The sequence below is a fragment of the Bacillus solitudinis genome, assembly GCF_002797395.1.
Lineage (GTDB): Bacteria > Bacillota > Bacilli > Bacillales > Bacillaceae_D > Halalkalibacter_A > Halalkalibacter_A solitudinis.
Genome location: NZ_KZ454943.1, coordinates 3,413,337 through 3,471,007, shown reverse-complemented (window position 1 = coordinate 3,471,007; position 57,671 = coordinate 3,413,337). Strand labels below are relative to the sequence as shown.

Sequence of the window (57,671 nt, the reverse complement as noted above, 5' to 3'; positions counted from 1 at the left end):
TGTTTGCTTCACCCACCGCTGAATCGATTTATTGTGACTAACCGGATAGAATTGAAATGATTGTTCATGCACATGCGTTAAAGTTTGGATATATAATGTGAATCGCTGCCAAAAAATTTTAGCCAAATAATCATAAGACCAACCCTGGAGATACATCAAATAGGTGCGTTGCTCAAAATATTCCTCAATCCTCTTCCGTCCTTTTTCGGTTATTTCAATTCGGTCATCTGCTAAACGCTTAGCCATACCACGTTCTTCAAATGAATGGATAATGTCATTTATTTCTTCTCTCTTTAAATGTTTTAATAAACCAAAGTATGGGAGAGCCGCGAAGAAATGACCATCCTGAATCGTTTGAGCTGACTTTTTCCCTTTCAACAAATGATAAGCCCCGTACACGGATCGCTCTTGCCCAAAAGAATTACATATGACTAGCATCAACACTTCATCCACTTTCATTAACATCACACTCTCTACTTCATTCTTTTTCTCATTGTACCAAATCTCTATATGAGCGTGTGCAAAAAGGGCTTTAAATGGGCAATGGTTCTACACAAGGACAAGTTTCTAAGTAAATTTCGGTCTGAGCTATCCCAAAAAAGAAGCCTCTGTCCTATTTGAATAAACCACGCCTATAACTTTTATTGATTTTATTTTCGGAAAACTCTAGAAGGATTAGTTGAAAATTGTTGAAAAAATTAGCTTCCCGCTTTACAATAGATCAAGGAAACGAGGTTATACTTTTAAAGACACTTGTATTTCCTCTTTTATAGTGATTGGAGAAATTGAAACAGAGAAAACGGAGGGTTAACCATGGCAAAATACACCATTGTCGATAAAGACACATGTATTGCATGCGGAGCTTGCGGCGCCGCTGCTCCAGATATTTATGATTATGACGATGAAGGCATCGCTTTTGTTATACTTGATGATAACCAAGGGACAACAGCAATACCTGAGGACTTAGAGGAAGATATGATTGATGCACAAGAAGGCTGTCCAACTGATTCCATTAAGATTTCCGAGGAGTCTTTTGATGGGGATGCTTTAAAGTTCGAATAGTAATAACTAAAAAAAGGCCGACATGATGTCGGTCTTTTTTTTGCAAGTGAGTGTGAATTTAGAAGGTAGGTTGAACAAGTACGCTCTTCCTGTCTTATTATCCAATTTTTTGGAGTACTTCTTCTCTAAATCCTTTTGCTAATACTTTTCCATACAAGGGAATATTAGATTGGAACAGTCGACGCTTCTTAATCAACCCAATCAATCGTCCGCGTTCAATCATTGCGACTCGTTCTGCTTGTGGGTATAGGTTAAAATAATCCTCAATATCTTTACGTGTCGTTTGGTCAAAAAAGACCTTTAACGTTCCTCCAATACCTTCCTTAGGATTTAGTTTAGTAATTGCCTGCTTTGCTTGGTACTCAACTCCCTTCCCCGGGAAATGAGGTCGTCCCAAAAAAAAGCCTTGAGCATAGTCTACTCCAAGTCCAATTAAGACACTAAGTTCTTCCTTTGACTCAATACCCTCAGCAATTATTTTACTATTTACTTGTTTAGCAAACGTAATAAAGGCTTGAACAATCGCCTCTTTTGATGAAATCTTATCAATATCCGAAATTAAGGACCGATCAATCTTTATGTAATCCGGTTCAATTTCAGTAATAGCTTGAAGGGAAGAATAACCAGCGCCTGCATCATCAATGGCCACCTTATACCCTTGCTTACGATAATGTGTAAGTACCTCTTTAAATGCTTTAAAATCTTGAATCGCACTTCTTTCCGTAATTTCAAACACAATATCACTTGGCTTTAACTTAAATTTTTTTAGGAGTTGACTTGTATACCCTGGTGTAAACTCTGGGTCATAGATGACATGTGAATTAATATTAATAAAAAGCTTTTGGTTTTCTAGGACCCATGGTGTACTTCTTTCTATAACTAGTTCTCTTGTTACTTTTTCAAGTGTATAAAGCTGACCTGATTTTTCTGCAAATGTAAATAGCTGGAGAGGATTAGAAAAATAACTCTCTTTATTTGTACGAGACAATCCTTCATATCCGTGAATTAATGCTGTTTTTAAACATACAATTGGTTGATAAAACGACTCTATCTGTTTGTGATTAATAATCTCCATTAATTCCTCACAATAAAGGTTTTTCAACCCATTTATAGCGTTCTCCTCCACCCACTCGGCTGTAACCATAAAGTTAAACTCTCCTTTTTATCTTGTCCAAAATTGTTCTAAATTCTATTACCTTTTGAACAAGCTCCAATACTGTCACTATATCAATAGTTTTTAAAGGGAATATTAACTCTTTGTAAATTTTTTAACAATTATTTCACACAAAAAAAAAGAAACCCCATTATTTGGAAGTCTCTGTTTCCGATTTTAAAAACATTGCTTTTTCCACCCCAACGATGTGCACCATCATCTTTTCGTAGGCAGTATGAGCATCCTTTTGTTTAATCGCTTCGTATATCTGACAATGCTCTTCGTATAATTTGGCTAAACGCTCTCGCTCCGAGTAAAAGAAAACCTTTCTTGCTTCTCTCATGGTGACTTGCATTGTATCAGAAACAACTTCAAGTAATTTATTGAGCATTGAGTTTTGCGTTGCGGTAACAACTGCTAGATGAAATTCAACGTCAGCACGTTCTCCTAACTCGCCATCGCCTTCCGCTCGCTTCATTTCATGCAGGATGCTTTCAATTTTAAATAAGTCTTCTTCGCTTCGATTCATTGCCGCAAGCGACGCCGCTCCTGTCTCAACAATTTTGCGAATTTCAAATAATTGACGCACATCATCCTGCTTCATAAATTCAACAGATGGAATAACTAAACTCGCAAGATCGTGATTTATTTTCTTTACAAACGTTCCTTCGCCTTGTCTAATTTCAACTAAACCAACAGCCTTTAATGCACTTAATGCTTCACGAATCGCGGAACGCCCAACATTAAATTCATCAGCAAGTTGCTGTACCGTAGAAAGGCGATCTCCTGGTTCAACCTCACCGGACTTAATCATTTCAGTGAGTTGCTCAGCAACAATCTCAGATATTTTCTTAGGTCGTACATGACGAATCGTCAAAGCCTTCACCTCGTTCTTTTTAAAAGTGTCTGTTCAAAGGGTTCCCCTCTGAACAGACACTAAGTAATGGGCATCACCCGAAGCCATGCCCAATATTTAATTTACTATTTGAACACGCTCTACAAGGTAAATTGTACCTCCATTCGATTTAATTATCAATACGATTATCATAAAATTAATCCTTCTAAGGCAAGTTGTACATTGTTTGCCCAAATTTCAGCAAAGGTTTCGTTTGGTAAAGGATTGGTACCAACGCCGACTTCAATCGTAAAACCAGGACGACCGGTTTCTTGAATAAACCAATCTTTAAACCCCCCATCACTGTCAGCAGTCAAAACGGGTGTATATGAACTTTTTAACGATAAACGCTCCACCATTCTCTTACTTTCTGGCGGCTCCATTCCCCGATAGCCCCAGTAAATAACCTGTCCTTGTGAATGGAAGGCTAGAACATGTGCAAAGGATTGTCTTCTTGTTAAACGATAAATCGTTTTCGCTTCTGGTTCGGTCAATGGTTCTTGCCCACTAAAATGTCTCGACCAGGGATTTTGAGGACTTTCTTTTGCCTCGATCTCCCACCCAGCTGGCCACTGGTGGTTCAAGTCCACTCCGCGTATGTTGCTAGACCAATGTTCAAAGCGGGTTTGTCCTTGATTAATCTTCGTAACAAGGTCATAAAATGGATGGCTCTTGTAAATGCCTTGCTGTACTAACTCCACTCCGTCTGGATTAACCATTGGAACCACATAAAGCTTAATTTCTTTAAATATCGCAGACAGTTCGTAATCATTCCAAGCATGTCCTTTTTGAAAAAACACAGCACACTCATACAAAAACTTCGCTAAAAATTTCGAAGTATGCCATTCATTTGCATGCCAACCTCCGGAATAAAAAACTTCTTTCTTACCCGTTCCTATCGAAAATGCATAAATTGGCTTTTTCATAACAGAGAATCCTATAATTTCGACACGGACTCCCAAATGCTTAAGACAAGGAACGATCTCTTCTAAATCATTTGGCCCAAACTCTAAAGTATGGTGAAAGTTATCTTTTTTTTGAAGTTTTTTTTGTATTGTTGGTATGTCCAGCTGCATTCCAGGTTGAATGTAGGAACGCTCGGAAGTCAGTTCCTGATTAAATAATAATAAATCGAAAGGGCGAACCTCAAAAAAATTAGCTACCTTTGCAAGGGTATCCCCTTGCTTAACTTCATATTTCAAACCAACATCCCTCCTAACTCCCACTATATATATGTGGTAAAAAAGGATTGTAGACGTTTCCTTCAATTCTTATTTACGATATTGTCGGTGAGCAGCTGTTTTTTTGTGTTAGGGCTTTCAATGATAAAGATAGGATTTTTCTCTTCTTTATCATTGACGCAGCTACTTTAAAGTTTTACAGTGAAAAAAACGATATCATTACGGAGGAGTGTAGAGTATGAATGATCAAGCTGTAGTTGAAAAGAATTCAAGTAATTTGGAAACAAAGCACCGTATCCTAGTATCTGATGCCATGAGTAAAGAAGGATTACTTCCCTTACTTCAAAGTAACCAAGTCGACTGTGTAGAAAAATATGTAGCTGATGTTTCTGATGATGAGCTTTCATCTTTTGATGCCATACTCGTTCGTAGTGCAACAACGGTAACTGAAGAGCTATTAGCAAAGATGCCTAATTTAAAAATTGTCGCACGTGCTGGAGTTGGTGTTGATAATATTGATTTAGATGCAGCAACAAAGCATGGGGTTGTGGTCGTGAACGCACCAGATGGTAATACAATTTCTACAGCTGAGCATACTTTTGCCATGATTTGCTCTCTTCTCCGTAAAATTCCACAAGCAAGTGCTTCTGTAAAAGCAGGCGAATGGAAACGGAAAGCGTTCCAAGGATCTGAGCTTCGTGGTAAAACACTTGGCATCGTCGGATTTGGACGTATCGGAACACAGATTGCCCAACGTGCAAAAGCATTTGAAATGCCATTACTTGTTTTTGACCCATTTTTAACGAAGGAAAGAGCCGAAAAGATTGGGGTTACACCGGCAACAATTGATGAAGTGTTAGCAAATGCTGATATCATTACAGTTCATACTCCATTAACCAAAGAAACTAAAGGTTTACTGGGAATGCAAAACATCGCAAAAACGAAAAAAGGCGTTTTCCTAATTAACTGTGCTCGTGGTGGAATTATTGATGAACAAGCATTAAAGCACTACCTAGCAAATGGACATGTTGGCGGGGCTGCACTAGATGTATTCGAAGAAGAGCCTGCAACTGACCGCGAATTATTAGAATTTGAAAATGTTATTGGAACTCCTCATATTGCAGCTTCTACAAAGGAAGCTCAGTTAAATGTAGCGGCGCAAGTGTCTGAAGAAGTATTAAACTTCCTAGAAGGACAACCAGCAAGCAATTCCATTAATTTACCAACGTTATCCAAAGAAGTATATGAAAAAGTAAAGCGATTTTATGAGCTTTCTAAAAAGATGGGAAATATTTTGTCACAAGTAATGCGTACACCAGTTAAAGAGATTGAAGTAATATACGGTGGAACGGTTCGCGAATTAGAAACGTCAATCACGACAAGAAGTTTAATGGCCGGTTTCCTTCAACCTCGTGTTGATGCAGCGGTAAATGATGTAAATGCATCGCTAATTGCAAAAGAGCGTGGCATTAGTTATGGCGAAAAGCATGTTGACCGTACGTATGGTTACTCAAACGTTATCCATGCAATCGTAAAAGGTGAAGAACGTTCATTTGAACTAAGAGGAACATTTATTAAAGAATACGGTGCTCGAATCGTCAATGTAAATGGTTTTAATGTTGATTTTGTTCCAGAAGGACACCTCATTTATATTCAACACGATGACCGTCCTGGTGTTATTGGACGTATGGGGCAACTTCTTGCTGAACATAATGTAAACATCGCTACAATGCAAGTAGGACGCGCAGCAGAAGGTGGCGAAGCGATTATGATGCTTGCTGTTGATAAAGAAGTTGATTCTTCTGTTCTAAAAGCACTGCTGCAAATTGATGATATCCATTTTGCAGATAAAATTGAGTGCTAAAGACTCCCTGGTAACAATAAAAAAGTTCTTACTTATTCTTTAAAAGAAAAGGGCCGAGCGAAAATTGCTCGGCCCTTTCTATTTAGTTTGCACGACTTCGCTTAATTATCTCTTTAGCTTCTTCCTCGGTCTCAAAAGCAGGTTTGGAAAGAAACCAGCTTAAGACAACAATACCAACTAGTACAGACCAAAATGTTAACTTCCATGCAGTAGAGTGGGCGAAATGCTCATTTAACACGGCAATACTAGGATGAGCTAACGTATAGACTGCCAATTTAACTCCTACCCAACCAACAATGAGATAGGCCCCAGTTTCAAGCGCAGGTCGTTTTTCTAGCAAATATACAAACTTCCCTGCAGCAAATCTCATGATAATAACTCCAGTTAAACCACCGATAAAGATGACAAGGAATTGACCACCGTCAAGCTGACCAATCTTTGGCAAAGACGTTTCTGGTAAAACCATCGCTAGTGCAACTGCAGCTAAAATAGAATCAACCGCAAAAGCAATATCAGCTATTTCTACTTTCAATACAGTTACCCAAAAGCCTGACTTTCCTTTAACTTCTTTTAAGTTTCCATCCTCCACTTTTTTGCTTACATATTTTTTAAATAAATAGTGGACACTTAAGTATAGTAGGTATAACGCACCTATTGCTTGAATTTGCCATACCCCAACTAGAAAAGCGATTAAAAATAACGACGCAAATCTAAAAATAAATGCTCCTGCTAACCCATAAAACAAGGCCTTTTTACGTTCTTTTTCCGGTAAATGTTTCACCATCATTGCCAATACAACTGCATTATCAGCAGCAAGAATTCCTTCTAAACCAATTAAGACAAGGAGAACCCACCCATATTCTAATAAAAGTGCTACATCCATTCTTTTTCTCTCCTTTATAAAAATAATATCGACACCAACATGCCGACAAATCAAAAACCTCTATCCTAACTCACGGATAGAGGTATAAAAAAGGACAGAAACCTCTACCGTAATGGCAAAGGTCTTGCAAACAACGTAAACGTTGCCACCAAAACCGGGGTTTAAAAACCCGTCATGACGACTTTGGTGTAGTAGCTACTCCCCTTTGAAGGATATAATGTTTGGTTAAGCATACTTTATTTCTAGACAAGCGTCAATCTTTTTTTCTACCAAATATATCGAAACAAGCGATCTAGCTGCTCTTCCCGATTACTATGTAAATACTCTAAACCTCGTTCTGTTATCATCATACCATTTGTTGATGCTATTAAAAAGCCTTCTGTTAGGGCAACATCAATATAAAATTGGTAGAGCTTGCTAACAACTATTTTATCCTTCGTTGCCATATATCCAAATGTTCGGTTGTGAGATCGCCAAAACCTTGGGTGAAGCCTTCGTTCTGATAGAAGGCGAATTGTCCTATGTTTATTAATTTTTTGCAACATAAATACAAAACCATCTACTAAATCAACTTGATTGCTAGATAAATCAGTTTGGGCATTTAACCATTGAAATAATGCTGCACTTACTTTAACTTTTTCATTTTGCATAGTGGCTACTCCAACAATTTCATTTGTATCTATCTTATCATATTCGACATAATGCTACCTAGTCTTTCGGCTAAGTTTTTGAACAATTTACACTAAATATTAATTAAACTTAAGCATAGTTCCAGGCAAAATAACATCACTTGTCAATTGATTTATGTTCATCACATCTTCAACTCTTACTTCATGATCCATTGAAATAGAGTACAATGTATCACCAGCTTCAACAATATGAACCTGTCCCTCATTCGGATAGACGACTAACTCTTCACCTGGATAAATTGTTTCCTCTGTTAAATCATTCCACTCTTTTAATTCTTCTACTGTGACAAGGTGCTCGAGACTGATTGTCCATAAACTGTCCCCAGTTTCAACTTTAACATTCTCATAATCAATATCTTCTACACCCGGCTTTTCTTCAATCTCTCCTTCTGGTCGCTCGCTCAACTGATGACTCATCGCATAAACAGCATCCTGATATGTCCAATCGACTTCCTCTTCAATTGCCCCGCCAACTGCAGCATATATTGCATCAGGTTCAGTAGAAAGAACATAAAAAGGATCAATTGAATCTGATTTGGCCACATTCCACTTTCCTTTATGTACTTCAAAGTGAAGATGATTACCTGAAGAACGTCCTGTATTGCCTACAGTCCCTATCAATTCACCTTCACCAACCACTTGTCCTTCTTCTACCTTACGATTATGTAAATGAGCATAGACTGTCTCAAGTCCGTTATCGTGCTCAACAAAGATAACATGACCATATGAATCTGAATAATACGATTTGCTAATGATCCCATTAGCAATGCTAACTACCGGTGTTCCTTCAGATGCTGCAATATCTATACCAAAGTGCTGGCCTTCCCTTGTTCCAAACGTGTCAGTAATTTCACCGACCGTAGGCCAGATGAGCGATTCCATTAACTCATCTGGTACCTCGGTCTCTGCAGCAAAAGATGTTGCTGTTCCAATAAACAATATTCCAATAAACCCTGCAAGCGCAAACGCAATACAAAATCTTTTTATATAATCAATCATGGCTACCTCCTACGCATTTAAAGTTTCTTACGTATTACTCCCATATTTTTCATAACCTCATGCTATCTTATGGAGGCTTGACCTAGATTATGCATTCTATTTTTATTAGTTTGGCTTAAGATATTTATGATGATTTTGTCTACAAAGAAGCAATGTTGCCTACTTATTCTAGAAAACATTGCTTCTTCGGATAATATACTTACAGTGAATGAGTTAATACAGTTACTGTTAATTCACCACGTTGATGTGAAACCTGAGTACGTATGATGACTGGATGCGGCAAAGGATTTCGAAAGCGAAAATCTGGTCCTCCCCATGACACTGTTGCATCCCGACCACTCTGAACATAGCCAATTTCTCTTGAATGTGTGAAGCGTTCGATTACCTCAAGACCGGCTGCATCAATGGCATTAAATAGCGTTGACGAGGTTTGACAGATTCCACCACCGATTCCCATGATAAATTCTTTATTGACGATTTCCTTTGCTTCCTGATAGCCACGCTCCCGTGTGCGCTCACCTACAGTACGATTAAAAGAAAAATCATCACCTGGTCCGAGGACAATATCTTGAATCGCCGCTGCAGATAATTCAATATTCTTAGAACGTCCTTGAACTCCTGAATTATAATATGTTCGAAATTCTGCAAGTATATGACTATCGATACCAATTAATTGTTCTTCTGTTACCGTCGGTGCCGTGACATAAATAGGGAGCGTAATTTCTTTAGCTCCTGGTGGCAATTTCATTAGTTCTTCAACCAATTCCGACTCCGATAAAATAATCCTCTCATGTCCTGGAGTAATCTCGCCTTGAGTATTTATCGAGGGATTCAGCATTGGTCTGTCAACCTCTGCAGCCAATTGACCTGCTAAAAGTTCAAGTGCTTCTTGCTCAAGTGGTTTACCAGGAAAGAACCCAAAATCATTTAGACTAATAGTACGTGCTGAACCGTCACGTTTATCTAGCAAATCGATTTCCCATAAGACTGCTGACTTCACTAAATTACTTTCACTATACACTTCTCCATGACTATAGGCCTGAACAACCTCCTTTCCTTGAAATTGTGCACAACCCGTTAATAATCCTAATAACAGTATGACCCCACTTGTTTTCATGCTGCTCCCCCTCATTTCAACTTCCAATTTTTAGTATATGTGTTAGGGTTATCAGAAATGATTTATTCAAAAAAAAAGTACTTCTTATGTTAGAAGTACTTCCACAGCTTATTTACTTTTCTTTGCGTTTTCCTTCCCTAAAAACAATTGCACTTCTCTCGTACTCTACATCTTTAACAGTTAATCTTGCGTTAACGACACGTGCTATCGCAAAAAAGTAATCGGATAAACGATTAATATACTTTAGGACGATTGGGTTATGTATGTCACTTTCACGATGAAGTCTTGAGACATAACGTTCAGCTCTTCTTGTCGTTGTTCTACACACGTGTAAAGTCGCAGCTGCAGGTGATCCTCCAGGCAGAATGAACCGTTCTAGCTCAGGTGCTTCCTTAATATAGACATCAATTCGCCCTTCTAAGAAGTCAATCATTTCCTGTGTCGTTTTGTACCCCCGCTCTTCTGTTACTTTTAACTTCGCTAAGTCACTGCCACAATCAAAAAGCTCATGTTGGATTTTAAATAATTCAGCTATAATATCTGGAAACCTTTCTTCCTCTAGTTGCGTGATCGCTTGTCCAATGAAGGAATTCACCTCATCCGTTGTCCCGTAGGCAGTCACTCTAATATCATCCTTGGGCAAACGCCCTCCGATAACACTCGTTTGGCCTTCATCACCTGTTCTCGTATACAATCTCATGTGAACATCCTCCTTTTATTTTAATTGCTGATTCAATCCATACCAGATAACATCGACGCGCGATGCATGTCTAGTGACATCTTGGAAACACCAACCGACTAAATCGCGCCAATTTCTAGTATCTTTCTCCATTGGTACAATACCTTTTCCAATATCTGATCCAATTAATACTAGCTGTCTTTCTCTTTGTTCATTTTCCCACTTCAACCAGGCTTGAAGCCAAAAATTGAAAGCTTCCCGCGGATTGGCTTTTGAAATGAAGGAAAAAATAAGCGTCTCTATACCAAAAATGATCACGGTCTCATTCTCTTTGACATTAGGTGCAATATCTCTTTTTTCATAGCCATTGTACCATGTAGCTTCTATGCTAACGAAATCTCTTACCCATTGATTTTTTCCGTGAAACGCTCCTCCTGTAATGAAGTGAATCGTTCTCCCCTCCCTAAATCTTGGTGCTTAGCTTTTAATGTGAAAATATTACCGATTGAAGCATCCCACTCAAAAAAAGTCCTCTTAACCGGTGCATACACTGATAGCCAGTGACGGATAACGCCCCCATGTGTAATAACAGCAACATGTTCTTTTCGTTGGTCAATAGCTTTCTTTATAACCAAATGGAATCCCTCTTCAACTCTTTGTTGAAACACAGACAAGGTTTCGCCTTGGGGGGGAGACGTCGTTAAAGGATTCAAAAGCCAGCTCTGATAGGTTTTATCTGATTTTAATTGCTCATATGTTTTGCCTTCCCATAAACCAAAATCATATTCCCTAAGCTGTTTACTTTTCTGAAAAGGAAGATTCGGATACAATAATGACATAGTTTGTTGGCATCTCATTAAATCGCTCGTCACAAGCAAATCCGGGGACGTATTTAGTAGTAAAGCTAACCGGTTCGTTTGCTCAACTCCTTTTTTTGACAGTGGAAGATCCGTTGAGCCAATATAACGGGATTCCTCATTAAACCTCGTCAGACCATGACGAATGAGTGTAACAGAAATAGTATCAACCATAACCATGTCTCACTCCCCTCTGTACCTGCACCGATCGTGTCTCCTGTAATCCCTCCAATTTGTTTAGAGCAAAACCTAATCCAAACAATTAAAAAAAGAAGAGCCCCAACAAACAACGATAGATAAGGTAAACCAACAACTACTATAGCCGTCATCCCAATTAAAAACCAAAGCCCATATATCCACTTAATCACTGCAACTTTTGCTGGTTGCAAAGCTTGGGCCATGCCGTTGTTTCTTGCAAACTCAGCTAATAGTATTTGTGCACCCATAATCATTCGAGTGAAAAACGGGATAATTAAAAAGAAAAAGATAATTTCCTCTTCAAGTATGTGAATCATTTCGAAAATTAGGATAAACCGCCACCCAAGTAACAGCAGCAATGATAGCACGCCAAACGCTCCGATTCGCGAGTCTTTCATAATCTCAAGCTTTTTATTTACATCTCGTCTAGAAAAGATAGCATCATTGAAATCAGCCCAGCCATCAAGGTGTAAACCGCCCGAGAAAATAATTGAGAACGTTACTACCGAACTAGTAACAATAAGAATTGAAAGCGATGTAAATGTCAAAAGACTGTATGAAAAGGATGCTAACAGAATACCAAGTACAAGCCCTGTTAGGGGATAGGCTGCTACAGACCATTTCGCACGCCTGTCGTCCCACGGTAATTGTTTGCGAATCGGAATTGTCGTAAGTAATTGAAAAGCCAAAAGAATTCCGTCCTTTATTGCTAACACGTCCTAGTCCTCCATTGTTCAACTTTTAACAATAAACGCTCGACATCAAGTTCCTGCTCGACTGCATCTGCTAAACGGTCATATGCTTCACTTCTTGTTTTCATATAGGGTTTAACTTCTAGCCGGTTCCATCCCTTTTTTTCTCGAAGCTGATTTAACCACCATGTCCTCCACTCATCGTTATGAAACAAGTGATGAAAATAACTGCCAATGATTCGACCGTTTTCAATACAAACGCCCTCTTCTCGTCCGTCTACCATAAGAAAAGGACGGACCTCACTTGAACATCTATCTGTCTGCCCAAGATGGATTTCAAACCCTTCTATTTCCTTCTCGATTAAATCATCTAGAGCAATGATGACCCCTTTCGAACGTACTGTTGTTTTTGCGTGCTCAAAAACCGTTCGCAACGGAACAATACCTAAACCTTTCATGCTTGACCCTTTCGAACCTGTATCGGTTCCAGCCTGATCAATAAGCTCATCCCCGAGCATTTGAAAACCACCACATATTCCAATAACAGTACCACCCTTAGCTGCATAGGTTGAAATTTGTTTGGCAAGACCTGCATCTTTAATTACTTGCAAATCATGAAACGTACTCTTCGTTCCTGGGATAATAACTGCATCTGGAAAGCCAAGCTGGTCGGCTGCTTGTACAAAACGGATTGATACCTCGGTTTCATGTCTAAACGGTTCTAAGTCGGTATAGTTTGAAATATAAGGAAGGTCGATAACAACAATATCAAGAACCTCATCCGAAGTTGACGGAGAGAAAGAAGATTTCATAGATAACGAGTCTTCTCCTTCTATTGAAAGATTTGGCAAATGAGGCAATACAGCCAGAACAGGAATATGTAAATTCTCCTCAATCCATGTACGCCCATTTTCAAACAAAGTCGGATCCCCACGAAACTTATTGATAATCACCCCGAGAACGCGACTTCGCTCCTGTTCAGATAAAAGCTGAAGGGTACCTGCTATACTTGCAAATACTCCCCCACGATCAATATCAGTCACTAATACTACAGGAACATCTGCAATTTCAGCTACCTTCATATTAACAAGCTCACGGTCATTTAAGTTCATTTCAACAGGGCTACCTGCTCCTTCTATTACAAGATAATCATAGCTCTCTTTAAGCTTTTTTAATGCAATTTGAATCGTTTCCAATCCAGTTTCATAGAATTGGTCACGATACGCTCTCCCAGAAAGGGTTTGATAGACTTTTCCGAAACGGACGATTTCTGAATCTCGATCGCTTCGAGGTTTGAGTAGAATGGGATTCATGAAAACTGAAGCATCTGCGTTAGCCGCCTCCGCTTGAACACCCTGGGCTCTACCGATTTCACTTCCATCATTCGTTACATAAGAATTATTGGACATATTTTGTGATTTAAATGGAGCTACTCGGAGGTTTCGTCGCGCAAAAATTCGGCAAAGCGCAGTACAAATTACACTTTTCCCGACATCAGAGGAGGTTCCTTGGATCATGATTCCCTTCATATAATCTCCTCACCTTTCATATAGATTGGCAGACCAGATTCAACAACGATTGCTTTATCAGCAAGCTGAACAATGTATTGATGCAACAAACCAAGTAATCTTATATAGGTAAATGTGCCTTTATTCTGACTCAGGCTCTCATAAGCCAATTCATTTGAAACTAGAATGGTTTCCGCTGAAGATTTTTTAAAAGTTAAAACTAACTGTTGAAGCTTTTCGAGAATATCTTCTTGGTACTGGTGCTCCTTCCAGTTAGAGAGCCCTAGCTCCCAACCAGCAAACAGCTCATTGCTTAGTAAATTCGTCACACAATCAACAAGAAAAACATCATTTTTTTTAAATAGCTGAATTTCGTGTAGGTTCGTTTGTTTCTCGATTAATTTCCAGCTCTCATTGCTTTGTTGACGCTGTTTCTCATGAAGTTGGATTCTCCGCTCCATCTCTTTATCATAAACATGACTCGTCGCGATGTAATAGAGCTGTCCTTTATTTTGGTGCTGAAAAGAAGTGGCCAGTTGTTCAGCATAAGCACTTTTCCCGCTACGAACTCCACCGGTAATGAAAATCATCATCTTGCTCTCCACTCCGATAAGGCGTTAATGAGAACATCATTTTCAGTTTCTGTTTTTATAGCAAAGCGAAGGAACCTTCCTTCTAAGCCACGAAAATTATATGTATGACGCGCAATAATCCCTTTTGTTACTAAGAATTTTAATAAATCATCTAAGTTTTTCATGCTAGGCTCATACAAGAGAAAGAAGTTAACACTTGAATTTGAAACAAAAAATCCTAGTTCAGAAACCGCATCAATTACTCGCTCTCTTTCGCTTTTAATGGAAGAGACGGTTGTTTTTACAAACATTTGATCTTCTAAAAGCAACTGACCTACTTCTTGTGCCAAACCATTTACATTCCATGGCGGTACTTTTTTCTTTAACTTATGAACGAGCGTTGAATTTGTCGCGAGATAACCTAGTCTTAGCCCAGCGATTGAATACATTTTAGTTAGGGAACGAAGAATAATCAGATTATCGTACTTAACAATAAGGTTTATATACGAGTCTTTTTCCTTTGAGAAATCATAGAATGCTTCGTCAATGACAACCGTTATTCCTAACTCATTTGCTTTCTTAATAATCTTTAACACTTCTTTTCGTTTATATATTACCCCAGTTGGATTGTTTGGCGTACAAAGAAAAAGAACATCCGTACTAGAGAAGGATTCTTCAACATTCGCTACCGACAATTCCCATGGTGAAGAAAGAATAATGGATTGTATTTTGCAACCATAGGCCTCACATGCATCGCGATACTCAGAAAAAGCAGGTTCAATAATTGAAATTCGTTGGTTCTGAAAATGATTTGCAAGCAAAAAAATAAGCTCAGCTGCTCCATTTCCAATAATCAATTGTGATAAATCAACTTGTAATAGTTGGGCAAGTTTAACGGACAACTTCATAGCTTGCGGATCCGGATAAGAAATAATAGGTGGACGTAAATCACGATTTAAATAGGCTGCTAAAGAAGGAGGGGGACCATATGGATTTGTATTAACACTAAAATCAATGAGGTTGTCCGGATGAGAAACCCCCAATGCTTTTGTCATATAAATGGGATTGGCACCATGATTAGGTAAAGACAATGAACACACCTCCTATTAACCATAGGAAAAACATAAATCCTATTACTGTTCGCCCCATAATGGCATTTGTTTTGTAAATATGTTCGGCCCCTAAAGAGACAAGGGCATCTCCCATTCGAGCTCGGTCTGAAACAGTACCCTTATATGTATTAATTCCGCCAAGTTGAATCCCAAGTAACGCGGCCACTGCCGCCTCACCCCAACCACTATTGGGACTAGGATGCTTCGGAGCGTCACGCTTCATAATCCTCCAACAGTCACGTCTAGTTCGCTGTAAACTAGGTTTGTTCATAATAATCATGATTGAACCCGTAATCCTGCTTGGAATCCAATTTAGGATATCATCAAATTTCGCACTAGCAAAACCAAATTGCTCATACTTTTCACTTTTATACCCGACCATCGAATCACAAGTGTTAACTGCTCGGTAAACAAGTGCAAATGGCGCTCCGCCAAGTAGCGCAAAAAATAACGGAGCTGTTACACCATCACTTGTATTTTCCGCAACGGTTTCAACCGTTCCTCGCGTACATGCTGCTTCATCAAGTCTTGCTGTGTCACGTCCGACAATATAGGATAAATATGTTCTTGCTTTTTCAATTTCACCTTGCTCTAATGGCTTAGCGACTTGTGTTGCAGCCAATTTCAATCCCTTTTGTGCGATTGTCGTTGAAATGAGAAAAGCTTCTATGAAAATTCCAATATACAAATGAATACGATAAGCAATCAATGTGACAGCAATGGCAAGAACAAGAACTACCGTTGATACAACAATGAGGAGAACAAAACCGTTTCTTTTTTTACGACCACGGTTTAATGATTGATCAAGTGTAGCAATAAGTTTCCCCATACCAATCACGGGATGAGGTAGCCATTTTGGATCTCCCATTATCCGGTCAATAACAACACCCATCGTAAGTGCGATTAAATGATAAATCATTTCTGTTGTTCCTTTCGTTGCTTGTTTCGACTCAGTGTCTGACGTGTGCCGTTATAGACGAGAGAAGCGATATCCTTGCCAAGCTCAGTGATTGTACCGGCGTACGCATATGACTTCTCTGTTTGTGAAGCGGCTATTAAGATACTATCGGTTGATGTTCCTGTTGCAAGTGTATTCGTTACCGGGTCTTTGATGTCTTCATCGATTAACGCTTTCACCTTCGCTTCCGTAACTGTCATCATCGCTTGAACATAAGCTGCTTCTGTTAAGGTCCCTTCAATGAATACCCAGATATTAATCGTGCCCACTTCCGCAATACTACTGTGCTCATGCGCCCTTGAGGCGTCGACAGCGTTTGAAACGCCTGCACTTATCATCACCAATATTGGAATATCCTTATCACTATGTAAAAGAACAGCATCCTCTAGCATCGCTGCTGTCATCATTCCTAAAACGTCTGACCCATCAATACCATGCTGATCTAAGTATTGTTCAAATTCAGCTTCCGCGTCATCACAATCGTAATCTTTACCAACATGTCGATTAATAAATATGTGATGCCAGCCTGTTCCCGCCCCTAATACCGCTGAAGAAAGTGTTTTCCACCTCGCTGGACTCATTACCTTAATCCATTTACCTGAGTGCTCAATCACCAGTTGACTCATTAATGATGGATTTTCTACTTCGAGTTTTTTAGGAATAAAAGTAATTAACGGGCTCGGTACAGATGGGTGCTCATTGCGGTGTAAGGCTGCATGATACACTTCTGCTAGACGTTCCTCTTGCATTACTTGATTGGGTTCGTTTAAATCAACCATCTTGCCTTCATTTAACAAGAGCACACGGTCACAAAAGAGGCTCGCCATATTTAAATCGTGAAGAACCGCCACAACCGTTAATTCTCTAGTTCTTGACCATTGTTTTAACGAGTTTAGAAGATTCATTTGATGGGAGATATCGAGATGATTTGTTGGTTCATCAAGAAGTAATATATCTGGCTCCTGTGCAAGCGATCTTGCCAACAAGACTCGCTGTCGTTCTCCTCCACTAAGTTTGTCGAGTGGGTGGTCTCGAAATTCATATGTAGCGGTTTGCTTTAACACCTCAGTAATAATCTTATCGTCTTCGCTAGTAAGGTGTTGAAGCAAGCCTTTCTGATACGGATAACGTCCTAGAGCCACAACATCCCAAACATGATAAGTAAATGCCGTTTCTGTGTCTTGAGGGAGAACAGCTACTTTTTTAGCTAGTTCTTTTGATCGGTATTGCTGAATTTGCTTATGATTCACTTCAATTGCTCCCGAGGAAACAGGGATTCCACCACTTATTGCTTTTAGGAGGGTTGTTTTACCGCTACCATTTGGGCCAATAATTCCGAAGATTTCTCCTCGCTCTACTTGAAACGACACATCTTCAACAACACAACGTTTTCCGTAATGAATTGAAACATCTTTTACAGTAATCACTTTACACCTCTTAAGCTTTACGACGTTGTCTAAGTAAAATCAACCCGAATATAGGGGCACCAATTATTGCTGTCACAACACCGATAGGTAACTCCGTTGGCGCAAGTAATGTTCTTGCCACTAAATCAGCTAAAGCTAAAAATCCAGCACCAATAAACATCGATAGCGGCAAAAGATGTCGATGATCTGCTCCCCACAATAAACGTGTTAAATGAGGAATGACTAGACCGACAAATCCAATCGTTCCAGATACAGCCACTGCCCCACCAGTTACAATTGTTGCTCCAAGTAAAATTGTCATTTTCCGGAACCCAATATTAACACCAAGAGCTCTAGCGGTCTCTTCCCCAAACGAAAGGGCATTTAACTCATGACGGCTAAAAAACAAAAGGGTAAACCCAATCACAAAACAAGGGATAATCATCCATAAATAGGACCATCCTCGCATTGCAACACTCCCCATTAACCAGTTCACAATTTGTCTCAGTTCATCCCCAGTTAGGGAAATCATCAATGAGATAAACGCACCTAAAAAGGAACTAAAAATAATCCCTGCTAGTATAATTGTTTCTGTTGCCATCGATCGTTGGACCATTCTTGCAAAAGTTATTACGATAAATAACGTTGTAAAACCAGTAACAACACTTGCAAAAGGAAGAGTAAACCTTCCGATAACCGGTAAGGTGATCCCAAAAAACAACACAACAACCGCCCCGACAGCTGCGCCAGATGACACGCCAAGTGTGTAGGGATCCGCTAGCGGATTTTTTAAGAATCCTTGAAAAGCTGCACCTGCAAGTGATAAACAAGCACCAACAAACATCGCAAGCAACACACGCGGCAAACGGATCTCCATCACAATATTCACATACATCGGGTCGATGATTGCATCGATTGGCAAGTTAAAGCCCTCTTTTAGAAGAATAAGTAAAACGGTTGAAAAGGGAAGCTCAACACTTCCCTGACCGATACTTACAATAAGTGCGACAATGCAAAACGCCATAACAATGACGTACGCAGCGACATATTTATTCGCCAAAGACCTCTGGATAAATAGCTGCTGCAAGATGCTCGACTCCTTCTGCTAAACGTGGACCTGGCCGTGTGACGGTATCAGGATCCACATCGTAAATTCGTTCATTTACGACAGCTGGAATATCCTTCCACGCCGAACGTTGCTTAATGGTTTCACTTGGGTGTTCTTCTTCATATCCCCCGTATGTCGTAATGATTACATCCGCATTAAAAGCAACGGCTTCCTCTTCAGTAAATTGAACCCATCCTTGCTGCTCTTCAGCGGCATTTGTTGCATTTAGGATGGTGATCATTTCATGCATGAACGTTCCTTGACCGCTTGTATATAAATCAGGTGAAATCTCAACCCATACCTTCATACGATCTTCTTCAGGAATTTCACTAGCTTTCTTTTCAAATTCTTCCATTGTTGCTCGCATCTTCTCGATTAGCTCATCTGCTTTACTTTGAGAAGCTGTAGCTTGTCCGACTAAGTTAATTGATTCGTACACTTCCTCAATCGTTTCAGCACTATTAACGACTAACACCGTAATTCCGGCTTGACGAAGTTGCTCCATCCCATCAGCTGTACTGTGAGCTCCTGATTCATGAGTTAATACTAAATCTGGATTAAGAGAAATAACTTTCTCAATGTCAAAGTCCATCCCACCAACTGTTTCAATTTCATTTACTTCTTCAGGATAGTTATCCCAATCCGTACGACCAACAACATACTCACCTTGTTCAAGAGCAAAGATAGTTTCAGTAATACTTGGGATTAATGAGACCATCCGCTCAGGTTTCGCTTCAATCGTCACCTCATCACCAAGTGCATCTTGCATGGTTAGCGGATAGAGATTTTCTGGTTCTTCCATCTCGATCGTGTCTGTTTCTTCCACTTGGTCTGCTTGATTTTCATCAGCCACTTGCCCAGCGTCCTCAGACGTTGTTCCGCATGCAACCATAAAAATAGCTACAAATAGTGCCATCAACCAAAATTTTACTTGTTTCATCTTTTCTTCCACCTTTTTCTTTTCATTCTTATTCTGTCATAAATCTTCTAGCTGTTCTCGTCTCGATTTAAAACTAATAAACTATTCTTTCTCTGGTAATCTTCATAGTCATAGCCTACAAAAAAAACACCCCTACCTATAGGAGTGCTTACTAAACACAGCAAAAGAAGTCATAACTATACTTTTGTACAGTTGACTGCTTCCCCTTTTCCTCGAAGGTTTCACACAATTATCTAGGCAGGTCTCCTGACTTATGCGTAACAAAATCTTCCCCTTCCCGTCTAAAAAGACAGTGAGTTCTGAAGATTCCTAGCAATTACAGTGGCGGGACCGTGTTGGATTTACACCAACTTCCCTATTATCATCCTAAAAAAGAATGACCCAGATAGTAGCTATAAGAAATTTTGAATAAGTATTCTTATTATACATGATTTTTAGTAAACATAAAGGTCAAAAAACGTTAGATACCTTAACAAATGTTTCTTATGGAACAATATTAATCGCTATTTTCTCCTAGATTGTGAGGCAAGAAGAAGGAAAATGTCGTTCCTTCATTCATTTTGCTATGGACGGAGATTGTTCCGTTATGAGCATCGACAATATTTTTTGCAATAGCTAAACCAAGCCCTGTGCCACCTTTACCACGAGTACGTGCCTTATCTGCTTTATAAAAGCGCTCAAATACGTATGGCAGGTCTTCTTCAGGGATGCCCGAGCCGTTATCAATAACTTCATACCGGGTACCCTGTTCACTTTCTATGACCACTAATCGGACTACACCTTTTTCAGCAGTATGCCGAATTGCGTTATGAATTAAGTTGGTTAACACCTGCTCCATTCGGTCAGGATCAATAAAAGCTTGATCGCTTATTTCTGTTTGGATATCATAACTTAGCTCAACACCTTGTTCCCGTGCATAACCTTGGAACTTTCGGACAATTCGTTCCGTGAAAGGACGTAATTCTACTGACTCCAAGTTCAATTCAATGTGACCTGATTCCATTCTAGCTAGATCCAGAAGTTCATTAACAAGACGTCCCATTCGTAATGATTCATCATAAATAATTTTTGCGATTTCCTTCTTGTCCTCATCGGAACCCGCGATATCATCAATGATTGCTTCACTGTATCCTTGTAGCATTGAAATTGGTGTACGAAGCTCATGAGACACATTAGCGATAAAATCCTTTCGAAGCTTATCATGACGTCTTTCTTCAGTCATATCTCGGATGACAGCGACAGCACCACGAACATAATCCCGATCATACAAAGGAGTCATCAGAATTGCCCAACTTCTGCCCTGGACATCAATTTCCGTCATCTGTTCTTTTTCAAGCAAAACAACTTGCTCATAAAGTTTTTGAACAGCTTCAGGGAGCCTTTGTGACGATTGTTCTGTCATTCCTTGTTCATAAAACCATGATTGAAAAAAACGTTCCGCAGGAGGATTGGCTACAACCACCTCTCCTTTTCGGTCCAATGTTATCACGCCATCTGCCATACTGACAAGAATGCGAGAAAGCTGTTCTTTTTCTTGATTTAGTTCGTTAATATTTCTATTTAACTCTCGTCCCATTCGATTAAATGCAATGGCGAGTTGACCAATCTCATCATGTGTGAGGATAGGTACTTTCGTATTAAACTTTCCTTGTGCAACCTCAAGTGCAACCTGGCGCATTTTTCGTAAAGGCGCTGTTACTCTTGAAGATAGGAAAAAGGCAAATACAGTTGTTAACACTAAAGCAATCGCTGCTGAAAAATAAACAATTTTTCTCGTTTCCTGAGACGTTTCTTCTATTGCTGACAAGGACTGATATAAGAATACTGCACTACCCTCAAGTCGTTCGGGTTGAATAGGTACACCCACGATCATAATTCCATTATGAACCTCCTCACCCTCACCAATGAAAGGAAAGTCCCCTTCTGTGACAACGGCCTGTTTCCCTTCAAAAACTCCGGAAAGAACTGGGTCTGTATAAAAGGTATCTAAAGGGACTTGATATGCTTCCATATCATCCGTACTCCAAATCTTTTCCCCTTCAACAACGATCACAACATGGGCTGTAAGCGAATCTTCATAGAGCGAAAGCGTACGATAAACATAATCCTGTTCATCATACGCATCAAACATAGCCGAAATCATATTTGCTTGACTAATTAGTTTTGATTCTGCCTCATTAATATGAAATCGTTCAAAAGATTGAAGAAGCATAACCATTAAAATTGTCAGTACAACAGAGACTAGCAGTAATATCGTAACCCAAAGCTTACCAACGACACTACTCCATAACATTATTCTTTCAAAGCCTCAAACTTATATCCTACTCCCCAAACCGTAGATATCATCATAGCAGCTTCTGGTGATACACGGTTTAGTTTTTCGCGGAGACGTTTGATATGAGTATCTACTGTTCTTAAATCACCAAAAAAGTCATAATTCCAGACATCTTTTAATAATTGTTCTCTTGAAAACACCTTATCTGGAGATTGGGCTAAGTAATGTAATAGCTCATACTCTTTTGGCGTTAAATTAATAATGTCACCTGAGACCGTCACCCGATGAGCATCATTATCAATCGTTAAATGCTGAAAAACGAGAACATCCTTTGCTTGTGTATCAGTTTGTAGAAACTTCGTGGTTGATGACCGTCGCAGTAATGCTTTCACCCGTAGAACTACTTCTCTTGGGCTGAATGGTTTTACAATATAATCATCAGTTCCTACTTCAAAGCCTTGTACACGATTTGCTTCTTCTCCCTTAGCTGTTAACATCATCACCGGAGTTGCTTTTGTTTTCCGCAATTCTTGGCAAACTTCTATACCATCCATTCCTGGCATCATGATATCCAGTAAAATTAAATCAAATTCATCCGTTAGCGCTAATTCCAAGGCCTTTTCACCATTTTCAGCCTCAAATACTTCATAGTTTTCTCGCTCTAAATACATCTTTAATAAGCGTCGAATACGATCTTCATCATCAACGACAAGAATTCTTGCTTCTTTTTCCATTTGAATCCGCCTCCTTATGTAAAACGAATATTTTTTTTAGTGTATCACATTCGACAGCATTACATTTTGAGATAAAATAATGAAGCGTTAAAACCCTCGCATTAAGCGAGGGTTTATGATTATGCATAGGAATGAAGACCAGCAATGACAAGATTAACAAATACGAGATTAAACATGATAATAGCAAATCCAATGACGCATAACCATGCTGACTTTTCACTATGCCATCCTTTTGACAACCGTAAGTGTAAATACGCTGCATAGAACAAGAATGTAATTAAAGCCCATACTTCTTTCGGATCCCAACCCCAAAAGCGAGTCCATGCAATTTGTGCCCAAATCATCGCAAAAATTAGGCCACCAAGTGTGAAAATAGGAAAACCAATCGCAATGGCACGGTAGCTAACTTCATCGACCGATTGTGGACTGACGTTTTTAAGAATCGGTTGAATGGCTGCACCAATTCGTTTGCGTAAAACCAATCGTAGAAGGAAATATAACAGTAGACCTGTTAATAATGACCAAACCACTGTATTTAAATCATCACTACGAATAATTGCTGGCGCTTGGAAAAAGGGCGCCATCACATTTTCCGTTAAAAGTACGCCTTCATGAGGCCCAATAATAGCAGGTAAATGGTATGTGACTTGTGCTTCAACAGCATTTTCATTAAAATAATTGAATGTTGCTTCGTAATTTAGTGCACTAAACGTAGAAACAATAATAATAAATCCAACTAAACTTAATAATGAATACATGATGAACTCTAAAGCTCTTGTTTGTTTGTTCGATTTCGTAAAGTCAATGGTTCTAATCAAGTAAATTAGACCTGCAGCAAAGCCAATTGATAGAATACCTTGTCCCAATGCCGTTGTTGTCACATGGATTTTTAACCAATAACTTTGTAAGGCAGGAATTAATGGAGCAACCTCACTTGGAAACATCGATGCATATGCAATAATTAACATAACAACAGGCATCGTAAATAGACCTAATACATTAGTACGGTAAATCGAATGAATAATTATGAAGCCAAACCCCATCGCAATCCCTAAAAAGGTCATATACTCAAACATATTACTGACTGGAGCATGTCCAGAAACACTCCAACGAGTAAAGAAATAACCCATTGCACTTAAGAATGCAGCAATCGAGAAAATAAAGCCAAAAAGACCCCATCTATTTCCCTTCATTTCCCCTTCTTTGTTACGCCACTTCTTTCCGGTAACAGATACCGCAAAGCAAATGGTCGCGCCAAGATATAGGAAAAAGGCAACTAACAATAAATTACTACTAAGTGCTGCCATTGATTAACCTCCTAACATCAAATATCTTTCTTCTCTTCGTCCTCCACTTGATCACGAGGAACCTCCAATTGTGTATCCGAAATGGAATACTCAATCTCTTTTTTTAAGCTTAAATAATTTTTATTTGTATGTCCTGCAATCCAAATTTCACCATTAATTTGCTGTATCCAAATTCGACGGTGTGCCCAGTAGGAACCTTGGATAAGTCCAATCATAAATATTACACCACCGGCAATCAAAAATGGTAAGGTTAAGTCTTTTCTAACCGTTAATGCTGTCACATGTTTCGTTTCAACATCAAGAAATGTCATCTTATAATCATTTTCTCCTAAGGGTTCTAAATTTTGACGGATTCCAACAAAGCTTATCTCCCCTTCTGGTGTGTCAGGTGTAAACATTTCAAAAATAAACACAGGATTATCAGGAATTTTTGACCGAGTTGACGGAACATTGTCTTCGTTCAAATAATAGTCTTGAAAATATTGACGAATTTCGATCCGGTATCCCTCCCCTAAATCATACACAGGTTCAGGATCAAATAAATCAATGTCTAGTCTACCAAATTGCTCACCAGTTTCTTTATTTTCAATAGTGAAACTCATCACATTTAACTCATGAAGCTTATAATCAACTTGATAAAGGGCCATTCCTTCAAACTTCAACGGATCATTAACACGGATCTTATGTCTGTCAATTTCAAGTAAATCTGTCTCTTCCCCTACCGTTCCTGCTTGCGCACGTTTATAAAGTACGGCATCTGTCTGATAGGTTTTCACAACAGGGCTACCTGCTCGCTTAAGAGCATCTGAGAATCGCTCATCATTTTCATCATAAAGCTCTACAAGAAAACGCTCATTCTCCACGTAATACTGGGAATCTGTCCCCGGCACGACATTCATTTCTCCTTCGCGAATCCACAAATGAGAATCGACATACATTCCTGGGAAATACCGTAACATACAGCCAATAAGAAAAATAATTAATCCAACATGATTAATATAGGGACCCCATCTTGCGAATCGTCCTTTCTCTGCAACAACCTGACCATTTTCCTCTGAAACACGGTAATTTTTTTCTTTCAACTTTGTTTTTACTATAGTGAGTGTTCCATCTACATCGTCTGCCTTTGACATTCCAAAAACGCGCTGTCGCTTAAGAAAATTCGGATGACGTGTAACCCTTTGATATTTTAGGGCACGATAAAGGGGTACCACTCGATCCAAACTCGCAATAATGAGCGAGATACCTAGAGACGCGATAAGTAGCATGTACCACCAAGATCCATACAAATTATGAAAACCTAATTGATAATAAAGTTGACCAGCAAAGCCATATTCATCAGCATAATGCTGTGCTGGATTTACAGATGGGGGAATATACATTTGCTGAGGGAAAATCGTCCCGAGCGATGAAGCCAATAGCGTTAGAACGATAATCCAAATTCCAACCTTCACTGAAGAGAAAAACATCCATATCTTATCAATGAACGTTGTTGTATACGTTTGAGAACGTCTAGCTACCCCTTCATACTTCATGTTTAAAACACCTGATTTACTATCGGACTCTGCAAGAGGCTTCCCACAGGATCCACACATTTCTGTACCATAAGGATTTTCATGGCCACATTCACAAATTACCTTATCCATTCTAAAGCACCTCAATTATGAACCAGGTATTATTTTCTCCATAAAGTCTTTCACCATTTGTTCCGTCATTCCACCCTTATGAACATGAACAATCGTTCCTTGCTCATCAATTAAAATCGTAGTGGGCAATGGACTAATGCCATATGCATCACTAACTTTCATTCCCTTATCAATCACCACAGGGAATGAGAGGCTATATCGCTCAACAAAACGCTGGACTGTTAACTCTGGTTCGTTTACATTAACAGCGACAATTTCGACACCCTTTTCCTTATACTCGGAATACAAGCTTTCCATATAAGGCATTTCTTTTTCACAAGGCGGGCAATACGTTCCCCAAAAGTTTAAGAACACACCCTTTCCTTGTAAATCATTTAATTCAATTCGCTCCCCTTCTAAATCCTTTAATACAAAGTTAACCGAATCATTTCCAGCTTGAGCTACACTATGATCAGCAATAAAGTTTGAGTAAAAAGTGTAGCCTAAAGCAACTGCAATAATAGCAAGGATTGTTGTCCTCATAAATAAACGCTTTTGTTTCATGCCTTACACCCTCCTAATAAGAAAAGCTGTACAACAGCCTTTTCTTAAGAAGCAATGTGCGGAGCCACTGTTATGGTTTAAGTCCACGACAAGCGCCCTACTAATATAGGACGCACAGTGTGCGGAGCCATTGCCCTTCTTTGACTTCAAAAAACTTTATTGTTTCTTCTCAAATGAAAGCTGACTATCTCAGCTTCATTATAACGTTGAAAGCTTAGGAAAATAGCTATGTTTTATGACGGTTTCGTGACAGCTAATTCTCGTAAATGCTTAACTTCTATTGGTTTTAACTGCCTGGCATCGCCTGGATTTAAACCACGTAAATTAAGAAAACTATATTCCTCACGCTTTAACTTTATCACCGAATGTCCAATTGCATCGAACATTCGACGAACTTGACGATTGCGCCCCTCATGTATCGTTAAACGCACAATCGAGGTTTGCTTTTTCTTATCCATTGACATCAACTTCACTTTAGCAGGAGCGGTTTTACCATCTTCGAGCATAATTCCATATTGAAGCTTTTTCAACTCGTCTCTTGATGGAATCCCTTTTACTTTTGCCACATATGTTTTTTCGATTTTATATTTTGGATGCATTAGTATATTTGCAAATTCTCCATCATTTGTTAATAAAATTAGTCCTGAAGTGTCGTAATCCAGTCTTCCCACAGGAAAGAGCCGCTGCTCGATTTCTTGAACAAAATCAGTAACAACCTTTCTCCCTTTATCATCACTAACACTAGAGATGACACCACTGGGCTTGTACAGCAAGTAATAGACAGGTTCTTCGCGATCAATCGGAACACCATTCACTTCAATTTTGTCTTTATTTGGTGTTACTTTTACTCCGAGCTCTCGAACAACCTTTCCGTTCACTGTAACTTTTCCTTCAATCATTAATTCTTCTGCTTTACGACGTGATGTTATGCCTGCTTGGGCAATCACTTTTTGTAGCCGTTCCATTTCTGCTCACCTCACGTAATATCATACTCTTCCACTTACTAATAAACAAGCTAAGAAACTTGTCTATAATAGCACAAATAAGAAAAGACTTTCTGAATAAAACGTTTCAGAAAGCCATTCATTATTATATACCAAAAACGATCGTAACAATCACGATTGAAGCAATTATGCCAACTAAATCTGCTAAAAGACCAACCTTTAATGCATCTCCCATTTTTCTGATGCCTACTGCACCAAAATAAACAGTTAGTACATACAAGGTTGTGTCAGTGCTTCCTTGCATTGTCGAGGCAAGTCGACCGATAAAGGAATCTGGCCCAAAGGTAGCAATTAAATCCGATGTCATCCCGAGAGCGCCTGTTCCAGATATTGGTCTAATTAATGCAAGAGGAACAATTTCAGACGGTACACCAAGAGCTTGTAAGGCTGGTTTTATTAGCTCAATAAAAAACTCCATCGCACCTGATGCCCGAAACACTGAGATAGCCACAAGCATTCCAACTAAATAAGGGATAATGGAAATAGCCATTCCAAATCCTTCTTTCGCTCCTTCGACAAAAGTTTCATAAGTAGGAACTCGTTTATAGGTACCATACATAAGAATAAATGCAATGAGCAATGGAATAAGCCAGATTGAAATAGCTGTAATCCATCCCATTTAGACATGTCCTTTCCGAACTCGTCTGTAATAGAAGTACCGATCGATTAAAATGGCACCGATCGTCGAACAAGTTGTTGCTAAAAGGGTCGTGCCTACAATTTCCGTTGGTGATACTGAATCGTAGCTCATTCGAATCGAGATAACCGTCGTTGGGATTAATGTAATACTTGCCGTATTTACAGCAAGTAACGTAATCATGGAACGACTAGCTGAATCTTTACCGTCATTTAACACTTTTAATTGCTCCATTGCCTTAATACCCATTGGCGTTGCGGCATTTCCTAAACCAAATATATTTGCTGTCATGTTAGAAAGAATATACCCCATGGCAGGATGACTCGGAGGCACCTCCGGAAATAATCGACTCGCGATCGGCCGAAGTAACTTTGCAAGTCCCACTAATAGACCTGCTACTTGAGCAATTCTCATTAATCCTAGCCAAAACACAAGAATGCTAATTAATCCCAAACAAATGGTAACAGCATCCTTAGCACCAGCAAAGACGGCTTCATTTATCTCTTCCATCTTGCCATTAATTCCTGCAAATATAATACCAATAACCAGCATACTAACCCAAATTTTATTTATCAACAGGCTTCACCCCGATTGTTAAAGAAAAGATATCTAGAAATCTCGACCAAAAAGACTTCTTTTCTGCAATTTCAGGCGCTTCGTAATACAATGGAATTTCAGCAATCGTTTTATCAGCAAGGGTTAACTTAACTTTTCCGACTGGTTGAGGTGGGATAAATTGTCCCTTTCTTTCTGTTGGTGGTCGGTATAAAGAGATTTCTTTTTTTACCATCTCACGTTCTGCATTCGTTAGTGGGTATTCAAAAGAATATGGTGCAAAGATGCGGTCTTTATAAAATGCATCTTTGATTTCCCTAAATGTTCCTTCCTTTATTAACGTGTCTACCTCAAATGTATTAAATGCCCAATTACATAGATTCATATGATCATGCCAATCACTGGGGGCATTTAATGTGACAACAATCAAGTCCATGTCATCCTTTTGAGCGGTGGAGACAAGCGTGCGATTTGCTCTTTTTGTATAACCGGTTTTTCCACCTGTCGAGTATTTATAAAGCTCCGTTAATAAACGATTTTTATTTTTCCAGACGCGAATTTGCTCACCTTCGACACGGTGTGTTTTTGTTGATGTGATTTCTTTATAGTGTTCATTATTCATTGCATATTTAGTTAGCAAAGCCATATCATAGGCCGTGGAATAATGCTCTTCATGATCATCAAGCCCATGAGGGTTTTGAAACATTGTCTTAGTCATACCAAGTTCTTCAGCTTTCTCATTCATCATATAAACAAAGCCTTCTAAACTACCTCCCACATGTTCAGCAATCGCAACAGCTGAATCATTTCCACTACGTAGCATTAGGCCATAAACTAAATCCTCAAGCTTTATTTTTTCATTCTCACGCAAATAGATTGAGGATCCTTCTGTCCCTGCTGCTCGTTTAGATACCGTCACGAGCTCATCCACTTTTCCTGATTCAACCGCTAATATCGCTGTCATAATTTTCGTTATGCTTGCGATTCTAAGTGGTTGGTGCTCATTTTTTCCATACAAGACTCTTCCAGACTCTTTTTCAATTAGAACAGCTGCTTGAGCGGAAACTGAGAAGTTTCGTTGCTCTGCTATTCCCTCCGAGGGCAAAGCAGTAGTGATAAGAAGGATAACTAATATAAATAGCGTAAACTTTCTAATCATCCATATCCACGTCCTGTCAGATTTTTCTTTGAATAATGCTTGGTCTCTTTATTAGCCAAGTCTATGCAGAACAATGAAAGATATGACGTTTATCGCAATTTAAAATTGGCTATACTTACATTATTTAGTAAGGAGGAACGTATGCTACTTACAGAGCTAGCTATTATTTTCGGAAGAATTATTACGATTATCCCATTGCTTCTTGTCATGACACTTGTAATGGGAAAACGCTCGATTGGGCAAGTTCCTATCTTTGATTTCCTTATCATTGTAACGTTAGCCTCGGTTACTGGTGCAGACATTGCGGACCCGTCAATTAGCCATGTCCACACTGGGTTTGCCATTGTAGCGATTGGTTTTTTTCAAAAAATTGTTGCTAAATTAGTAATTAGAGTACGCCCTTTTGGAAAATGGATTACGTTTGAACCGACAGTTGTTGTGAAAGATGGGAAGTTATTAGTAGGCAATGTAAAATCGATACGCTATTCCATCGATAACGTTCTTCAAATGTTAAGACAAAAGAATGTCTTTGATATCAATGATGTCCAACTTGCAATTATTGAAGCAAACGGAAATATTAGCGTCCTAAATAAACCTGGAAAGAACTTACCTACTATTGAGGATTTAGATTCTTATCCGATTATTATCGAGGGGATTATCCAACACGAAGTGATAAAAGACCTTGGTTTAAATATAGAAACCCTTCGCAATCGTATTGAAGACGAAGGGGTTATTCGATTTGAAGATATCTTTCTATGCACTATTAATAACAAGGATGAATTATATTTTTCCTTTTCTCGTCAAGATGAGCGGATTGAGCGCGTCCAACATTAACCGCAGTTATTACGTTTGTAAATACGGTTTCACAGTTTCTTTAACCTGCTTCATTTGCTCTGCACACCATATATATTGTTGTTTCGCCTGCTCATTATCCGTATCGAGAACAAACTGCTCTAAATCAGCTTGTACTTTTTTTAAACTTGCATCTAATTGCGGAAGCTGTGTTGGTTTCGGAACTTGAATGAGATCATCGAATAAATCGACAGTTAATTGTCCATCATCATCAACTTGAGCTAAGTAGACATTTTCAAGGGCAATATCCATTTTCCCAAGTTCTGTTTTTAACCAATTACGATTTAACCCTCTTGTAGCTAAGGATTCATCCAAGACAACACCATCCATCATAACTGTTTCAGGCTCTTTGATCGGGGCAACGATCTTCCCAAGCGTTTTTGCTGAAACAGGTTGTTGTTCTTTTTTTAATAGGACATTTAACTCACCATTTCCTTCAAGTAAAGCGAACTCAACATCAGCAAATTGAAAGGCACCTTTCGTACGAAGCTTGCGTAATAATTCATCACTCGTTACCTTCTGTTTTTTCATATTGTCTTCGAGAATCTTACCATCCTTCATTAACGGAATCCCTTTTCCAAAAATCATCGTTCGAAAACCAATACTTTTTACACTAAGAACTCCGAACAGTATAGCGACTATAGCCCATACAGCTAACGAAATAAGCAGAAACCCAATTGGAATTTCTAGTTGGATGGAACCGGCTGCTATAATGACTGTAAGTCCTGTGATAAGACCAAATTCTAAATAAGAAGACTCTCCGATAGGTTTCCGAACTAGTCCTCTGGCTATCGCACAAAGTAAGATAACACCGAAAAAACTTCGTAACGCAATCTCTACCCAACCAGGCATAAGTCTACTCCTTTCTACATAAAAAAACTAATCATTAATTTCCTTTATACTGAGGCTCTTCTTTTTCAATAAATGCGACTCGTTTTTCCATTTCAGTAATGACGGTCCTTGTTTTTAATGCAGCTTGATGGTAATCCTTATGGGTTCCCTCTTCCTTTGCTTTAAGTGCAAGTTCAGAAAGAGTAGCTTCTATCCCTTTTAACGTAATGAGTGTTCCTTTCACCTGTGATGCAACGGTCATTGTTAATCCTCCTATCCTTTAGGTCTAAAAATGAGCGATGCCAAAAAGCCGAAAATAATTGCAGCTGATATCCCTGCACTTGTTACTTCAAAAATACCAGTTACTACCCCGATTAATCCATTTGCCTCTGCCTCAGCCATTGCTCCATGCACTAATGAATTACCAAAGCTTGTAATTGGTACTGTTGCACCCGCCCCCGCAAAGTCAATAAGTGGTTCATAAAGTCCTAAGCCATCCAATATTGCACCACTGACCACTAGGGTACTCATTGTGTGTGCAGGAGTCAGCTTCATTACATCCAACATAATTTGTCCAATTACGCAAATAAGTCCACCAACGATAAATGCCCATAAAAAGGTCATTGGACTACACCTCCCGCTTCAATCGAAACAGCATGAGCAATACACGGTATAGTTTCTTGTTGCTGAAAAGAAAGGGGTGATAAAAGCGCCCCGGTCGCAACAACTAATATACGGTTTAATTCTCCTCGGTTCATTCGATTCAGTAAATGTCCGTATGTCACCGATGCCGAGCAACCAGGTCCACTCGCTCCCGCAAAAACCTGCTGACCTTCGCGATAAATCATTAATCCACAATCCTTAAATTTCTCTTTCTTTATTTTTATGCCGCTTTCTTCCAAAATTTTATGCGCAACCGGCAAGCCTATCTCTCCCAAATCTCCTGTGACAATTAAATCATAGTGATTAGTTGGAATATCCAAATCTCGAAAATGCGCTTCAATTGTATCTGCTGCAGCTGGCGCCATGGCACCGCCCATATTAAATGGATCGCCCATCCCCATATCAATGACTTTACCGATAGTTGCAGATGTCACAACAGGTCCTATTCCTTTCTGTGACAGAACCGCTGCGCCTGAAGCTGTAACCGTCCATTGGGCAGTTGGCGGTTTTTGACCTCCATATTCAGTCGGATAACGAAATTGTTTTTCTGTAGCTGTGTTATGGCTAGAAGCTGCGGTAACTACATTGTTAGCTCCACGGGCATTAATTATAAACGCCGCTAAGGCCAGTCCTTCCATTGAAGTCGAGCATGCACCAAATAACCCGAAATAAGGAATACCAAGCGTTCGTGACCCGAAACTTGAAGGGGTCATTTGATTGATTAAATCTCCTGCGAACATAAATTGAATATCTTCATTCTGCAATTCTGCTTTTTCGATAGCACGAGTAATCGATTCTTCAAGGAGTACACGCTGTGCTTTTTCAAAGGAGTCTTGTTCAAGCCAAAGATCCTTATGAAACAAATCAAAGTCATCAGCTAACATTCCTTTTGCCTCAAAAGGTCCACCGACTGTCCCCGTCGAAACGATAACAGGCTTTTTCTCAAAGGTCCATGATTGATGGCCTTGTAGCATATTAAAAACCCCCTTGAATAAATAACGTTTTAATTAATGCTATGACAAAAGCCGCCACTGTTCCAAACACAATAACCGATCCTGCTAGTTTGAAAATATTTCCTCCAACGCCAAGAACATATCCTTCTGTACGATGTTCAATCGCTGCCGCCGCAACCGAATTTGCAAATCCTGTAACAGGTACCGCTGTTCCTGCACCAGAAAATTGTGCGAATTTGTCATACACCCCAAATCCAGTAAGGAGCACGGAAAGAAAAATAAGGGTTGCGACAGTGGGATCACCTGCCGACCTTTCTGTAAAATCAAAAAAAGTATAATACATCATTTGGAGCGCTTGCCCCAAAACACAGATAAGGCCCCCGATTACAAACGCCCGAATACAATTTTTAAAAACAGGACGTTTCTTTTCGTATTTAGCTTCTAATTTTTGATAAGACTGCTGAGTTGGTGTTAAATTTTTCTTTTTATTTGATGACATGTGCGTTTTTCCACCTCCTTACCCTTTCATTTTATCTTCTAAATCTTTCACCTTATCTTTCAGCTCTTTTTCTGATATTTGATTCTTTATTAATTGTTGTTCTAGTTTTTCAAATTCCATAAAAATCTTTTTGTCTGTTGATACATGGACATTTGCTTCAGGATACCGTTTCTTAATATGGTCATGGGCTTCTTTACGAATTCCATTTAATCGAAATCGATCAAATTGTTTCACACGAGGTACTATGTAGATGTCTTTATCGTGTTGAACACCTTTTACTTCTATTACTTCATCCATTGAAAGTGTGATTTGTTTCGCTTCATCCGCTTTAGTTTGCGGTACAGTAGCCTCCTCCCCAACCTGTAGAAGACCAACATTATTATCCTGACCAACCTGACACCCTCCAGCTAAAAACGTAATTCCTATTAAGGCAAATAACGTAAACACTCGCTTCATGACCCTCACCTCTTTTATCTGTTATAGATAGAGCCGATGCATCAAACATCGACCCCTTTTCCCGTTAGGATTTATATTGAGGTTCTTCTTGCTCAATTTGTTGTAAGCGAGGCTCTAAAACATCAACAATGGTTTGCGTTTGCTGAGCCGTTTGTTGGAATAAAAGTTTCGCTTGTTGATTGTCTGTTTCCAATGAAAACGTCTCTAAACTTGCTTGTGCACTCTTTAAACCGGCAATTGTTTGTTTTACTTTGTTAACAACGGTCATTTAGTACTCCTCCTTCAATGGGATTCTTTTCTTTTTTAGAATGGAAAGAAACGTCAAAATTATGTGTTACAAATTCAGGTAAAAAACATTATAAAAACTCTTCAAAAAACAAATTCATGTTAAAATATAAAGAAATTCAAAAATTGAAAGGGGGCTTTGGTTGTGGTAGAAATAGCTTTTCTTGTGATGGTATTACTCGCGTGTTGGTTCAACATTAAATTATCAATAAGACAGAAAACCATTCTACAACTCCTTCAAAATGTAAAAACAGAGATAAATATACTTAAGACACAAACATCTTTTCTTCAAACAAAAGAAGATGCTGCACTTCTAGATGAGAAACGAAGCCATCTGTTTTTACTGGCTTATCAAATTCGTGATGCTATTCATAAGCAGGAAAAGTCGATTCATTCTTATGCGATCGAAGAAGCCCCACTAACTCATGGTTATTCAAAAGAAGAATTAGTACGCATGCTCTCTTCAAAAGAACTCCTTGCTACTCAGCGATTTTGGCAGCTTTTTAATGAATATGTTATGGTTCATTGGCTTAGCCAAGATCAAACATACAAACGAATTTTCAGAGGCCATCCTGAGGATTCCAGCTCAGAACTTGCGCAAATGAGGCTTGCATCAACTAAACTTCTTCGAGAACTAGATTTGTTACTGCAAGAAATGAGAAGCTAAAATATTTTACTTAAGATGGGTGTCACAAGGGTAAAGATGGTCTAACCTTTTGGACACCTTTTTAGCGTCGTTCAAAGGGAATACTATCCCTTTTGGAAGAGATACTTATAAGTAAGCCCCACTTGGTACAACATACTAAATAACTCGTCTAAGTAAAGGGGACTTATAGTGGATACAAATTTTTTAGCTTTAACTGTTGAGTTGTTTATGGGGTTCTTAGCTTTACTTGCTCTTACAAAGCTTCTCGGTAAAAATCAAATTACTCAGTTAACGCCTTTTGACTTTATCTCAGCACTAGTCCTCGGAGAACTTGTCGGAAATGCTATTTATGATAAAGAAATTGGCTTACCCTACGTGCTATATGCTGTTTTTTTTTGGGGAACCCTTATTTATAGCGTTGAAATGCTCACTCAGAAGTTTAGAGGTTCTAGAGCCTTTCTCGAAGGTAAGCCTTCTCTTGTGATTTCAGGTGGGAAGATACAATATGAACAACTAAAAAAGAACAAACTTGATTTAAATCAATTACAACATTTACTGCGAGAAAAAGAAGTCTTTTCGATCCGTGAAGTGGAGTACGGCGTTTTAGAAACGAATGGTTCTGTCAGTGTCTTGAGAAAGCAACCTTACGACACCCCTAGGAATCTGGACTTACACATACCTGATAGTCTGGTTAGTTTGCCCATTTTACTTATACTCGATGGTGAAGTAATCACTGAGAGCTTACATCAACTTAAGAAAACAGAAGAGTGGCTTAACGATGAATTAATTGCAAGAGGAATACCTGGAACAACCGCTGTACTTTACGCTGAATGGCGTGATGAAGATGGTTTTGAAATCCAGACATACTCTAGTTAAGAGGTGTTTTAAATGAAACAATGGATATTATTTTTATTTGTATGTTTCTTTTTAGTCGCTTGCCAAGACAAGCAACCTGAAGGAGCGAGCTTACAAGGAGGGCATCCGTCTTCTATTCAGAAAAACGTTATCGCCATTATAATCGACTCGATGACCGACGATCTTGTTCAATCAGCACAGGTTGAAGGTAAAATTCCAGCTCTAAGCTATTTAATGAAACAAGGACATTACGTGCCTGACTTTATTGCGCCTTTTCCTACAATGTCCGTGGTCATTGAAAGTACATTAATGACAGGAGCGGAACCAAACGTGCATCAAATACCAGGAATTGTTTGGTATAAAGAGGATGAAAATCGTCTGATTAACTATGGATCAACTATACCAGGGATGTGGAAACTAGGTATGGGCGATTCCCTTACTAATACCATCTACCATTTAAATAATACCCATCTTAGCGATGATACTGTAACTATCTTTGAAAAACTTCATGAAAAAGGTCATACAACAGGTGCTGTGAACACCCTTATTTACCGTGGACCGACTGATCATATAATAACAATCCCTTTTTCTGCGCATAGGGTACTAGGAGATAAGGTTTACAAGACAAAAGGACCGGATATTCTATCCTTGGGACAAGCTGTTAAACCAAAGGTCATTCAAAATAAAACATTAAGTGATACATTGTATCAAAGGTATGGCTTTCATGATAAATATTCTACCGAAGTGGTTGAACAGTTGATTTCATCGAAGGAACAGCCCCAGTTTCTTATGGTCTTTCTTCCAGATTTAGATAAGAAAATCCATAATGAAGGCCCTGATTACGTTGAAGGTTTGGGGGAAGCTGATTATTTCCTACAAAAGATTTTAAATAGTTATGATAACTGGGAGAAAGCTCTCGATGAAAATATTTTTATCGTCTTTGGAGACCATGGACAAGATAAGATACTTGCCGATAAAAATGAGGCTGCCATTGAAGTCGAACCTCTGCTAGAACCATACACTATTGCCCCTCTCTTAGATGAACCGACTAGCGCAGACTTTTTTATTGCAAACAATCACCGCATGATGTATTTGTATCAAGGTCTAATTGATAGACCTTGGAAAGAGCTGTTGCCTTCCATTCTTTCAGATACTAGACTTGACCATATTGCTTATTTAGATGGGGACGAGATGGTTATAACAAACTCTCAACTTAATCAGGAAATCAGGGTAAAAAAAGATGGAAATTGGATTGATGAATTTGGAGAGTCGTGGCAGTTACATGGAGATGTAAGTCTTGTAGACGTTGAGCTAAACCATACAAAGCAGCAAATCTACTATGGACAGTATCCTAATGTATTTAAACAGTTTTATCATGCACTTCATAGTCATTCAAGACCACTCATTGTTACGGCAAAACCTGGGCATGTACTCAAATCAGAAGCATCACCTGTTTATACGGGGGGAGGAGAACATGGTGGGTTGCATATTAATGACACAAATACTGCAATGATTATTGCAGGTACAGACAAACTACCTGCGGATCGTCGTATGGAGAGTTTTAAAGCTTATATTTTATCATTATTTAATATAGGGGAATAAGAAAAGCTACATAGTAGCCTCTGTAAAAGTAGAAACCAAAAGGCAAAACTTTAATGGCATGAAATACAACCAGGGGAGTTCTTTCCTTTAAATCTAAGAAGGTCCCAAAAGGTGTTTTCCTTTTTAGGACCTTCTTGTTTAGAAAGGCTTCCAACGTATGGTTTGAGCTTTCTGAAAGCGTTGATTAACAACGGGCCAATTAACCACATTCCACCAGTTTTTAATATAAGGTTCCCGTTCATTTTTATATTGTAAATAATAAGCGTGCTCCCATACATCAAGAACAAGTAAAGGAATCACATCTTGCTGAGATAAATTTTGATGTTTTTCGGCTTGGAGAATTTCTAAGCGATGAGAGCGAGGAGACCAGACTAAAAAAGCCCAACCTACTCCTTCGACTTCTTCTGCTGCTTTAGAGAAATGCTCTTTCATTTTTTGAAAGCTTCCAAAATCCTTATTAATTTGTGTAGCAAGTTGGCCAACTGGCTCCCCACCACCTTTTGGGCTCATGATTTCCCAGAAAATCGAATGTAAATAATGGCCAGCTCCATGAAAAGCAGCTTCTCTCTCCCAATGCTTTAACAGGTCATATTCGCCTGTTTGACGTGCTTCTTCCATCTGTCTTTCAGCTTTATTTAATCCATCCACGTAGCTTTGATGATGCTTTAAATGGTGGAGTTGCATAATTTCCTGCGCAATATAAGGTTCAAGGGCATCATATTTATAGGGAAGTGGTGGGAGGGTGTGACCTCCGATTGGGACAGCACCGTCACTTTTTCTCAAACGCTCTTCGTCGAGTTGATTCCAGACCTCATACACATTTCTAGCAAGTTGCGAAATCCTCTCTTCATTCCTCATTTCATCTTTTTGAAGTTCATTTTGTAACTCTTTAAGATGATTATCAAAGGGAGTCGTTTTTTCAATACCGACCTCTTGCACAATATGGTAGCGATGTTCATTCCAGAGCTGTTCTAGACTAAAAGCCCATTCCTTGATTGTGTGTTTCTCTTGATTCATCCGTTCTCCTCCTTATTCATACAGTCTTTTCAATATATCGAAGGAGATGTAGAAGTGTGTATGTCTATACTCGCACATCTCAAGAGATTTGCCACAAAAAAATAAGCCAAGTACTTACTTGGCTGTCTTCACAAGGGCTCGGAACAAAAACATCATTTGTAGTCTACTCGACTCCCAAATTTTCCTCAAATTGCTTAAAAAATAAATCAGCTTCATCATCTAACGATTCCTCATCAATATCCTCAGGCAACGGAGGAAGTTCATTAAGCTGTTTTAACCCAAAGTGATCTAAAAACTGTTTTGTTGTGCCGTATAAAATTGGTCTACCAGTTCCTGGCGCTCGGCCGATTTCCTTAATTAGCAGCTTTGATGAAAGAGATTGCAATGCTTTTTCTGACTTTACTCCTCGAATCTCATCAATATCAACTCGTGTAATCGGTTGTTTATAGGCAACGATTGCAAGTGTTTCTAGGGAAGCCTGGGAGAGGCCGGAATGAATCGGTGATGATGCTAATTTTTTAAAATAATCAGCGTGTTCTGCTTTTGTAGTAAACCTGAATGCGCCTGCGATTTGAACAATTTGAAGACCGCGGTGATCTTGTTCATAGTTTGCCTGCAAATCATTTATGGCTTCCAAAACAGTCACTTTTTCTAATTCAAGAATTTCTGCTACCTGCTCAATTGTCATACCTTCATCTCCGGTAACAAAGAGCAACCCTTCAATGATGGCTTTCATTTCATGTAGCTCCATTGGATAGTTCCTCCTCTGTCGCAAAAATCATAATATCCGAAAAATTCTCCTTTTGTTCACAGTGAATAACGTTTGTTTTCATCAGTTCAAGAATGGCTAAAAAAGTTACAACGACAAAACCTTTTTCTGGAACCGGAAATAATTCCTCAAAACGACATTTGCCATGAAAACGTCTGATTTCATCAATGACTTCATGCATTCTTACTTCAATTGAATATTCCTGACTTCTCACTGTTGTTGTTCGCGGTGCCTTGAGCACCTTACGCTTTATTAACTTTTGATACGCTGCGAGCATGTCAAAAAGCGACACACCATGGATTGCAATCTCACGACGGTCGTCATCACTAATAAACGGCTCTAAATCGACAGGAGGTTTGGAGTGCACCAAGCTTCGTTGTTCTTCTTTATCCTTAAGATCGTTCGCAGCTTCCTTGTATCTCCTATATTCAATAAGTCGGTACATTAGTTCATCCCGGGGATCTTCTTCTTCAGGCATCAGTTCTTCATCAAAGAGCTCATCTTGTTGTTTTGGCAAAAGCATTTTACTCTTTATTACGAGTAACGTTGCTGCCATGACTAAGTATTCACTTGCACTATCGAGCTCAAGATTTTGCATAGCGTGAACGTAGCTCATATACTGGTCTGTAATCATTGCCACAGGGATATCATATATATCTACTTCTGCTTGATTAATCAGATGGAGAAGGAGGTCAAGAGGACCTTCAAAGGCATCGAGTTTAACACTGTATGGGTTCATTCAACCACCACTAGCTCTTTTAGTTTAGATGAGATTATAACATATCTAGGAGCAAAGGGGAACATTCTTTCGATACAATTATATTCAATTCTTCTCCATTTTATCAAAAACATCCCCAACAATCTTCATAATTTACAACTCATCTTTGAAATTTAGCTCATTTGGTATGGTACACTGAAAACGGAATAATAGATGGAGGGAACACAATGTATCCAAACGCTTATCTAGATTATCTTCTCTACTTTCATGGGGAACGCGATTATTTCGAATGTCATGAAGTGTTAGAGGAACACTGGAAAAAACAACCCCGTGGTAAACGAAAGCAACACTGGGTTGGGCTTATACAATTAGCTGTGGGACTATATCATCAACGTCGTGGTAATCTGAACGGGGCAAAACGCATGTTCACCAGCGCAGCAAGAATTATTGAATTAGAACAGCGAGAAATCGCGGCTTTAGGTATTAATGCATCTCTTTTATATGAACAAATCACACAAAGAATCGAAGAAATCCAATTTATCAATTCCAGTTTTACCGACTTGAATTTGCCGATAGTTGACGAAAACTTACTTCTCTCTTGCCAGGAACGATGTAACCAATTAGGGATAGCTTGGGGGATGGAAAGTAGTTTAGAAAATGAGGAACTTGTTCATAAGCATACTAGAAGAAACCGAGAGGCCGTTATAGAAGAACGCCAGCGACAAATACAAAAGCGCCTAAAACAAGCAAAAATAACAAAAGAAGATGACTCAAGCTGTTGAGTTTCGAGTCATCTTTATAAAATCTTATCTTCTTGACACGTTTGGAAAAAACCCTTTGTTTCTTTTGTAGGTATTAATTGAAAAGAATGTTGTTCGTTTATAGCTTGAATCATTTTCTTCCCTATTCCTTCTTCACGAAAAGAAGGATTGACACAAAGATGCTGTAGCTTTGCTTCTTGTTCTTCAACCTTTATACCAATAATACCAACAAAATCATGACCTTCCTGCCATAAATAAAGCTGCCAATTCGCTTCTGTTTCATAACGTTCCATTGTCTTGATGAGCTTTTTTAATTCTTTTTCTTTGGGCATAAACGAAAGGAGCCCCATCGCTATTTTCTTATGAACTGTTTTATAAGGTAGTAGCATGTTTTTCCCCTTCTTTACCTTTATCACTTCTTTTTAGTTTATCATAATAAGGAATCGTAAAGTCAATAATATAGAACTTGACTGTTTTCACTCTACTTTCCCCTTTTACAATATGTTCATACACGTGTGAAGGTTCATCAAAAAAAAGAAGGTGCTCAGGTCATTGGACCTAGCTCCCTCATAAAAATATAGACTTTTATTTATCAAATGAACGACTTAGGTTAGCCATTTCAATTGCTGCAGTAGCTGCATCCCAGCCTTTATTACCTGCCTTCGTTCCAGCTCGTTCGACAGCTTGTTCAATTGTATCAGTTGTTAGAACACCGAAAATAACTGGTTTTCCTGATGTTAATGATAAAGAACCTACTCCTTTTGCCACTTCATTACAAACATAATCAAAATGAGGTGTTGATCCACGGATAACGGTTCCAAGCGTAATCACGGCATCATATTTACCTGAATCAACCATCTTTTTTGCCGCGAATGGAATTTCAAAAGCTCCCGGTACCCAAGCTACATCAATATCGGCTTCCTCCATACCATGACGTTTAAGTGCATCTTGTGCTCCACCCAATAACTTACTCGTAATAAATTCATTAAATCGCCCAACTACGATTCCAACCTTTAAACCTGTCGCTACTAAATGTCCTTCAAAAACTTTTCCCATTATAAATTCCTCCTTCGTATGTAAGATCTTTTAAAAAGCTCATTAAAAACGTAACATATGTCCTAATTTTGATGTTTTCGTACGTAAATAGTTTTCGTTATCTTTATTGTGAGGTAGTTGTAGTGGCACCCTCTCTACTACTTCTAGGTCATAGCCTTTTAAACCAGTGATTTTTCTGGGATTGTTTGTTAGAAGCCTCATTTGCTTAACCCCTAAATCCCGTAAGATTTGTGCACCAATCCCATAATCTCGTAAGTCTGCTGCAAAACCAAGCTTCTCATTTGCTTCAACTGTATCATAACCCTCTTCCTGAAGCTTATAGGCCTTTAACTTATTCATCAAACCAATTCCGCGACCTTCTTGGCGCATATAGAGTAAAATCCCTTTACCCTCTTTCTCGATTTGAGCCAATGCAGCATGAAGCTGTGGACCACAATCACAACGATGAGAACCAAATACGTCACCTGTTAGGCACTCAGAATGAACTCTCACTAACGTTGGTTCTCCTTCAACGATTGTGCCTTTTACCAATGCGATGCTTTCCTTATCGTCTACGATATTACTATAACCTAATGCTTGAAAGTCACCAAACTCAGTAGGGAGCTTCACCTCTACTTCTCGTTTTACGAGCTTATCTTTGCGGTGACGGTACTTAATCAAATCTTTAATTGTAATCATCTTTAAATCGTGATCATCGGCAATTTTTCGAAGCTCAGGTACTCGTGCCATCGTGCCATCTTCATTCATAATTTCACAAATGACCGCAGCAGGTTTTGAACCAGCTAATCTTGCCAAATCAACAGCTGCTTCCGTGTGACCTGCACGTCGCAAAACCCCCCCGTCTTTAGCAACAAGTGGAAACATGTGTCCTGGCCGTTTAAAATGTTGCTTTTGTGATTTCTCATCAATTAATGCCTGAACGGTATCTGCCCTTTCTTTCGCAGAGATTCCCGTTTTGTTTGTGTAATGGTCTACACTAACCGTAAACGCTGTACCATGTGGGTCTGTATTGTGGTCAACCATGGAAACTAAATCTAGCTCCTCTGCTCGATTTTCTGTAATCGGCACACAGACAAGTCCACGCCCATGCGTTACCATAAAATTAATCACATCCTGGGTAGTCTTTTCAGCGATTGCGATAAAGTCCCCTTCATTTTCACGATCCTCGTCGTCACAAGCGATAATAACCTTTCCCTGCATTAACTCATAAATCGCTTCTTCAATTGGGTCAAATATTTTTTCTGTCATCTATTTCACCATCCTTTGAACTTATTATTTATAGCCATGTTCCTCTAAAAAGCTAGAGGTTAAAGAAGAATTAGCTTTAGTAGCATCAAAGCGTCTCATGATAAATTGCTCGATGTATTTTCCAACCATGTCACATTCAATGTTAACGATATCTCCAACGTTCTTTGAACCTATAATCGTCTGCTCTATTGTGTGAGGAATAATTGAAATTGTAAAAGATTCATTATCGACTGCAAAAATCGTTAAGCTCGTTCCATCAACCGCAACAGAGCCCTTATGAATCATATACGTTCTCAACTCTTCTGATACTCCTATCCGGTAGTATACAGCATTATGTTGTGCATCTTTTGATAAGACATGCCCGGTTCCATCAACATGCCCGGATACAAAATGACCTCCAAACCGACCTTTTGCACTCATCGCACGCTCCAAGTTTACTTTCGAACCTCTACCTAGTCCTTTTAAGCTTGTAGCACGCACGGTTTCAGGCATAATATCAACCGAAAACTGTTTCGTCGTAAATGAGGTTACGGTTAAACAAACTCCGTTAACGGAAATACTATCTCCTAAATGAACGTCATCTAAGATCGATGATGCTGCGATTTTCATTACAATTGCTTCACCGCTTTGGCGAATATCATCTATGGTCCCAACTTCTTCAATAATACCAGTAAACACGATTATCCCTCCTCCTTTACTTGCGCGATTAGCTTTATATCATCGCCGACTTTCATCACATCTGTTATATCAAGCAAAAGAGCGTCATCAACTTCAAGTATCCCTTCCCCTCCAATAGCTGTAGGTGCACCTGTTCCACCGAACAGCTTCGGAGCTAAATACATAATAAGTTGGTTCACCGCTTTTTCTTTTAGGAAGCTACCGTTCACTTTAGCACCACCCTCTACGAATACGGATGTTATCCCTCGCAATCCGAGTTCTTTTAAAACCGTATCAATTGAATAGTTAAAAAGTCTAATAACGATGGCGCCTCGTGCTTCAAGATTTTTTTCGTTTTCCGTGGAAGCCTCTTCTGTTGCAAAAATCAATGTTGGAGACTCTTTATCATTGACGATGACCGCATCAAGAGGAGTACGCAGTCCTCTATCTAAAATGACGCGGATCGGATTTTTTCCACCTTGAGGCAATCGCGTTGTAAGCGATGGATTATCTGCTAAGATGGTTCCAATACCAACAAGAATTGCGTCATGGCTATGACGATAACGATGTACGTCTTCCCTCGCAGCTTCTCCGGTAATCCACTTACTTTTACCGGTTACCGTCGCCGTCTTACCATCAAGCGTTGTTGCTGATTTCATCGTTACAAATGGTCTTCCCGTTTTAATATAATGGAAAAATACATCATTTAATTTCTTCGCTTCTGATTGACAGACACCAACCTCAACCTCAAGCCCAGCATCTTTAAGCTTTTTAATGCCTCTTCCAGCAACCTCAGGATTGGGATCAACCATTGCAATAACTACCCGTTTTAATCGCTTAGCTATGATTAATTCTGCACAAGGCGGCGTTTTTCCATGATGACTGCAAGGCTCAAGTGTTACATATATCGTTGCTCCATTTGCTTTTTCTCCCGCCATTGTTAACGCTTGTACTTCTGCATGACCTTCACCAGCTTTTAAATGAGCACCCATTCCAACAATGGCTCCACCCTTGACAACGACTGACCCTACCATTGGGTTAGGTGACGTTTGCCCACGGGTACTTTCAGCTAACTGCAAGGCTAGGTTCATATACTCCACATCGTTCATGTCATCACCCTATTTTATATTCATTGGAAAATTAAACCTTAGCCGAGAAGTTCGCTCGGCTGCCGTCGCTCTTGCGACTATACAAAACCTTAGCCGAGAAGTTCACTCGGCTGCCGTCGCTCTTGCGACTATACAAAAAACCCGAAGTTTTCACTTCGGGTTGGGGTGTAATAAAAGAGTATCACGAAATAAACCGTTTAAAAATAAACAAACGGGTTGTGTGTTCCCATCTATAAAAAGGACAGACTTCTCCCTTTTTATCTTAGCTTTTCAAAAAAAAAGCTTCGATGTTCTTCTCTTCCTTCTCCCATCCAGACTTTCACTGTCGGTCCCGGACTTTCACCAGGTCCACCGCTTTTGACGAATCAAAATCGGGTCACGGACTAAGAAACCTTTTCGATAGGGCCTCATCACCGCCGGTCGGGATTTTCACCCGGCCCCGAAGGATTATGCTATGTAGTTATCAATCTTGAAATGATTGTATCCTTTTCCTCATCATTCGTCAACTAACTTGTTTTTAGTTATCGACTTCATTATTGTAAAAAATTTTTTGTTCTGGCATTATGATTTTTTGTTCAAATAATAATTGCGCTAATTGCTCCTTCATATCTTGAACAGCAACAACATAATCTTGGTCAGTAACTGTAGCAACAATTGTAAATTTATATCCAAGTGGCGTTGTATCAAGGGATGAAATACCATGTACACGGTAAGGTTCTACTACATTCCCTTCCCTGTCGCGCTTTAAATATCCTTTATGTTGTTCATTTAACCGTTCGCAAAGTTCTATTAATAAGCATTTAACTTCGCTGGGGTTTTGCCTAAAGCTGACGATTACTGCTTCAAAAATTCGTCTTGTTTCAACGTTTCCATTAATAACTTTTCGAACCTCACCATTTGAAATTGTTGTGACCATTCCATTTAACTTACGAATTTTTAAAGCACGAAACCCTAATTCTTCTACGATTCCCCCATCTAACTCATCATTGATTAGGACGAAATCCCCCTTTCGAAATTGTCCTTCAAATAAGAAAAAGAACCCATAGAGCATATCTTTAATCGCACTTTGAGCTCCAAAACCGATGACGATTCCTAGGACTCCGCCTGCAACAAGCAATTCTCTAATTTCTATAAACGGTCGTATCGCTGTGACAAGCACAACAAAAAACGCAATATAATTCGACGTTGTTTTAATGACACTTTCCAATGTTTCCTCATGTTTTCGATCAATGTAATCGGTACGTTTAAAAAACTGATGTACACTAAAACGGATAAAAATAACAAATCCATAAGTAATAACAGCCGTTATAGCTAACGTTAGTATATATTTTCGAAAGTCATCCCACTCAACTTGCACTAAGTCTTTGAAAATTTCCATCTATCTTCTTGCACCCCATTTATCATCAAAAATTAAATCAGCTAAGCACCGACGCCTTTCCCAGTTCGCTTCCTCTAAGATAGGCTTACTAGGATAATTTTCAGTATACCCGACTGACATCAACGCAATCGGATCAACATGAGGTGGAATCGCTAAAATATCCCGAATGTCATTTTTCTTATAAAAGCTAACCCAGCCCATCGCAAGACCTTCTGCACAGGCAGCCAACCACATATTTTGAATGGCGCAAGCAGTTGAAAGACTATCAGTTTCAGGAATCGAATTACGCCCTAACACATGTGAACCTCCTCGTGTTGGATCGCATGTTACACAAATCGTTAATGGTGCCTCCTTTAATCCCTCAACTTTCAAACGCAAGAAGCTTGATTCCTTTTCCCCTTCATAATGTATGGCGAGTGCTCTTCGTTCCTTATCAGCAGCCCAGGCAAGCCGTTCTTTTACCTCTTGAGACGTAATGAGAACAAAGTTCCAAGGTTGCATAAATCCAACTGAAGGACCATGATGAGCAGCTTCTAGCAATCTTTGAATGACATCTTCAGAAATAGGTGATGGTAGAAATGTTCGAACGTCTCTTCTTGTCTCAATAACTTTATAGATAGCTTCTTTCTCTTCTTTTGAAAACATCGTATCCTCCCCCAAATAGTATGACTACTTAAAAAGATACCATAGAACAATTAAGAACAAGAATTTTTTCAAAAAAAAAGATTTTGACTACATAGTCAGTTTATTTAATTGTAGAAGTTTATTTAATTGTAGCAAGTTAAAATGATATGGTATATTAGCAATATTAGTGTGAATTAAGCAATTGACTAATTAGTCAGTTCCTTTGAAATGAGGTCTTAACAATGAACGATAAACAAGAGCGTATTCTTCATTCAGCAATGAATTTGTTTGCAAATAAAGGATATCATTTTACATCAATGCAAGAGATTGCAGAGGATGTCGGAATTTCAAAAGGATCGCTCTATTTAAATTTTAAATCAAAGGAGGAACTACTACTTTCCATTATTAAACGCTACCAGGATGAAATGTTTGAAAAGCTAGCTTTTGTTTCAAAGGATACCTATTTATCACCGTTCGAAAACCTAACAAAACAAGTTTTCATTCATTTATCTCTTTTTAAGGAAAATGGAGATTTTATTAAAATTTTACTCAATGAACAACGGAATCAAAAAAGCATAAACATTCAAGATTTCATCTCACAAACACGCGCGAAAATCATATTTCGCCAAAAAAAGATGCTCTTGCAAGCCTATGGTGAAGAAATCAACCCATTTTTATGGGATTTAGTTTCTATTTTTCACGGAATTATAAGAGAGTATCAACATCAGCTTGTGTTTGAAAGAAAACCTCTTGATATACAGGAGACCGCGTCATTTATTGTTCGTCTTACTAAAATCATTACCGAGGATTTCAATGCACATCAACCAACACCGATAATAACAGCCGAAATGATGATGGAGATCGATCAACTTGGGGAGCATGAATCCTTTCATTCTCAAGAAGAAAAGCTCTCTTTCGATATCACCCAACTTATTAGAAAAATTGAACTACTTCACATACCTAATGCGGAGGAAAAGCATAATTATATTTCGTCTTTGTTACTTTTAGATGAGGAAATGAAAAGTAAACAGCCACGGAAGTTTCTTATTAATTCATTGCTAGCCTATATTCATTCAATTAAAGAGCTTGAAGAGGATGTAACAAAACTTAAAGAATTTATTGACTTAATGTCTAAAAAAAGACTTAATCATTAGAAATGAGGTTAGTAATGGAACATTTAGAACAACGTCAGAAAGTTATTATTATGATTGCTGTTATGTCAGCAATGTTCTTTGCTGCAATTAATATGACAATTGTCGGGACTTCCTTACCAAAAATCATTTCACAGATTGGAGGAATGAACTATTTTGAATGGGTGTTTACGATTTACATGCTCACCTCGACAATTACAGCAATGCTCGTGGGTCGTCTATCAGATATTTATGGTAGAAAAGTTTTTATTTTAATTGGAATTGGAATATTTATGGTTGGGGCCTTTTTATGCGGAACGTCTAATACGATTATTCAGCTTATTATCTTTAGAGGACTTCAAGGTTTCGGAGGCGGAATGATTATGTCATCAGCGTTTACAACGGTTGGCGATTTATTTTCACCTCGTGAACGGGGACGCTGGCAAGGATTATTTGCAGGTGTGTTTGGTCTTTCCAGCTTATTTGGCCCAACGCTTGGTGGGTATATCGTGGATAACTTCGATTGGCATTGGGTATTCTGGATTTTCCTACCGATTGGTTTGTTTGCCTTTCTTTTAATTTGGAAGCTTTATCCTACTCATGTTAGTAAAGGTAAACAAGCGATTGATTATCTTGGTTCAATTGTTATAACCATTATTATCATTTCATTGCTTCTTGGGTTTTCGTGGGGAGGGAGTCACTACGACTGGCTGTCATTTGAAATCATTGGGTTGTTCTCGGTGACAATTATCGGCTTGGTTATATTTATCTTTGTTGAGAAACGTGCAAAAAATCCAGTCATTCCTTTGCATTTATTTAAAAATCCAATTTTCACCCTTTCCAATATCGCTGGGTTGTTTTTGGGAATGGGGATGTTCGGCGTTATTATGTATACACCATTTTTCGTGCAAGGGGTTCTTGGCCAAACAGCAACAGTTTCAGGCCTAGTTGAAATGGCTATGACCCTGACAATGGTTGCTTTTAGTGCAATTGGTGGCCAGTGGATTACGAAAACAGGAAAATATAAGTTATTAGCGGTGCTCGGTTTAGCCATTATGTCAATAGGGCTCTTCTTACACTCACTTCTACAACCAGACTCTTCGTTATTACGAATTATCCTCCAATTAATGCTGATTGGAGTCGGACTTGGAATGGCAATGCCTGTGTTCCAAGTTGTTGTTCAAAACTCTGTAAAACATAAATATTTAGGTGTTGCTACTTCTGTAATGCAAGTTTTTCGGCAAATAGGCGGAACCATTGGAGTCGCTATAATGGGCACGATTTTAGGACAATTAATGAGAACCCGGCTGTCTGAGATTAATGCACAACCTGCTTCAACAGAAGTTCCCGATGAATTCTCTAATCGACTCTTGGAATTACAAGATCCTCAACTTCTTATGGATTTAGAACAAATCGACAAAGTACGATCAAGCTTTCCAGAAGAGATGAGAACCTTATTTGATCAATTTATTGGGCTCATGCGTGACGCTCTCAATTTCTCACTAACCGGTGTCTTTTTATTTAGTGCGATTGTGGTCGCTCTTGCCGTAGTTATTACTCTTTTCATTAAAGAAATCCCTCTTCGCACAACAAACCGTGAGGAAGAAGATGCACCAAAATAAACAATGATAGGAAATGGGTATCTGAGGCTAATCTAGCCATTCAGATACCCATTTCACCTATTTCATAAAAATCTTCGTTAAGAGTTCAGCAAAGCTTGTTGCAATGTGATATTCTTGCCAGCTGCTATCACCCGTGTCAGTGACTATCTGCTGCCAGTATACAACAGCCGGTTCTTCATTATTTCGGTAATCAAGTACTAACCATGTGTCAAAATCACCTGCTATTAAAACCATATTTGCTGGAAGGGCTGATTCTTCTAGAAAAATAGGGGACAACCCTACCCCTGCTTCCAATTCTAACTCTTGAAAGTAAGGGATCCACACCACATCTCCGTCTTCAAACGGAATATATCCATAGGTAAGAGTACCACCATTTTGTTGTTTCATTAAGTCAATATATTCATTAGGTAGCTTCACAGAGAGACTTTCCTCTATTTGAGCAATATGCTTATCCGTCAGTTTACTTCCTGGCTTGTATTCAGATGGAGAACTCCAAAATTTCGTCCCCTCATAAAATAATAAACTCATGCTTCACCTCTTTCTAATCGATGTCTTGCCATATGCTCTAACTCTTCTAGGCCATCATGGACAGAGAGTAAAACGAATAATGTAATCGTTGAAGGTGTGAAATGATGATGATATTTTTTCTTTAATTCTTTATGTATTCGTTCATGTGTATCCCAAAATAACTTGTCCAAAATACTTATCTTTTGAACATGTTCCTCTGTTAGCTGATGGCGAGAATCCTTCATGGAGTTAGAAATTGATTCGGCAATTTCTAGGAGAGACTCTCTTTCAGATGATGTGAACATTTGGACTTCTTTTGTAATCGAGAATAAATTCCCTAAATAATAATGAATTTGTTGTAAGTGTTCTAATTTCTTGTATTCGTAAAAGAAAGCCCTCATCTCTTTCGTTGTGTGCCGGTGAAATTTCCATTCATCCTTCTGATAATCACATAATTGAAAAGACTTTTTTAGTTCATTTGTTAAATGACGATGCTTTTTCTGTGACTCTTTAGAGTTCGTTTTATTTTCAAGTAGCAGTTCTTGACAACGGCGGACAAGCAAGTCCGCTGTCTCTTGATAAAGTTGGTCATTTCTCGTTTTGATTTGCTCCGAAAACCTTGCTGGAAGAATAATAATGTTCACAAGCGTTGAGACAACAAGTCCAATAATGGTTGTACTCGTTCTTTCTATAAAAGCAAGAAAATAATAATCATGAGTAACAGGAATCATCATAATTGCTGTTAACGTGGCAATTAAAGTCCCCGCTTCTAACTTTAATTTATTACATACATAAATAGTACAAACCGCTGCTAATGTATACGTCAATGGCTCATGACCAAAAAAATAAGTGAACGTCATGGAAAGACTCGCCCCAATAAGTGCTGCCGGAAAACGAACCCTTCCTTTTTTTATAGAATCGGCTGCTGTTGGTTCGATTGTCACAATGGCTATAATTGCTGCAAAGACCATCGGCAGATTTAAGAGATAACAAAGACTTGTTGTGAGTAAAACTGCAATACCTGTTTTCAAAAGCCTACCACCAAAAATTTTAAACCTTCTAACATATTTCATACCCATCACCCTAGATTAGCATAGTCATTGTCGTTCTAGAAATTGCGTTAATTCTTCTCTCATCGGCATCCCACTTTGTGCGCCTAATTTTGTAACAGCTAATGCTCCAGCCGCAACTGCAAATTGGCAAGCCTCATCGAGCTTTCGACCTTCTGATAAAGCTACAGCCAAAGCGCCGTTAAAGGAATCTCCTGCCCCTGTTGAGTCAACAAGGTCAACCGAAAAACTATCTACCTTTATCCATTGATTGTCTCTCCAAAAGGATGCACCTTTTTTCCCCATTGTTGTAATAAGTTTCTCTCGATGTTTTCCACCAGTTAGTTCTTCCAACTCTTTAGCTTCTGTTTCATTCGGTGTTATATAGGAAATTTGTTGAAGCAACGTCTCGGATAATAATTGCATTGGTGCCGGATTTAAGATGACTGGCACTTTATGCTTTGTTGCCAATTGAACCGTAACTTCAACAGCTGAAATCGGTATTTCTAGCTGGACTAACACGATATCACTTCCTGCAATCTCCTTTTCAAACTTAGTTACATACTCAGGTGTAACCTCTGTATTTGCTCCAGGTACAACAATGATGCTATTATCTCCCTCTGATACAATGATTGAAGCAATACCCGTACCCTTATCCTTTAGTGGGAAAGAGTTTGATAGCTTAACCCCTTCCTTTTCAAGGTGTTGTGTTAATAATGCACCAAACGAGTCATCCCCGACACGCCCAATGAGCGTGACTTCAGCGCCTAATCTAGCCGCCGCTACCGCTTGATTTGCTCCTTTTCCACCGGGAATCATTGAAAAGTTGTTTCCTAGAACGGTTTCGCCAACTTTTGGCCGTACCTGTGTCGTTGTTACTAAATCCATATTAATGCTTCCGACAATGGTTATTTTAGGTCTTTTCAATCGCCTTTCCCCTTTCTAAAATAAATTTACAATAACATACAGTAGCGGTAAAACTACTATTAATAATCCAGTATTAATTAACCAGCTTGAATTAGCCAAATCGACATCGAGCTTAAATAATTGAGGTGGTAATAAGGAAGTAACCGCAGGAGGCATCGATGACAAAATTAAGACCACACCCAAGACCATCCCATTATGTAAATTTCCAACACCTGCAAAGTATGCAATGGTCGTAATTGTAAGCGGGACAAAGAAAAATTTAATAGTAGAAACAATAAAGCTTTCTTTCAAATAACCACGTACCGACTTAAATTTCATTGCAAAACCGACTGGCACAACAAGTAGAAAAGAAGAGAGTGGCACAAGCACAGCGTTTAATGTTCCATAAAATTCAGGACGGTTCCAACCTGACATATTTAAACAACCACCGATTACAATAGCTGAGAAGGTTATCATAATAAATGGATCGGTCAATATTTTCATAGCAGCTGTTTTTTTCTCTTCCGTTTTTACCGTTTCTCCGTATGCTCGTGCTATCGGAAAGGCAACTGTATAATAAATCAGCTCTTCAAATAGTCGAAACAATGCAGCATAAGCTAAGCTAGCTTCTCCAAAGAACAAAAAACAAAATAAAGTGCCAAAGCTCCCTATGTTAATAAAAGCACCTGTTACAAACATGGAACCGGTTTGAGCACGGTTCATTTTTAGTGTTTTTGCTGCTGCGATGCCCAAAGCTCCACCCAACATCAACGTACAAACACCCAAAATCGGTAAATAAATCAAACTTTTATCTGTCAATTGTACAAACCAAAAAGCACCGATTAAGACAATCGGATTTAAGCCAAGTAATACGAGACGTATCGTATACTTTAACACTCGGTCAATCGGCCAAGAAGACGGTAATCGATGTGTGTCAACAAACCACCTTATGCATTTCCCTAGCGACAACCCAATAATAATAATTCCAAGCGCATACGCAAAAGTACCGATTTTAACTCTCCTCCTGTATTAATTAGATAGTTCTTCCACTAGTTTGAGGAAAGTTTATAGTTCAATCTGATTTAATAATTCTTTTAGCTTGATCATTTCATCCTTTGTCAGCGTAACCCCTTTGCCCATTTTTTCATGGTCAGGACCCCAATCTCTTAAATCAAATTTAGGCTCTCGTCCATTCCAGCTTACGAGATTTAATTCTTTACGCCATCCTTTTTGATTTTCTGAAATCATGCCAAGGCTTTCACTAATTTCATACTTTATATCTGCCACTTTAGTTCCCCCCTTATCTAACTTCTTCTCTACCTATCATACACTATTTTTCGCTTCTCATTAGAAAAAGACTAGTTTTCTACCAACTAGCCTTTGCTAATATAAGGTAATGCTTTTACACTTTTCATCATCATCATTTCACGATATGCCCGAGGTGGAAAACCTGTTTTTGCTTTGAATTTTCTTGAGAAGTAGGTTAACTCCATGCCAATATGATCAGCAATTTGAGAAACGCTTAAGTCACACATCATTAACATTTTTTCTGCTCTTTCAAACCGTTGGTGATTAATGTATTGAATCGGTGAATACCCCGTGCAATTCTTAAATACTTTTATAAAATAATTAGGATGAAAATTTAACATACTTGATAAATGTTCAACTGATAAATTTTCAGCAAGATGCTCATCAATATATTTTAAAATCGTATTTATCTTTTCAATCGATGGTGCTGAAACAAAGTTCATATCAGACCGTTTCTCCTTTATAAATATTGAGAGAAATTCTAAAAGAATGGCCTGAGCAAGAAATTCACTATAAATCTCTTCACTTTTTGAATAGTCTACGAGACTTCTAAACTTAGTAGCAAAGGCTTCTTTTTCTGTTATATGTATAAAGAGTGGCGCATCAATGAGTTGTAGTAAATGAAGCTCTCCAATTTTCGCACTAAAATGACACCAATATTTCTCAAACGTGTGATCCTTTACTGTACCGAATGATTGGGTCGTTCCTGCTGGTAGTAAAAACAAATCCCCAGGCTTTGGTTCGTAAACCCTTTCATTTATTTGAATAAATCCTTCTCCACCAGTAAAAAAGTAAAATTTATTAAAATGAGGCTTGAAATTTTTACCTGACCAAGCACTCGTGACTTTTGTATATTCTGCAATTTTTAAATCAAGACGAGTATTTCCAATATATTTCTTCCAAAAGCTTGCTTTATTAATGTCCAACTGTCATCATCTCTTTTCGTGATTGAATCTTACCATTAATATATACAATAAAAATTAAGTGATTCCTTTATTATTATAAATTAATTTTATATAAAATTGCTACTTACAAAGAGGCACTCACTCTCATTCAAAGCAACCTGGTTTCATCTCGTGGTCCCTACCTAAAACATGGACGTTTGGAACAGACACTATAAACAAAAAAAGCTAACATAGTTAGCTTTTTTGAATAACTCTTATTCTTCCCATACCTTTACTTCTTGCATGATATCACCTTGTTTAATGCGTTTTACACTATCAAGGCCTTCAATAACTTGTCCGAAGACTGTGTGCACACCATCAAGATGTGGCTGTGGGTCATGAACGACAAAGAATTGACTTCCACCAGTGTCCTTACCTGCATGAGCCATTGATAGTGCTCCTTCAACATGCTTATGTGGGTTTCCTTCTGTTTCACATTTAATTGTGTAACCAGGACCACCTGTTCCGTTTCCTACTGGACATCCCCCTTGAGCAACAAACCCTGGAATGACCCGATGAAACGTTAAGCCATTGTAATACCCTTCATTCGCAAGTTTCTCGAAATTCTCAACGGTTTTTGGAGCTACCTCAGGAAAAAACTCGATAACAAGTTTTTCCCCATTTTCAAAAGAAATACTACCTTTTTTCATATGTAAAACCTCCATTCGAAATCATACGCTTTATTTTACACCATTCTGCTCATAAAGTGAAATCATGTCCCATATAAAATGATAAGAAAAACGTCTGACCACCAAATCTTATTACATTGGTCAATTTTCTGTCAACTATCTAAGTTATAAACGACCAAAAGAAGGTGTCCGAAAAGAAACTCTTCTCAGACACCCCTGAACGAATGTAATTACACTTCTGAATTATTGATTTACCTTTTTTACCAATGGAACATCAAGGCGTACCAGGTCTTCATAGCGTTCCCGCTTAACAACCAAGTGTGCTTCACCGTCTTCAACAAACACGATCGCAGGACGCGGAATACGGTTATAGTTATTTGCCATCGCATAGCCGTATGCACCTGTACAGAAGACTGCTAGAATGTCTTTATGCTTAGCCTTTGGCAAAGGTAAATCCCAAATAAGCATATCGCCACTTTCACAACATTTCCCTGCAATCGAGAACGTTTCGGTTGCCTGTTCATTTGCTCGATTTGCTAAAATCCCTTCATATTCTGCTTGATATAATGACGGCCGTAAATTATCACTCATGCCCCCATCTACAGCTAAGTAATGACGAACATTTGGAATATCTTTATTTGATCCAATTGTATAAAGTGTTGTACCCGCATCTCCTACTAAAGAGCGCCCAGGCTCAATCCAGATTTCTGGCATTGTCATTTCATAAGCTGCAGCCTTCTCCTTAACAACCTGAACCATTTTCTTTACATACTCCCCTACCGGAAGTGGCGTATCCCCATCAATATAACGAATCCCAAAACCTCCACCAAGGTTAATTACTTTCGGAGAAAAGCTAAGCTTGTTACGCCATTCAAGAACATACTCAAAAATTTTCTCAACAGCCATGACAAAGCCAGTCGTTTCAAAAATTTGGGAACCGATATGACTATGAATCCCAAGCAGTTCAATATGAGTATCTGCCAACGCACGTCTGATTGCCTCATTTACTTGACCACTCGTCAAATCAAAGCCAAACTTTGAATCCTCTTGTCCTGTTGAAATATAATCATGAGTATGAGCTTCAACTCCAGGAGTAATACGTAGAAGGATATCCATTTTCTTATTCTTAACTCCGCAAATTCGACCAAGCTCTTGTAACTCATAGAAGTTATCAACAACGATACAGCCAATCCCGGCATCAACGGCCATTTCAAGCTCTTCTAAACTCTTATTGTTTCCGTGAAAATGAATTTTTCCCATTGGTACACCGGCCTGTATTGCCGTGTACAGCTCGCCACCAGAGACAACATCAAGGCTTAAACCAAGTTCATTCGCTAGCTGAAACATCGCAACACAACTAAATGCCTTGCTCGCATATGCTACTTGGTAAGGGACTTGCTCCTCTTCAAAGGCTTGTCGAAATTGCTGTGCTCTCTCTTTTATTAAAGACACATCATAAACAAATAACGGGGTCCCAAATTCACTAGCAAGCGAAGTTGTATCTACTCCGCCAATTTCCAAGTGATCATTTTCATTTATTTGACTTGTTCCATGCAAAAACATTAGAGTCATCTCTCCTTTTCCATTCTCACTATCAAGAAAAGCTGCATGGGAAAGCAGCTTTATCCAATCTCTATTAAAAAAACAGCTAATGTCGTTACACTAGCTGCAGCAAATTCGCGCAAGGGTAACCTCATCGGAAAGAATAGTCCTCCACTGACCTCTGCCAGTGACAGTTCGTTCCTTCTTCAGCAACGACCCAGCATCCGTTGTGTGAGAGCAACCAGAAATGCTTCGGCAAATTGACCTTTCCATTTTGTTCCTAGCTCCCCCAGCTCCCAAAATGTACTGATTCGTTTTGCACCTCTACCCCATTTTACATGAGGGTTGTATAATTATCGTTTATTACTTTACCATAATCTCACCCAAGCTTCAACAGTAAAAGCCATCGCTACATTAAGCGATGGCTGGGGGTTTTACTCAGGTTGCCTAATAGGGTCCTGTGGGTCAACAATACTCGGTCGCCATCTCACTGAAGGAACCGTTGAGCGTATAAGGATTTGCCACATAGCGGGTGGATCAAAAGGTAAAAACGGCCATAAATATGGTTTGTTAAATGCCTTTATCGAAGTAAGCAAAATAAAGAATAAGGTTAACCCTAAGATAAAACCAGGTGCTTTAAATGTAGCCACCACCACCAACAACAGAAGTCTAATTACCCTTAATCCTACCCCCAGTTCATAACTTGGGGTGGCAAACATTCCAATCGCACCAAGAGCCACATACAATATAACCTCTGGAGTGACATAGCCAACTTGAATCGCAATTTCCCCAATTAATAGTGCAGCGACTAAGCCGAGAGCTGTTGCTAGAGGAGATGGTGTATGAATGGCCGCCATCCTCAATAATTCGATTCCTACCTCTGCAAATAAAATTTGTAAAAACACGGGTATATTGGTTGTTTCTTCCGGACCAATAAAATCAAGACCTGCAGGTAGTAATGTTGGTTGCATGACGAGAAGTAACCAAAAAGGTAGGATGAGTAACGAAAATAATATTCCTAGAAATCTGATCCAACGAATAAACGTACCAATCGCAGGCGCTTGACGATACTCCTCTGCATGTTGAACATGATGAAAAATCGTTGTTGGTGCAATAATCACACTTGGGGATGTATCAACCATTATTAATATATGTCCCTCTAAGAGGTGCGTGGCGGCAACGTCTGGTCGCTCTGTATAACGTACGAGAGGAAGCGGGTTCGCTCTTTGTTTCACGACATATTCTTCAACAATTTTATCCGCCATCGTTAAACCATCTATGTGTATGGAGTCTAATTCTTTTTTTATAACTTCGACAAGATC

Annotated in this window: 63 protein-coding genes and 3 riboswitches (2 of these 66 cut by a window edge); of the genes, 9 read left to right on the top strand and 54 right to left on the bottom strand. The window is 38.9% G+C overall.

The window, feature by feature from the left end; all coding sequences use genetic code 11:
* Window positions 1–465 carry the beginning of a YpbB family protein gene (locus tag CEF19_RS17065; RefSeq protein WP_100407169.1) on the bottom strand. The gene continues 591 nt to the left of window position 1, outside the view, so 465 of the gene's 1,056 nt are visible here — the first part of the coding sequence; it begins with the start codon at window positions 463–465; the stop codon falls past the left edge of the window.
* Between the two features lie 348 nt (window positions 466–813).
* On the opposite strand from CEF19_RS17065, the gene CEF19_RS17060 reads away from it, so the two are divergent.
* Window positions 814–1,062 (top strand): ferredoxin, encoded by a 249-nt coding sequence (locus tag CEF19_RS17060; protein WP_100407168.1) that lies wholly within the window; start codon window positions 814–816, stop codon window positions 1,060–1,062.
* A 97-nt stretch (window positions 1,063–1,159) separates the two neighbouring features.
* Here CEF19_RS17060 and CEF19_RS17055 read toward each other — a convergent pair whose 3' ends face one another.
* The 3 genes from CEF19_RS17055 to CEF19_RS17045 all read right to left on the bottom strand — a co-directional run bounded on the left by CEF19_RS17055 (window position 1,160) and on the right by CEF19_RS17045 (window position 4,312).
* Window positions 1,160–2,206, bottom strand: a complete 1,047-nt coding sequence (locus CEF19_RS17055; RefSeq protein ID WP_100407167.1) for an EAL domain-containing protein — start codon at window positions 2,204–2,206, stop codon at window positions 1,160–1,162.
* 160 nt (window positions 2,207–2,366) lie between these two features.
* Window positions 2,367–3,092: a FadR/GntR family transcriptional regulator gene (locus CEF19_RS17050; protein ID WP_100407166.1), complete on the bottom strand. Its 726-nt coding sequence runs from the start codon at window positions 3,090–3,092 to the stop codon at window positions 2,367–2,369.
* Between the two features lie 167 nt (window positions 3,093–3,259).
* Window positions 3,260–4,312, bottom strand: a complete 1,053-nt coding sequence (locus CEF19_RS17045) for a M14 family metallopeptidase (RefSeq protein WP_100407165.1) — start codon at window positions 4,310–4,312, stop codon at window positions 3,260–3,262.
* A 217-nt stretch (window positions 4,313–4,529) separates the two neighbouring features.
* Here CEF19_RS17045 and serA point away from each other — a divergent pair, with 217 nt between their 5' ends.
* Entirely contained in the window at window positions 4,530–6,155 is a 1,626-nt protein-coding gene (gene serA, locus CEF19_RS17040; protein ID WP_100407164.1) for a phosphoglycerate dehydrogenase, read from the top strand.
* A gap of 82 nt (window positions 6,156–6,237) precedes the next feature.
* Here the strand turns inward: serA and CEF19_RS17035 are convergent, their stop codons facing one another.
* The 24 genes from CEF19_RS17035 to CEF19_RS16920 form a co-directional block, all read right to left on the bottom strand.
* Window positions 6,238–7,038: a TerC family protein gene (locus CEF19_RS17035; RefSeq protein ID WP_100407163.1), complete on the bottom strand. Its 801-nt coding sequence runs from the start codon at window positions 7,036–7,038 to the stop codon at window positions 6,238–6,240.
* A gap of 266 nt (window positions 7,039–7,304) precedes the next feature.
* On the bottom strand, window positions 7,305–7,688 hold the full coding sequence (locus CEF19_RS17030; RefSeq protein WP_100407162.1) for a hypothetical protein: 384 nt from the start codon (window positions 7,686–7,688) through the stop codon (window positions 7,305–7,307).
* A 99-nt stretch (window positions 7,689–7,787) separates the two neighbouring features.
* On the bottom strand, window positions 7,788–8,726 hold the full coding sequence (locus CEF19_RS17025; protein WP_100407161.1) for a M23 family metallopeptidase: 939 nt from the start codon (window positions 8,724–8,726) through the stop codon (window positions 7,788–7,790).
* Window positions 8,727–8,925: 199 nt separating this feature from the next.
* The gene (locus CEF19_RS17020; RefSeq protein WP_227522017.1) at window positions 8,926–9,843 is read right to left on the bottom strand and encodes a VanW family protein; all 918 of its coding nucleotides are present in this window, start codon (window positions 9,841–9,843) and stop codon (window positions 8,926–8,928) included.
* Between the two features lie 112 nt (window positions 9,844–9,955).
* The gene (locus CEF19_RS17015; protein ID WP_100407159.1) at window positions 9,956–10,543 is read right to left on the bottom strand and encodes a cob(I)yrinic acid a,c-diamide adenosyltransferase; all 588 of its coding nucleotides are present in this window, start codon (window positions 10,541–10,543) and stop codon (window positions 9,956–9,958) included.
* 15 nt (window positions 10,544–10,558) lie between these two features.
* Window positions 10,559–10,909: a bifunctional adenosylcobinamide kinase/adenosylcobinamide-phosphate guanylyltransferase gene (locus tag CEF19_RS17010; RefSeq protein ID WP_227522107.1), complete on the bottom strand. Its 351-nt coding sequence runs from the start codon at window positions 10,907–10,909 to the stop codon at window positions 10,559–10,561.
* 14 nt (window positions 10,910–10,923) lie between these two features.
* The gene (locus CEF19_RS17005) at window positions 10,924–11,559 is read right to left on the bottom strand and encodes a histidine phosphatase family protein (protein WP_100408353.1); all 636 of its coding nucleotides are present in this window, start codon (window positions 11,557–11,559) and stop codon (window positions 10,924–10,926) included.
* Window positions 11,511–12,293 (bottom strand): adenosylcobinamide-GDP ribazoletransferase, encoded by a 783-nt coding sequence (locus CEF19_RS17000; protein ID WP_100407157.1) that lies wholly within the window; start codon window positions 12,291–12,293, stop codon window positions 11,511–11,513. The genes CEF19_RS17005 and CEF19_RS17000 overlap by 49 nt, the downstream gene beginning before the upstream one ends.
* The gene (locus CEF19_RS16995; protein ID WP_100407156.1) at window positions 12,287–13,798 is read right to left on the bottom strand and encodes a cobyric acid synthase; all 1,512 of its coding nucleotides are present in this window, start codon (window positions 13,796–13,798) and stop codon (window positions 12,287–12,289) included. Before CEF19_RS16995 ends, CEF19_RS17000 begins: the two co-directional genes overlap by 7 nt.
* Window positions 13,795–14,370, bottom strand: a complete 576-nt coding sequence (locus tag CEF19_RS16990; protein WP_100407155.1) for a bifunctional adenosylcobinamide kinase/adenosylcobinamide-phosphate guanylyltransferase — start codon at window positions 14,368–14,370, stop codon at window positions 13,795–13,797. The genes CEF19_RS16995 and CEF19_RS16990 overlap by 4 nt, the downstream gene beginning before the upstream one ends.
* Window positions 14,367–15,440 carry a threonine-phosphate decarboxylase CobD gene (cobD, locus tag CEF19_RS16985; RefSeq protein WP_100407154.1) on the bottom strand — a complete coding sequence of 358 codons (1,074 nt, stop codon included), beginning with the start codon at window positions 15,438–15,440 and terminating at the stop codon, window positions 14,367–14,369. Before cobD ends, CEF19_RS16990 begins: the two co-directional genes overlap by 4 nt.
* Window positions 15,427–16,380, bottom strand: a complete 954-nt coding sequence (cbiB, locus tag CEF19_RS16980; RefSeq protein WP_100407153.1) for an adenosylcobinamide-phosphate synthase CbiB — start codon at window positions 16,378–16,380, stop codon at window positions 15,427–15,429. Before cbiB ends, cobD begins: the two co-directional genes overlap by 14 nt.
* On the bottom strand, window positions 16,377–17,846 hold the full coding sequence (locus tag CEF19_RS16975) for a heme ABC transporter ATP-binding protein (RefSeq protein WP_100407152.1): 1,470 nt from the start codon (window positions 17,844–17,846) through the stop codon (window positions 16,377–16,379). Before CEF19_RS16975 ends, cbiB begins: the two co-directional genes overlap by 4 nt.
* A 10-nt stretch (window positions 17,847–17,856) precedes the next feature.
* On the bottom strand, window positions 17,857–18,912 hold the full coding sequence (locus CEF19_RS16970) for a FecCD family ABC transporter permease (protein WP_100407151.1): 1,056 nt from the start codon (window positions 18,910–18,912) through the stop codon (window positions 17,857–17,859).
* On the bottom strand, window positions 18,875–19,873 hold the full coding sequence (locus CEF19_RS16965; protein ID WP_100407150.1) for an ABC transporter substrate-binding protein: 999 nt from the start codon (window positions 19,871–19,873) through the stop codon (window positions 18,875–18,877). The genes CEF19_RS16970 and CEF19_RS16965 overlap by 38 nt, the downstream gene beginning before the upstream one ends.
* A gap of 219 nt (window positions 19,874–20,092) precedes the next feature.
* Window positions 20,093–20,273: riboswitch (cobalamin riboswitch) on the bottom strand.
* A gap of 96 nt (window positions 20,274–20,369) precedes the next feature.
* Window positions 20,370–22,166: an ATP-binding protein gene (locus CEF19_RS16960; protein WP_100407149.1), complete on the bottom strand. Its 1,797-nt coding sequence runs from the start codon at window positions 22,164–22,166 to the stop codon at window positions 20,370–20,372.
* Window positions 22,166–22,882, bottom strand: a complete 717-nt coding sequence (locus CEF19_RS16955; protein ID WP_100407148.1) for a response regulator transcription factor — start codon at window positions 22,880–22,882, stop codon at window positions 22,166–22,168. Before CEF19_RS16955 ends, CEF19_RS16960 begins: the two co-directional genes overlap by 1 nt.
* A 119-nt stretch (window positions 22,883–23,001) precedes the next feature.
* A complete protein-coding gene (gene ccsB / locus CEF19_RS16950) occupies window positions 23,002–24,189 on the bottom strand; it encodes a c-type cytochrome biogenesis protein CcsB (RefSeq protein WP_100407147.1) in 1,188 nt (395 codons plus the stop codon).
* Between the two features lie 17 nt (window positions 24,190–24,206).
* Window positions 24,207–25,835: a cytochrome c biogenesis protein ResB gene (gene resB, locus CEF19_RS16945; RefSeq protein ID WP_100407146.1), complete on the bottom strand. Its 1,629-nt coding sequence runs from the start codon at window positions 25,833–25,835 to the stop codon at window positions 24,207–24,209.
* A 15-nt stretch (window positions 25,836–25,850) separates the two neighbouring features.
* A complete protein-coding gene (resA, locus tag CEF19_RS16940; protein ID WP_100407145.1) occupies window positions 25,851–26,378 on the bottom strand; it encodes a thiol-disulfide oxidoreductase ResA in 528 nt (175 codons plus the stop codon).
* A gap of 233 nt (window positions 26,379–26,611) precedes the next feature.
* A complete protein-coding gene (gene rluB / locus CEF19_RS16935) occupies window positions 26,612–27,343 on the bottom strand; it encodes a 23S rRNA pseudouridine(2605) synthase RluB (RefSeq protein ID WP_100407144.1) in 732 nt (243 codons plus the stop codon).
* Between the two features lie 124 nt (window positions 27,344–27,467).
* Complete coding sequence (locus tag CEF19_RS16930; RefSeq protein WP_100407143.1) at window positions 27,468–28,001, bottom strand: spore maturation protein; 534 nt, start codon at window positions 27,999–28,001, stop codon at window positions 27,468–27,470.
* Window positions 28,002–28,595: a nucleoside recognition domain-containing protein gene (locus CEF19_RS16925; protein WP_100407142.1), complete on the bottom strand. Its 594-nt coding sequence runs from the start codon at window positions 28,593–28,595 to the stop codon at window positions 28,002–28,004.
* Window positions 28,585–29,733, bottom strand: a complete 1,149-nt coding sequence (locus CEF19_RS16920; RefSeq protein WP_100407141.1) for a D-alanyl-D-alanine carboxypeptidase family protein — start codon at window positions 29,731–29,733, stop codon at window positions 28,585–28,587. The genes CEF19_RS16925 and CEF19_RS16920 overlap by 11 nt, the downstream gene beginning before the upstream one ends.
* A 141-nt stretch (window positions 29,734–29,874) precedes the next feature.
* Here CEF19_RS16920 and CEF19_RS16915 point away from each other — a divergent pair, with 141 nt between their 5' ends.
* Window positions 29,875–30,567, top strand: a complete 693-nt coding sequence (locus tag CEF19_RS16915; protein WP_100407140.1) for a DUF421 domain-containing protein — start codon at window positions 29,875–29,877, stop codon at window positions 30,565–30,567.
* Window positions 30,568–30,576: 9 nt separating this feature from the next.
* Here the strand turns inward: CEF19_RS16915 and CEF19_RS16910 are convergent, their stop codons facing one another.
* The 7 genes from CEF19_RS16910 to CEF19_RS16880 form a co-directional block, all read right to left on the bottom strand.
* Complete coding sequence (locus tag CEF19_RS16910) at window positions 30,577–31,437, bottom strand: DUF421 domain-containing protein (protein ID WP_100407139.1); 861 nt, start codon at window positions 31,435–31,437, stop codon at window positions 30,577–30,579.
* A 34-nt stretch (window positions 31,438–31,471) separates the two neighbouring features.
* The gene (locus CEF19_RS16905; RefSeq protein ID WP_100407138.1) at window positions 31,472–31,678 is read right to left on the bottom strand and encodes a DUF1657 domain-containing protein; all 207 of its coding nucleotides are present in this window, start codon (window positions 31,676–31,678) and stop codon (window positions 31,472–31,474) included.
* Window positions 31,679–31,689: 11 nt separating this feature from the next.
* Window positions 31,690–32,040, bottom strand: coding sequence for a stage V sporulation protein AE (gene spoVAE, locus CEF19_RS16900; RefSeq protein ID WP_100407137.1), 351 nt, complete (start codon window positions 32,038–32,040; stop codon window positions 31,690–31,692).
* Window positions 32,037–33,053, bottom strand: a complete 1,017-nt coding sequence (spoVAD, locus tag CEF19_RS16895; RefSeq protein ID WP_100407136.1) for a stage V sporulation protein AD — start codon at window positions 33,051–33,053, stop codon at window positions 32,037–32,039. Before spoVAD ends, spoVAE begins: the two co-directional genes overlap by 4 nt.
* 1 nt (window position 33,054) lies before the next feature.
* On the bottom strand, window positions 33,055–33,531 hold the full coding sequence (spoVAC, locus tag CEF19_RS16890) for a stage V sporulation protein AC (protein WP_100407135.1): 477 nt from the start codon (window positions 33,529–33,531) through the stop codon (window positions 33,055–33,057).
* An 18-nt stretch (window positions 33,532–33,549) separates the two neighbouring features.
* Window positions 33,550–33,987, bottom strand: coding sequence for a YhcN/YlaJ family sporulation lipoprotein (locus CEF19_RS16885; protein WP_157800989.1), 438 nt, complete (start codon window positions 33,985–33,987; stop codon window positions 33,550–33,552).
* Window positions 33,988–34,051: 64 nt separating this feature from the next.
* Window positions 34,052–34,255: a DUF1657 domain-containing protein gene (locus CEF19_RS16880; RefSeq protein ID WP_100407134.1), complete on the bottom strand. Its 204-nt coding sequence runs from the start codon at window positions 34,253–34,255 to the stop codon at window positions 34,052–34,054.
* Window positions 34,256–34,417: 162 nt separating this feature from the next.
* Here CEF19_RS16880 and CEF19_RS16875 point away from each other — a divergent pair, with 162 nt between their 5' ends.
* The 3 genes from CEF19_RS16875 to CEF19_RS16865 all read left to right on the top strand — a co-directional run bounded on the left by CEF19_RS16875 (window position 34,418) and on the right by CEF19_RS16865 (window position 37,375).
* On the top strand, window positions 34,418–34,939 hold the full coding sequence (locus CEF19_RS16875; protein ID WP_100407133.1) for a hypothetical protein: 522 nt from the start codon (window positions 34,418–34,420) through the stop codon (window positions 34,937–34,939).
* Between the two features lie 168 nt (window positions 34,940–35,107).
* A complete protein-coding gene (locus CEF19_RS16870) occupies window positions 35,108–35,794 on the top strand; it encodes a DUF421 domain-containing protein (protein WP_100407132.1) in 687 nt (228 codons plus the stop codon).
* Between the two features lie 12 nt (window positions 35,795–35,806).
* Window positions 35,807–37,375 carry an alkaline phosphatase family protein gene (locus tag CEF19_RS16865; RefSeq protein WP_100407131.1) on the top strand — a complete coding sequence of 523 codons (1,569 nt, stop codon included), beginning with the start codon at window positions 35,807–35,809 and terminating at the stop codon, window positions 37,373–37,375.
* Between the two features lie 138 nt (window positions 37,376–37,513).
* Here CEF19_RS16865 and CEF19_RS16860 read toward each other — a convergent pair whose 3' ends face one another.
* The 3 genes from CEF19_RS16860 to CEF19_RS16850 form a co-directional block, all read right to left on the bottom strand.
* Window positions 37,514–38,392, bottom strand: a complete 879-nt coding sequence (locus CEF19_RS16860) for a superoxide dismutase (RefSeq protein ID WP_100407130.1) — start codon at window positions 38,390–38,392, stop codon at window positions 37,514–37,516.
* A gap of 163 nt (window positions 38,393–38,555) precedes the next feature.
* Window positions 38,556–39,143, bottom strand: coding sequence for an SMC-Scp complex subunit ScpB (gene scpB, locus CEF19_RS16855; protein ID WP_100407129.1), 588 nt, complete (start codon window positions 39,141–39,143; stop codon window positions 38,556–38,558).
* Window positions 39,130–39,900, bottom strand: a complete 771-nt coding sequence (locus CEF19_RS16850) for a segregation/condensation protein A (protein ID WP_100407128.1) — start codon at window positions 39,898–39,900, stop codon at window positions 39,130–39,132. The genes scpB and CEF19_RS16850 overlap by 14 nt, the downstream gene beginning before the upstream one ends.
* Before the next feature lie 206 nt (window positions 39,901–40,106).
* Between CEF19_RS16850 and CEF19_RS16845 the strand changes: the two genes are divergently transcribed.
* A complete protein-coding gene (locus CEF19_RS16845; protein ID WP_100407127.1) occupies window positions 40,107–40,661 on the top strand; it encodes a DUF309 domain-containing protein in 555 nt (184 codons plus the stop codon).
* Between the two features lie 14 nt (window positions 40,662–40,675).
* On the opposite strand, the gene CEF19_RS16840 is transcribed toward CEF19_RS16845, so the two are convergent.
* From CEF19_RS16840 to bluB, 7 genes are all read right to left on the bottom strand, one after another.
* Window positions 40,676–41,029, bottom strand: coding sequence for a GNAT family N-acetyltransferase (locus CEF19_RS16840; RefSeq protein WP_100407126.1), 354 nt, complete (start codon window positions 41,027–41,029; stop codon window positions 40,676–40,678).
* Between the two features lie 196 nt (window positions 41,030–41,225).
* Window positions 41,226–41,696 (bottom strand): 6,7-dimethyl-8-ribityllumazine synthase, encoded by a 471-nt coding sequence (ribH, locus tag CEF19_RS16835; RefSeq protein ID WP_100407125.1) that lies wholly within the window; start codon window positions 41,694–41,696, stop codon window positions 41,226–41,228.
* Window positions 41,697–41,738: 42 nt separating this feature from the next.
* On the bottom strand, window positions 41,739–42,944 hold the full coding sequence (locus CEF19_RS16830; protein WP_319830081.1) for a bifunctional 3,4-dihydroxy-2-butanone-4-phosphate synthase/GTP cyclohydrolase II: 1,206 nt from the start codon (window positions 42,942–42,944) through the stop codon (window positions 41,739–41,741).
* 24 nt (window positions 42,945–42,968) lie between these two features.
* Window positions 42,969–43,622, bottom strand: coding sequence for a riboflavin synthase (gene ribE / locus CEF19_RS16825; RefSeq protein ID WP_100407124.1), 654 nt, complete (start codon window positions 43,620–43,622; stop codon window positions 42,969–42,971).
* 2 nt (window positions 43,623–43,624) lie between these two features.
* Entirely contained in the window at window positions 43,625–44,710 is a 1,086-nt protein-coding gene (gene ribD, locus CEF19_RS16820) for a bifunctional diaminohydroxyphosphoribosylaminopyrimidine deaminase/5-amino-6-(5-phosphoribosylamino)uracil reductase RibD (RefSeq protein WP_100407123.1), read from the bottom strand.
* Between the two features lie 295 nt (window positions 44,711–45,005).
* Window positions 45,006–45,161: riboswitch (FMN riboswitch) on the bottom strand.
* A 66-nt stretch (window positions 45,162–45,227) separates the two neighbouring features.
* Window positions 45,228–46,088: a mechanosensitive ion channel family protein gene (locus CEF19_RS16815; protein WP_100407122.1), complete on the bottom strand. Its 861-nt coding sequence runs from the start codon at window positions 46,086–46,088 to the stop codon at window positions 45,228–45,230.
* Entirely contained in the window at window positions 46,089–46,733 is a 645-nt protein-coding gene (gene bluB / locus CEF19_RS16810) for a 5,6-dimethylbenzimidazole synthase (protein WP_100407121.1), read from the bottom strand.
* Window positions 46,734–46,954: 221 nt separating this feature from the next.
* On the opposite strand from bluB, the gene CEF19_RS16805 reads away from it, so the two are divergent.
* Both CEF19_RS16805 and CEF19_RS16800 read left to right on the top strand, forming a co-directional pair.
* A complete protein-coding gene (locus CEF19_RS16805) occupies window positions 46,955–47,866 on the top strand; it encodes a TetR/AcrR family transcriptional regulator (protein WP_100407120.1) in 912 nt (303 codons plus the stop codon).
* Window positions 47,867–47,880: 14 nt separating this feature from the next.
* On the top strand, window positions 47,881–49,464 hold the full coding sequence (locus tag CEF19_RS16800; protein ID WP_100407119.1) for an MDR family MFS transporter: 1,584 nt from the start codon (window positions 47,881–47,883) through the stop codon (window positions 49,462–49,464).
* A 57-nt stretch (window positions 49,465–49,521) separates the two neighbouring features.
* Here the strand turns inward: CEF19_RS16800 and CEF19_RS16795 are convergent, their stop codons facing one another.
* The 9 genes from CEF19_RS16795 to CEF19_RS16755 form a co-directional block, all read right to left on the bottom strand.
* Window positions 49,522–49,992, bottom strand: a complete 471-nt coding sequence (locus CEF19_RS16795; protein WP_100407118.1) for an SMI1/KNR4 family protein — start codon at window positions 49,990–49,992, stop codon at window positions 49,522–49,524.
* Window positions 49,989–51,044 (bottom strand): FUSC family protein, encoded by a 1,056-nt coding sequence (locus CEF19_RS16790; RefSeq protein ID WP_227522016.1) that lies wholly within the window; start codon window positions 51,042–51,044, stop codon window positions 49,989–49,991. Before CEF19_RS16790 ends, CEF19_RS16795 begins: the two co-directional genes overlap by 4 nt.
* A 24-nt stretch (window positions 51,045–51,068) precedes the next feature.
* A complete protein-coding gene (rbsK, locus tag CEF19_RS16785; protein WP_100407116.1) occupies window positions 51,069–51,947 on the bottom strand; it encodes a ribokinase in 879 nt (292 codons plus the stop codon).
* 15 nt (window positions 51,948–51,962) lie between these two features.
* Entirely contained in the window at window positions 51,963–52,823 is an 861-nt protein-coding gene (locus CEF19_RS16780) for an AEC family transporter (protein ID WP_157800987.1), read from the bottom strand.
* 168 nt (window positions 52,824–52,991) lie between these two features.
* A complete protein-coding gene (locus CEF19_RS16775; protein WP_100407114.1) occupies window positions 52,992–53,213 on the bottom strand; it encodes a YdbC family protein in 222 nt (73 codons plus the stop codon).
* An 86-nt stretch (window positions 53,214–53,299) separates the two neighbouring features.
* Window positions 53,300–54,160, bottom strand: a complete 861-nt coding sequence (locus tag CEF19_RS16770) for an AraC family transcriptional regulator (RefSeq protein WP_100407113.1) — start codon at window positions 54,158–54,160, stop codon at window positions 53,300–53,302.
* Between the two features lie 233 nt (window positions 54,161–54,393).
* Window positions 54,394–54,828, bottom strand: a complete 435-nt coding sequence (locus tag CEF19_RS16765; protein ID WP_100407112.1) for a peptidylprolyl isomerase — start codon at window positions 54,826–54,828, stop codon at window positions 54,394–54,396.
* 222 nt (window positions 54,829–55,050) lie between these two features.
* Window positions 55,051–56,370 (bottom strand): diaminopimelate decarboxylase, encoded by a 1,320-nt coding sequence (gene lysA / locus CEF19_RS16760; protein WP_100407111.1) that lies wholly within the window; start codon window positions 56,368–56,370, stop codon window positions 55,051–55,053.
* 135 nt (window positions 56,371–56,505) lie between these two features.
* A riboswitch (Lysine riboswitch) is annotated at window positions 56,506–56,684 on the bottom strand.
* 99 nt (window positions 56,685–56,783) lie between these two features.
* On the bottom strand, window positions 56,784–57,671 hold the 3' portion of the coding sequence (locus CEF19_RS16755; RefSeq protein ID WP_100407110.1) for a spore germination protein. It continues 588 nt past the right edge of the window; 888 of the gene's 1,476 nt are visible here — the last part of the coding sequence; its start codon lies off the right edge, out of view; it ends in the stop codon at window positions 56,784–56,786.

What these genes read in the sequence shown, in the direction of transcription:
- CEF19_RS17060 (WP_100407168.1), top strand. Translation starts at nt 814, where the DNA reads ATGGCAAAATACACCATTGTCGATAAAGACACATGTATTGCATGCGGA.
- CEF19_RS17055 (WP_100407167.1), bottom strand. Translation starts at nt 2,206, where the DNA reads ATGGTTACAGCCGAGTGGGTGGAGGAGAACGCTATAAATGGGTTGAAA.
- serA (WP_100407164.1), top strand. Translation starts at nt 4,530, where the DNA reads ATGAATGATCAAGCTGTAGTTGAAAAGAATTCAAGTAATTTGGAAACA.
- CEF19_RS17035 (WP_100407163.1), bottom strand. Translation starts at nt 7,038, where the DNA reads ATGGATGTAGCACTTTTATTAGAATATGGGTGGGTTCTCCTTGTCTTA.
- CEF19_RS17030 (WP_100407162.1), bottom strand. Translation starts at nt 7,688, where the DNA reads ATGCAAAATGAAAAAGTTAAAGTAAGTGCAGCATTATTTCAATGGTTA.
- CEF19_RS17025 (WP_100407161.1), bottom strand. Translation starts at nt 8,726, where the DNA reads ATGATTGATTATATAAAAAGATTTTGTATTGCGTTTGCGCTTGCAGGG.
- CEF19_RS17020 (WP_227522017.1), bottom strand. Translation starts at nt 9,843, where the DNA reads ATGAAAACAAGTGGGGTCATACTGTTATTAGGATTATTAACGGGTTGT.
- CEF19_RS17015 (WP_100407159.1), bottom strand. Translation starts at nt 10,543, where the DNA reads ATGAGATTGTATACGAGAACAGGTGATGAAGGCCAAACGAGTGTTATC.
- CEF19_RS17005 (WP_100408353.1), bottom strand. Translation starts at nt 11,559, where the DNA reads ATGGTTATGGTTGATACTATTTCTGTTACACTCATTCGTCATGGTCTG.
- CEF19_RS16995 (WP_100407156.1), bottom strand. Translation starts at nt 13,798, where the DNA reads ATGAAGGGAATCATGATCCAAGGAACCTCCTCTGATGTCGGGAAAAGT.
- CEF19_RS16990 (WP_100407155.1), bottom strand. Translation starts at nt 14,370, where the DNA reads ATGATGATTTTCATTACCGGTGGAGTTCGTAGCGGGAAAAGTGCTTAT.
- cbiB (WP_100407153.1), bottom strand. Translation starts at nt 16,380, where the DNA reads ATGATTTATCATTTAATCGCACTTACGATGGGTGTTGTTATTGACCGG.
- CEF19_RS16965 (WP_100407150.1), bottom strand. Translation starts at nt 19,873, where the DNA reads ATGAAACAAGTAAAATTTTGGTTGATGGCACTATTTGTAGCTATTTTT.
- CEF19_RS16960 (WP_100407149.1), bottom strand. Translation starts at nt 22,166, where the DNA reads ATGTTATGGAGTAGTGTCGTTGGTAAGCTTTGGGTTACGATATTACTG.
- CEF19_RS16955 (WP_100407148.1), bottom strand. Translation starts at nt 22,882, where the DNA reads ATGGAAAAAGAAGCAAGAATTCTTGTCGTTGATGATGAAGATCGTATT.
- ccsB (WP_100407147.1), bottom strand. Translation starts at nt 24,189, where the DNA reads ATGGCAGCACTTAGTAGTAATTTATTGTTAGTTGCCTTTTTCCTATAT.
- resB (WP_100407146.1), bottom strand. Translation starts at nt 25,835, where the DNA reads ATGGATAAGGTAATTTGTGAATGTGGCCATGAAAATCCTTATGGTACA.
- resA (WP_100407145.1), bottom strand. Translation starts at nt 26,378, where the DNA reads ATGAAACAAAAGCGTTTATTTATGAGGACAACAATCCTTGCTATTATT.
- rluB (WP_100407144.1), bottom strand. Translation starts at nt 27,343, where the DNA reads ATGGAACGGCTACAAAAAGTGATTGCCCAAGCAGGCATAACATCACGT.
- CEF19_RS16930 (WP_100407143.1), bottom strand. Translation starts at nt 28,001, where the DNA reads ATGGGATGGATTACAGCTATTTCAATCTGGCTTATTCCATTGCTCATT.
- CEF19_RS16920 (WP_100407141.1), bottom strand. Translation starts at nt 29,733, where the DNA reads ATGATTAGAAAGTTTACGCTATTTATATTAGTTATCCTTCTTATCACT.
- CEF19_RS16915 (WP_100407140.1), top strand. Translation starts at nt 29,875, where the DNA reads ATGCTACTTACAGAGCTAGCTATTATTTTCGGAAGAATTATTACGATT.
- CEF19_RS16910 (WP_100407139.1), bottom strand. Translation starts at nt 31,437, where the DNA reads ATGCCTGGTTGGGTAGAGATTGCGTTACGAAGTTTTTTCGGTGTTATC.
- CEF19_RS16905 (WP_100407138.1), bottom strand. Translation starts at nt 31,678, where the DNA reads ATGACCGTTGCATCACAGGTGAAAGGAACACTCATTACGTTAAAAGGG.
- spoVAE (WP_100407137.1), bottom strand. Translation starts at nt 32,040, where the DNA reads ATGACCTTTTTATGGGCATTTATCGTTGGTGGACTTATTTGCGTAATT.
- spoVAD (WP_100407136.1), bottom strand. Translation starts at nt 33,053, where the DNA reads ATGCTACAAGGCCATCAATCATGGACCTTTGAGAAAAAGCCTGTTATC.
- spoVAC (WP_100407135.1), bottom strand. Translation starts at nt 33,531, where the DNA reads ATGTCATCAAATAAAAAGAAAAATTTAACACCAACTCAGCAGTCTTAT.
- CEF19_RS16885 (WP_157800989.1), bottom strand. Translation starts at nt 33,987, where the DNA reads ATGAAGCGAGTGTTTACGTTATTTGCCTTAATAGGAATTACGTTTTTA.
- CEF19_RS16880 (WP_100407134.1), bottom strand. Translation starts at nt 34,255, where the DNA reads ATGACCGTTGTTAACAAAGTAAAACAAACAATTGCCGGTTTAAAGAGT.
- CEF19_RS16865 (WP_100407131.1), top strand. Translation starts at nt 35,807, where the DNA reads ATGAAACAATGGATATTATTTTTATTTGTATGTTTCTTTTTAGTCGCT.
- CEF19_RS16860 (WP_100407130.1), bottom strand. Translation starts at nt 38,392, where the DNA reads ATGAATCAAGAGAAACACACAATCAAGGAATGGGCTTTTAGTCTAGAA.
- scpB (WP_100407129.1), bottom strand. Translation starts at nt 39,143, where the DNA reads ATGGAGCTACATGAAATGAAAGCCATCATTGAAGGGTTGCTCTTTGTT.
- CEF19_RS16850 (WP_100407128.1), bottom strand. Translation starts at nt 39,900, where the DNA reads ATGAACCCATACAGTGTTAAACTCGATGCCTTTGAAGGTCCTCTTGAC.
- CEF19_RS16845 (WP_100407127.1), top strand. Translation starts at nt 40,107, where the DNA reads ATGTATCCAAACGCTTATCTAGATTATCTTCTCTACTTTCATGGGGAA.
- CEF19_RS16840 (WP_100407126.1), bottom strand. Translation starts at nt 41,029, where the DNA reads ATGCTACTACCTTATAAAACAGTTCATAAGAAAATAGCGATGGGGCTC.
- ribH (WP_100407125.1), bottom strand. Translation starts at nt 41,696, where the DNA reads ATGGGAAAAGTTTTTGAAGGACATTTAGTAGCGACAGGTTTAAAGGTT.
- CEF19_RS16830 (WP_319830081.1), bottom strand. Translation starts at nt 42,944, where the DNA reads ATGACAGAAAAAATATTTGACCCAATTGAAGAAGCGATTTATGAGTTA.
- ribD (WP_100407123.1), bottom strand. Translation starts at nt 44,710, where the DNA reads ATGAACGATGTGGAGTATATGAACCTAGCCTTGCAGTTAGCTGAAAGT.
- CEF19_RS16815 (WP_100407122.1), bottom strand. Translation starts at nt 46,088, where the DNA reads ATGGAAATTTTCAAAGACTTAGTGCAAGTTGAGTGGGATGACTTTCGA.
- bluB (WP_100407121.1), bottom strand. Translation starts at nt 46,733, where the DNA reads ATGTTTTCAAAAGAAGAGAAAGAAGCTATCTATAAAGTTATTGAGACA.
- CEF19_RS16805 (WP_100407120.1), top strand. Translation starts at nt 46,955, where the DNA reads ATGAACGATAAACAAGAGCGTATTCTTCATTCAGCAATGAATTTGTTT.
- CEF19_RS16800 (WP_100407119.1), top strand. Translation starts at nt 47,881, where the DNA reads ATGGAACATTTAGAACAACGTCAGAAAGTTATTATTATGATTGCTGTT.
- CEF19_RS16795 (WP_100407118.1), bottom strand. Translation starts at nt 49,992, where the DNA reads ATGAGTTTATTATTTTATGAGGGGACGAAATTTTGGAGTTCTCCATCT.
- CEF19_RS16790 (WP_227522016.1), bottom strand. Translation starts at nt 51,044, where the DNA reads ATGAAATATGTTAGAAGGTTTAAAATTTTTGGTGGTAGGCTTTTGAAA.
- CEF19_RS16765 (WP_100407112.1), bottom strand. Translation starts at nt 54,828, where the DNA reads ATGAAAAAAGGTAGTATTTCTTTTGAAAATGGGGAAAAACTTGTTATC.
- lysA (WP_100407111.1), bottom strand. Translation starts at nt 56,370, where the DNA reads ATGTTTTTGCATGGAACAAGTCAAATAAATGAAAATGATCACTTGGAA.